The sequence below is a fragment of the Acinetobacter sp. TUM15064 genome, assembly GCF_008980265.1.
Taxonomy (GTDB): Bacteria; Pseudomonadota; Gammaproteobacteria; order Pseudomonadales; family Moraxellaceae; genus Acinetobacter.
Map to the genome: position 1 here is coordinate 57,672 of NZ_BKFU01000007.1, position 41,659 is coordinate 99,330.

General features: G+C 40.7%; 36 protein-coding genes and 1 riboswitch (1 of these 37 running past the window's edge). Of the genes, 17 read left to right on the forward strand and 19 right to left on the reverse strand.

Features of this window, described 5'->3' with window-relative positions:
- On the reverse strand, positions 1-65 hold the 5' portion of the coding sequence (locus GBI16_RS03850) for a TorF family putative porin (protein ID WP_151706538.1). Its footprint begins 706 nt before the window's first position; 65 of the gene's 771 nt are visible here — the first part of the coding sequence; the start codon lies at positions 63-65; the stop codon falls past the left edge of the window.
- Positions 66-521: 456 nt separating this feature from the next.
- On the opposite strand from GBI16_RS03850, the gene GBI16_RS03855 reads away from it, so the two are divergent.
- The gene (locus GBI16_RS03855; RefSeq protein WP_151706539.1) at positions 522-1,793 is read left to right on the forward strand and encodes an OprD family outer membrane porin; all 1,272 of its coding nucleotides are present in this window, start codon (positions 522-524) and stop codon (positions 1,791-1,793) included.
- A gap of 102 nt (positions 1,794-1,895) precedes the next feature.
- On the opposite strand, the gene ppa is transcribed toward GBI16_RS03855, so the two are convergent.
- Positions 1,896-2,420, reverse strand: a complete 525-nt coding sequence (ppa, locus tag GBI16_RS03860) for an inorganic diphosphatase (RefSeq protein WP_004692877.1) — start codon at positions 2,418-2,420, stop codon at positions 1,896-1,898.
- A gap of 117 nt (positions 2,421-2,537) precedes the next feature.
- Positions 2,538-2,942, reverse strand: coding sequence for an MAPEG family protein (locus tag GBI16_RS03865; RefSeq protein ID WP_086209791.1), 405 nt, complete (start codon positions 2,940-2,942; stop codon positions 2,538-2,540).
- A gap of 106 nt (positions 2,943-3,048) precedes the next feature.
- Between GBI16_RS03865 and GBI16_RS03870 the strand changes: the two genes are divergently transcribed.
- The gene (locus GBI16_RS03870; RefSeq protein WP_086209792.1) at positions 3,049-3,429 is read left to right on the forward strand and encodes a hypothetical protein; all 381 of its coding nucleotides are present in this window, start codon (positions 3,049-3,051) and stop codon (positions 3,427-3,429) included.
- Positions 3,430-3,480: 51 nt separating this feature from the next.
- Here GBI16_RS03870 and GBI16_RS03875 read toward each other — a convergent pair whose 3' ends face one another.
- The 6 genes from GBI16_RS03875 to GBI16_RS03900 all read right to left on the reverse strand — a co-directional run bounded on the left by GBI16_RS03875 (position 3,481) and on the right by GBI16_RS03900 (position 12,226).
- The gene (locus GBI16_RS03875) at positions 3,481-5,160 is read right to left on the reverse strand and encodes an AMP-binding protein (RefSeq protein ID WP_086209793.1); all 1,680 of its coding nucleotides are present in this window, start codon (positions 5,158-5,160) and stop codon (positions 3,481-3,483) included.
- A 149-nt stretch (positions 5,161-5,309) separates the two neighbouring features.
- A complete protein-coding gene (gene parC, locus GBI16_RS03880) occupies positions 5,310-7,529 on the reverse strand; it encodes a DNA topoisomerase IV subunit A (protein WP_086209794.1) in 2,220 nt (739 codons plus the stop codon).
- Positions 7,530-7,977: 448 nt separating this feature from the next.
- Positions 7,978-9,297: an MFS transporter gene (locus GBI16_RS03885; protein WP_151706540.1), complete on the reverse strand. Its 1,320-nt coding sequence runs from the start codon at positions 9,295-9,297 to the stop codon at positions 7,978-7,980.
- 104 nt (positions 9,298-9,401) lie between these two features.
- Positions 9,402-10,046 carry a trimeric intracellular cation channel family protein gene (locus GBI16_RS03890; RefSeq protein WP_086209796.1) on the reverse strand — a complete coding sequence of 215 codons (645 nt, stop codon included), beginning with the start codon at positions 10,044-10,046 and terminating at the stop codon, positions 9,402-9,404.
- A 59-nt stretch (positions 10,047-10,105) separates the two neighbouring features.
- Complete coding sequence (locus GBI16_RS03895) at positions 10,106-10,573, reverse strand: YchJ family protein (protein ID WP_151706541.1); 468 nt, start codon at positions 10,571-10,573, stop codon at positions 10,106-10,108.
- 72 nt (positions 10,574-10,645) lie between these two features.
- Entirely contained in the window at positions 10,646-12,226 is a 1,581-nt protein-coding gene (locus tag GBI16_RS03900; protein ID WP_151706542.1) for a TerC family protein, read from the reverse strand.
- Positions 12,227-12,555: 329 nt separating this feature from the next.
- Here GBI16_RS03900 and GBI16_RS03905 point away from each other — a divergent pair, with 329 nt between their 5' ends.
- Positions 12,556-13,176 carry a TIGR00730 family Rossman fold protein gene (locus GBI16_RS03905; RefSeq protein ID WP_086209799.1) on the forward strand — a complete coding sequence of 207 codons (621 nt, stop codon included), beginning with the start codon at positions 12,556-12,558 and terminating at the stop codon, positions 13,174-13,176.
- A 73-nt stretch (positions 13,177-13,249) separates the two neighbouring features.
- Here the strand turns inward: GBI16_RS03905 and GBI16_RS03910 are convergent, their stop codons facing one another.
- Both GBI16_RS03910 and GBI16_RS03915 read right to left on the reverse strand, forming a co-directional pair.
- Entirely contained in the window at positions 13,250-14,224 is a 975-nt protein-coding gene (locus GBI16_RS03910; protein ID WP_086209800.1) for a hypothetical protein, read from the reverse strand.
- 156 nt (positions 14,225-14,380) lie between these two features.
- Entirely contained in the window at positions 14,381-16,288 is a 1,908-nt protein-coding gene (locus GBI16_RS03915) for a choice-of-anchor I family protein (protein WP_151706543.1), read from the reverse strand.
- Between the two features lie 160 nt (positions 16,289-16,448).
- On the opposite strand from GBI16_RS03915, the gene mdtD reads away from it, so the two are divergent.
- The 4 genes from mdtD to GBI16_RS03935 all read left to right on the forward strand — a co-directional run bounded on the left by mdtD (position 16,449) and on the right by GBI16_RS03935 (position 20,799).
- The gene (gene mdtD, locus GBI16_RS03920; protein ID WP_151706544.1) at positions 16,449-17,840 is read left to right on the forward strand and encodes a multidrug transporter subunit MdtD; all 1,392 of its coding nucleotides are present in this window, start codon (positions 16,449-16,451) and stop codon (positions 17,838-17,840) included.
- 41 nt (positions 17,841-17,881) lie between these two features.
- Positions 17,882-18,727 (forward strand): GH25 family lysozyme, encoded by an 846-nt coding sequence (locus tag GBI16_RS03925; protein ID WP_404814570.1) that lies wholly within the window; start codon positions 17,882-17,884, stop codon positions 18,725-18,727.
- 131 nt (positions 18,728-18,858) lie between these two features.
- The gene (gene dinB / locus GBI16_RS03930) at positions 18,859-19,932 is read left to right on the forward strand and encodes a DNA polymerase IV (protein ID WP_086209803.1); all 1,074 of its coding nucleotides are present in this window, start codon (positions 18,859-18,861) and stop codon (positions 19,930-19,932) included.
- 510 nt (positions 19,933-20,442) lie between these two features.
- A complete protein-coding gene (locus GBI16_RS03935) occupies positions 20,443-20,799 on the forward strand; it encodes a RidA family protein (RefSeq protein ID WP_086209804.1) in 357 nt (118 codons plus the stop codon).
- Between the two features lie 62 nt (positions 20,800-20,861).
- Here the strand turns inward: GBI16_RS03935 and GBI16_RS03940 are convergent, their stop codons facing one another.
- Positions 20,862-21,404 (reverse strand): DUF2726 domain-containing protein, encoded by a 543-nt coding sequence (locus GBI16_RS03940; RefSeq protein WP_086209805.1) that lies wholly within the window; start codon positions 21,402-21,404, stop codon positions 20,862-20,864.
- A gap of 379 nt (positions 21,405-21,783) precedes the next feature.
- The gene (locus GBI16_RS03945; RefSeq protein ID WP_086209806.1) at positions 21,784-24,189 is read right to left on the reverse strand and encodes a YgiQ family radical SAM protein; all 2,406 of its coding nucleotides are present in this window, start codon (positions 24,187-24,189) and stop codon (positions 21,784-21,786) included.
- Between the two features lie 315 nt (positions 24,190-24,504).
- Between GBI16_RS03945 and GBI16_RS03950 the strand changes: the two genes are divergently transcribed.
- On the forward strand, positions 24,505-25,374 hold the full coding sequence (locus GBI16_RS03950; protein WP_151706556.1) for an IS982 family transposase: 870 nt from the start codon (positions 24,505-24,507) through the stop codon (positions 25,372-25,374).
- Positions 25,375-25,510: 136 nt separating this feature from the next.
- Here the strand turns inward: GBI16_RS03950 and GBI16_RS03955 are convergent, their stop codons facing one another.
- The 4 genes from GBI16_RS03955 to GBI16_RS03970 all read right to left on the reverse strand — a co-directional run bounded on the left by GBI16_RS03955 (position 25,511) and on the right by GBI16_RS03970 (position 30,082).
- Entirely contained in the window at positions 25,511-26,710 is a 1,200-nt protein-coding gene (locus GBI16_RS03955; RefSeq protein WP_086210651.1) for an acyl-CoA dehydrogenase family protein, read from the reverse strand.
- A gap of 17 nt (positions 26,711-26,727) precedes the next feature.
- Entirely contained in the window at positions 26,728-28,023 is a 1,296-nt protein-coding gene (locus GBI16_RS03960; protein WP_151706545.1) for an acyl-CoA dehydrogenase family protein, read from the reverse strand.
- 222 nt (positions 28,024-28,245) lie between these two features.
- On the reverse strand, positions 28,246-29,619 hold the full coding sequence (locus GBI16_RS03965) for an AarF/ABC1/UbiB kinase family protein (protein WP_151706546.1): 1,374 nt from the start codon (positions 29,617-29,619) through the stop codon (positions 28,246-28,248).
- Between the two features lie 157 nt (positions 29,620-29,776).
- Positions 29,777-30,082: a hypothetical protein gene (locus GBI16_RS03970; protein ID WP_086210648.1), complete on the reverse strand. Its 306-nt coding sequence runs from the start codon at positions 30,080-30,082 to the stop codon at positions 29,777-29,779.
- Between the two features lie 192 nt (positions 30,083-30,274).
- Between GBI16_RS03970 and GBI16_RS03975 the strand changes: the two genes are divergently transcribed.
- The 9 genes from GBI16_RS03975 (at position 30,275) to GBI16_RS04015 (ending at position 39,867) form a co-directional block, all read left to right on the forward strand.
- Entirely contained in the window at positions 30,275-30,697 is a 423-nt protein-coding gene (locus GBI16_RS03975; RefSeq protein WP_151706547.1) for a lysozyme inhibitor LprI family protein, read from the forward strand.
- 105 nt (positions 30,698-30,802) lie between these two features.
- A complete protein-coding gene (prmB, locus tag GBI16_RS03980; RefSeq protein WP_110975510.1) occupies positions 30,803-31,813 on the forward strand; it encodes a 50S ribosomal protein L3 N(5)-glutamine methyltransferase in 1,011 nt (336 codons plus the stop codon).
- A gap of 15 nt (positions 31,814-31,828) precedes the next feature.
- Positions 31,829-32,920 carry a chorismate synthase gene (gene aroC, locus GBI16_RS03985; RefSeq protein WP_151706548.1) on the forward strand — a complete coding sequence of 364 codons (1,092 nt, stop codon included), beginning with the start codon at positions 31,829-31,831 and terminating at the stop codon, positions 32,918-32,920.
- Positions 32,921-32,988: 68 nt separating this feature from the next.
- A complete protein-coding gene (locus GBI16_RS03990; protein WP_151706549.1) occupies positions 32,989-33,498 on the forward strand; it encodes a GNAT family N-acetyltransferase in 510 nt (169 codons plus the stop codon).
- 218 nt (positions 33,499-33,716) lie between these two features.
- On the forward strand, positions 33,717-34,517 hold the full coding sequence (locus GBI16_RS03995) for a hypothetical protein (protein ID WP_228267804.1): 801 nt from the start codon (positions 33,717-33,719) through the stop codon (positions 34,515-34,517).
- Positions 34,518-34,767: 250 nt separating this feature from the next.
- A riboswitch (glycine riboswitch) is annotated at positions 34,768-34,854 on the forward strand.
- 133 nt (positions 34,855-34,987) lie between these two features.
- Complete coding sequence (locus GBI16_RS04000; RefSeq protein ID WP_151706550.1) at positions 34,988-36,232, forward strand: D-amino acid dehydrogenase; 1,245 nt, start codon at positions 34,988-34,990, stop codon at positions 36,230-36,232.
- Positions 36,233-36,425: 193 nt separating this feature from the next.
- Positions 36,426-36,653, forward strand: a complete 228-nt coding sequence (locus GBI16_RS04005; protein ID WP_151706551.1) for a hypothetical protein — start codon at positions 36,426-36,428, stop codon at positions 36,651-36,653.
- A 240-nt stretch (positions 36,654-36,893) separates the two neighbouring features.
- The gene (locus tag GBI16_RS04010; protein ID WP_151706552.1) at positions 36,894-38,324 is read left to right on the forward strand and encodes a GGDEF domain-containing protein; all 1,431 of its coding nucleotides are present in this window, start codon (positions 36,894-36,896) and stop codon (positions 38,322-38,324) included.
- A gap of 52 nt (positions 38,325-38,376) precedes the next feature.
- Complete coding sequence (locus tag GBI16_RS04015; RefSeq protein ID WP_151706553.1) at positions 38,377-39,867, forward strand: amidase; 1,491 nt, start codon at positions 38,377-38,379, stop codon at positions 39,865-39,867.
- 53 nt (positions 39,868-39,920) lie between these two features.
- On the opposite strand, the gene GBI16_RS04020 is transcribed toward GBI16_RS04015, so the two are convergent.
- Both GBI16_RS04020 and GBI16_RS04025 read right to left on the reverse strand, forming a co-directional pair.
- Entirely contained in the window at positions 39,921-41,075 is a 1,155-nt protein-coding gene (locus tag GBI16_RS04020) for an MFS transporter (RefSeq protein WP_086210640.1), read from the reverse strand.
- 118 nt (positions 41,076-41,193) lie between these two features.
- The gene (locus GBI16_RS04025; protein ID WP_228267805.1) at positions 41,194-41,487 is read right to left on the reverse strand and encodes a hypothetical protein; all 294 of its coding nucleotides are present in this window, start codon (positions 41,485-41,487) and stop codon (positions 41,194-41,196) included.
- Between the last annotated feature and the right edge of the window lie 172 nt (positions 41,488-41,659).

Consider the following 41,659-nt stretch of genomic DNA (forward strand, 5'->3'; position numbering starts at 1 on the left):
ATTGTCACCGTACTGCTAAAGATCAAACCAAAAAACAGTGCAACTTTATGTGAATCTTTATGCATTTAAACTCTCAAATTTAACTTAAAAAAATCTTTCAAAGATTCGCTATGCATAAATTTTAAAACGGTTTTTTAATAATTGGTAAAATTTCTATGAAAAAGAACAACATAAATACTTACACATTCATTTTTATATTTTCTATCTTTGTAGTATTTGATTGGATGAAAATCAAACAAAGCCTTTGTTTAAAAGGCAAAGCGACTGGACGATCTATATATTATATTCTTCGATCTATATCAGAATATAGAATTAAGAAAAGAAAAATAATTAAATGTTTTATAAAGAGTTATTTTAAAAAACAGAGCATTTTAACTAAAAATAAAATATTTAGAACATATCACTTACAAAAAAGTGCATTACTTTAGTTGAATATATTAAAGAAAAATGACAATTTTTCTGCGATTACTTATACAATTATTGCTCTCTTTCCATCCAATTTGTATAAGGTTCGCTCCCCAATGCAAAACACAAAAAAATTAGCATTAGCAGTTTTAGTTCAAACTGCACTTATATCAACAGCTTTTGCAAGTGAGCAAAGCGAATCTAAAGGTTTCGTAGAAGACGCTGAAGGATCAGTTTTATTCCGTACAGGTTACTTAACCCGTGACAAGAAAAATGGTGCAGCTGATACAAGTTCAGCGGCTCAAACAGCGATGGTTAAAATTGAGTCTGGTTATACTCAAGGTATCGTTGGCTTTGGTGTTGGTGTCATCGGAGATGGTTCATTCAAGCTAGGTGAAAATAAAAACGCGGGCAACCAAATGATTCCTAAGCATGACGATGGTTCTGCTTACGATCACTGGGGTCGTGGTGGCGGTATTGTAAAAGCGCGTATCTCAAACACAGAAGTGCGTTACGGTACTCAAGTACTCGACCTACCTGTACTCGCAAGCAACACTGCTCGTTTAGTACCTGAATATTTTGAAGGGGTCTTAGCAACAAGCCGTGAAATCAATGGTCTTGAGTTGACTGCTGGTAAATTTACCAAAGATCAAATGTCTGAACAAATTAACAGTGATGGCAACCATTTAGACCGCGCTGTCGTTTGGGGCGCGAAATATAAATTTAATGATGACCTAAATGCATCTTACTTTGGCTTAGACAGCAAGAATGCTCTTGAACGCCATTATGTAAATGCCAACTATAAGCAAGCTTTGGCAAACAACAGCTCTTTAACCTATGACTTCAGTGGTTATCACACTGAGTGGGATAAGGGTGCTAACACAAGTTTATCTACTTTGCCTGTTACCTCATCTGAGCGTAGCAACAATATTTGGGCATTGTCTGGTACATATAACCAAGATGCGCACAATGTTATGCTTGCATACCAACAAAGTACAGGCAACACAAACTATGCATATGGTGAAAATGCTGACGGTTTCCAAAGTATTTATCTACCAAACTCATACCTTTCTGACTTTAACGGTCGTGGTGAAAAATCTGTTCAAGTTCAATATAGCCTAGACTTTGCAAATTACGGTGTGCCTGGTCTCAGCTGGACCACTGCGTATGTTTATGGTTGGGATATTGATACAGCAACTGATGACAATGCGAAAGAAAGCGAACTCTTTAACCAAGTGAAATATACAGTTCAATCTGGTTTTGCTAAAGATGCAAGCTTACGTTTACGTTATTCTCACTATCGTGCTGATGATGCTTATAATGCTGATTATATGCCAGACACCAACGAATGGCGTATTTGGTTAGACATTCCTGTGAAATTCTTCTAATTTCTACGGAAAAGCTAGTCTAATAAAAAACCTGCACATTGTGCAGGTTTTTTATTGAAGCCATCAATCAAACACGATTCAATTGAGGCTTCACAGACAGGATTATTTTGCTGCTTCGATTGCTTTAAGCACTTCTTGCTTAGCAACTTCAGAACCTTCCCAACCTGTTAATTTAACCCATTTCCCTGGCTCTAAGTCTTTATAGTGCGCAAAGAAGTGCTCAACTTGTTGAATCAGTAAAGGTGGAAGGTCTGTATATTCTTTCACATCTTTATAAATTGGTGTTAATTTGTCGTGTGGTACTGCAATCAATTTCGCATCAATACCACCATCATCTTCCATATTCAGTTTGCCTACTGGACGGCAACGAATTACAGAACCTGGCTCTACAGGATGAGGAGTCACAACAAGTACGTCTAATGGGTCACCATCTTCAGACAACGTGTTTGGTACATAACCATAGTTCGCAGGGTAGAACATTGCTGTACCCATGAAACGATCTACAAAAAGCGCATCCGAATCTTTATCAATTTCATATTTGATTGGTGCTGCATTTGCAGGAATTTCGATGATCACGTAGATATCGTTCGGTGCATCTTTACCCGCTGGGATATTGCTGTAGCTCATAACATCACTCTTTAACAAGTTAAATCTTTTAAAAACCACATTGATTATAACGGGTTTTCAGAAAAAATATTTCGGCGATTATACATTCACTAGGTGAAAATATGTATGTTTCATACGTTAACCCGTCGTCAACTTAATCACCAAAAGCAATAAACAAATCGGACAAAGCAATGATAATAACCAAATGATCGTACGTAGCGTTGCCCAATTGACCAAATAGCAAATGCCATACAACACACGCAGAACAAGATAAGCGATACCAAAAGTCATAGTGACCACTTGTGGAATTACCATGTATTCAGCCATTAAAATCGCAGCAATAAATAAAGGTAGACCTTCAAAGCTATTTTGCTGTACCGCATTGGCACGCGCGGCTAGACCTGTGGTTTTATCTAGAAATTCGCGAGGGTGTTGGTTATCTTTAGCACGAAATCCTGCCGACTTTTTAGCAATAACGGTAAATACATATGGCAGTAAACAAGCAACTAAAATGAGATAAATAATCCCGCTAATGCTTTGCATTGGTTTTTTCTCATCAAGATCATTTCGAAGGCTATCATAGCATGGCATTCCAAAGATAAATTTGGTTAAATTATAGTGTTTTTATAATTTCCCGATGAGACCCACTATGGCTAGCCCAGATCAAAAAGAAATGTTCGACGTACTCGACATTCAGCGTCAACATCAACGCCAAGTGGATCGTGTTTTAAAAATTGTTCTCCCCATCACAGCTTTTCTACTGACGGTTATTTGTGCCAATATGAATATCGGCTCAACAATCGGTACATTGATTATGCTGATTATCGCATTTTGGATGGTTGGGATTAGACGCCAAACACTTTGGTATTGGCTGATTGCTGTCACTATCTATTGCTTCATCGACAATGTACTTAGCTATGGCACATTTGCATTCCCAGCCTTTAGTCGCCAGTGTGGCACCATGTTGACCTTTATCGGTATTTTGGGTATTGGCCGTCCCTATATCGACCGTTGGCTAATGAAAAACTAAAAATAGAAATAGAAAAAAAAGCGCCATTCGGCGCTTTTTTTAGGACTCAACTTATGCTGTTTTACGCAAATCTTTACGTAAGATTTTACCTACGTTTGATTTTGGTAATTCATCCATAAATTCAACATAACGCGGGCGTTTGTACCCTGTTAAGTTTTCTTTAGCAAATGCCAGAACTTCTTCTGTGGTTAAAGACGGATCTTTTTTCACCACAAATAGTTTTGGCACTTCACCTGATTTTTCATCTGGCACACCAATTGCTGCAACTTCCAAGACTTTAGGATGTTTTGCAACCACTTCTTCAATTTCCGAAGGATAAACGTTGAAGCCTGATACCAAAATCATGTCTTTTTTACGGTCTACAATTTTTATGTAGCCACGAGGATCCATCACACCGATATCACCTGTACGGAAGAAACCATCTTCAGTCATCACTTTAGCGGTTTCATCTGGGCGGTTCCAGTAACCACGCATCACCTGCGGACCACGGATTGAAATTTCACCTTGTTCGCCCAGTACAACTTCGTTGCCATCATCATCCAAAATCGCAACTTCAGTTAATGGCAATGGAATACCAATTGTGCCACTGAATTCTTCAGATGCAGGTGGATTTGCCGTTGCAACAGGCGAAGTTTCAGATAGACCATAACCTTCGATAATGTTGGTTCCAGTAATTCGCTTCCATGCTTCAGCCGTAGAAGGAAGAACTGCCATACCACCGCCCATTGCCATTTTTAATTTGCTGTGGTCAAGTTGTTTAAACTCTTCGTTGTTCACCAAAGCATTGAATAAAGTATTCACTGCTGGGAAGAACGATGGTTGATACTTACGTAATTCTTTCATTACCCCAGGTAAATCACGTGGGTTTGGAATGAGAACATTGGCTTGACCTTTGTACATACCGTACATCGCACAAACCATGAACGCAAAAATGTGATAAAGCGGTAAGGCACAGAAAATACGGTCATCGGGCTGACCATCTTGTGCGCCAAATTTACTTTGGAAAATACCATCACATTGCAACATGTTCGCTACAAGGTTACGATGCGTCAGTTCTGCACCTTTAGACACCCCTGTAGTGCCGCCAGTATACTGAAGCACTGCGGTGTCACTTAACGTTAAGTTCGGACGCTTATAATTGCTTGCACTGACTTTAGACATAGCAGCATTAAAGCGAATATGACCTGGAATATTCCATGCAGGAATTTGCTTACGTACTGAACGTAATACAAAGTTCACCAGTGTGCCTTTTAATGCACCCAACATGTCACCTACAGAGGCAATCACGACATGTTTAACAGGCGTTTTACCATTAATTGTTTGGTAAACAGATGCGAAATTCTCAATAATAACAAGAACTTCTGAGCCTGAGTCATTTAACTGATGTTCAAGCTCACGTGCGGTATACAGTGGGTTGACGTTGACCAGTACTAAGCCAGCACGGAAGACACCCAAAGCAACGATAGGATACTGAAGAACGTTTGGCATCATCACAGCGACACGTGAACCTTTTGCAAGACCTAAACTTTGCAAATAGGTTGCAAATTTACGACTTGCCTCTTCTAACTCACTAAAAGTCAATACTTTATCCATAAAGATAAAGGCATCTCGTGAGCCAAATTTTTGGAAATTTCTTTCAAATACATCAACCAATGACGTATTTTCTGGTGGCAATTCTACAGTCTCTGGAATCCCCGTTTTTTGGTATTCTGCGAACCAAATCTTTTCCATATCGCCCGATTCTCCTATCAGTAATCCTTAAATTCTCAGCTGTTGTTCTCAATATTAAGCGCTCTTTATTTAACTTGTGTTGCTTAATATTGCATCCATTTCCCGCATACATACCATATATAACGTATTTTGATCAATGGATGCTAGTTTTATCTCTGAACTAACAGTTTATTTGCTTTTTGATAACCACGTGGTAATAACTGTCCTTTGGATGCCCGTTTACCCACATATTTTTCTAAATCATCGCCCTTCAATTTTAATTGCTGCTGTCCTGCAACGACTTGCAGTATTTCATCTAGCGTTAATCTTGTCATGAATACAATTTGATCTTTCTCTTCAAGTTGTATCAATTTATTACCTTTACCTTTATTTAAAATAGGCAACTCTGACAACTCTAAAATCAACAAACGACCCGTTGAAGTCAATAACGCCAAATGGGTGGCTTGATCAACACTAGTCAACGGCATGACTGTGGCTTTTTCAGGTAAAGTTAGGAAGGCTTTACCCGCTTTTGCATTGGTATCCAACTGTTTTGCCTGTGTTTTAAAACCATAGCCTTTACTGCTCAGAGCCACAACTTCAGCTTCATCTTCAGCAATAAAAATTTGCTTAAAACCTACACCACTGGCTGGCGATAATTTTGAACTCAACGGTTCTCCCAGACCCCGTGCGGACGGTAGGCTCGCTATGGCTAGGGCATAACTACGCCCTGACTCATCCAATACATACACGCGCTGATTAGATTTTCCTTGTGCATGACTGAGATATTGATCGCCAGCACGGAAATTTAAGTGCTCTGCGTCTACATCATGACCTTTGGCTGAACGAATCCATCCCGCTTCAGACAACACCACCGTCACAGGATCCGCAGGCATAAAGTCCTGCTCACTCATCGCTGTTGCTTCTGCACGATGTACGATTGGCGAACGACGGTCATCACCAAATTTTTTCGCATCATCTTTAAGTTCATTGATAATCAAAGCTTTCAAAGACTCAGGATTGGCCAATTGTTCACGAATCAATGCAGCTTTGGCTTCTAACTCTTCTTGCTCACGGCGCATTTCCATTTCTTCAAGTCGGGCCAAATGACGCAACTTGAGTTCTAAAATAGCTTCGGCCTGAATGTCATCAATATTAAAACGTGACATCAACTCTGCTTTGGGATGCTCTTCTTCACGAATAATACGAATCACTTCATCAATATTTAGATAGGCAATAATCAAACCACCCAAAATATGTAAGCGCTTTTCAATTTTATTCAGGTGATATTGCAAACGACGGGTAACGGTTTCCTTTCGAATTTCAATCCATTCCAGCAAAATACGACGAATTGATTTCACTTGCGGACGGCCATCCGCACCAATCATGTTCATATTGACACGATAGCTCGACTCTAAATCGGTTGTTGCAAAAAGGTGGCTCATCACCGCTTCAGCATCAATCCGATTTGAACGCAGTACAATCACCAAGCGGGTTGGGTTTTGATGGTCGGATTCATCACGTACATCACTCACCAAAGGCAGTTTTTTCGCCTGCATTTGATCTGCAATTTGCGAAATGACCTTCGAGCCTGAAACTTGATAAGGCAAGTCCGTGATCACAATTTCATTTTTTTCGATGCTATACACCGAACGCATACGGTAACTGCCCCGACCTGTGCTTTGTATTTTTAATAACTCTTCAGGTGGCGTAATAATTTCTGCTTTGGTCGGCAAATCTGGTGCAGGAATGTATTCTGCAACTTTGTCATCGCTTAAATTTGGATTACGAATTAAGGCAATGGTGCCTTTTACGACTTCACGCAGGTTGTGTGGAGGAATGTCCGTAGCCATGCCTACTGCAATACCTGTGGTACCGTTTAACAAAATATTCGGAATACGTGCAGGTAAAGTCACTGGCTCTTTCATCGAACCATCAAAGTTGTCCTGCCAGTCACAAGTCCCCTGTCCCAACTCAGACAACAGCACTTCACTATACTGAGATAATTTGGCTTCGGTATAACGCATCGCTGCGAACGATTTCGGGTCATCGGGCGACCCCCAGTTACCTTGACCTTCAATAAACGGATAACGATAACTAAAAGGCTGAGCCATCAGCACCATCGCTTCATAGCAGGCCGAATCACCATGCGGGTGATACTTACCGAGCACATCACCAACGGTACGCGCAGATTTTTTGGGTTTACCGCTATGTTTTAGCCCCAATTCACTCATGGCATACACAATACGGCGTTGTACAGGTTTTAAACCATCGCTGATATGCGGTAAGGCACGATCCATGATCACGTACATGGCGTAATTGAGATAGGCTTGTTCAGTAAATTCTGCTACGGAACGGTTTTCTGTCGCTTGATGCGCAAGGCTTGTCATAACAACCTGTCATCCTAATTAATCGTTTTTTGTTTAAGTTCTTATGCTATGTCGCAGGCTCAGCCTATACAAGTGAAAGCGTACACCACTACGACAAATTGCGTCTTTAGATGTTCCTAATGTCGTAAAATTATCCATTTTTTTTAAAATGAGCAACTAATTATTTCGAAGTTCCTATCTTGCTCTTATTTAGGATTGAAATAGAGTAACTACACACCCTCTACGCTTATGTCATGACATTGAATATGATGATCGAGCACATCGCCAATCACACACTTTCAACTAGATATGCGAGCTGTCTTTAACCGGAATTTGATACTCCGCGAGTCCCACATTTCAAAGATATTGTGTTAACAGAAAAGTTTCAATTCTGCTCGCGCACGCGGTTTGATTGTTCCTGAAGATCAAGGGATCTAAAACACAGCCCTCTATCTTCAGTCTGTACATTTTACAAACCAATCTCTTCCAATGTTTTACCTTTGGTTTCTTCACCCAAAATCAAAATCACCGCCGCCACTGCAAGCAGTACTGCGGTAAACATTATAAAGATTGCACTAAAACCATTGCTCATGACCATCATATGCGTCACCACCATCGGTGCGACAATGCCGCCCATACGACCAATGGCCGATGCCCAGCCCGAACCAAAAGCCCGGATATTGGTTGGATATTGCTCTGGAGTGTAGGTATACAAAACACCCCATGCGCCGAGATTAAAGAATGACATCAGACAGCCCCAGAACATGATCATGCTCACAGTGTCAGCTTGACCAAAGAAATAGGCCGAAACTGCACACATGCCAATAAAACCAGCTAAGGTTGCTTTACGTCCAAGTTTTTCGACCAGCCATGCTGCAGCCACATAGCCTGGAAGCTGTGCCAAAATCATCACCAGTACATATTCAAAAGACTGAACAATGCTATACCCCTGCTTCACCAGCAAACTTGGCAACCACGTAAAGATGCCATAATAAGAGTACACAATGCCAAACCAAATCAGCCATAACATCAAAGTTCTACGTGCAAATGCACCCGACCAAAGCTGAGTAAAAGACACATTCTTTTTTTCTGCCACAGGTTTGACAATGATATGTTCAACGACTTCAACGCCACATTGACGTTCAATCTGCTGCACCAAAGCGTGCGCTTCTACAATTCGACCACGATTGATAAGATAAGGAATCGACTCAGGCACTTTGAACCAAATGACAATGGCATACAATGCAGGAATCCCACCGATTAAGAAAGCCATATGCCAGCCAAACTTTGGAATCACAAAATACGCCACTAAGGCAGCACAGAGCCAACCTAAGCCCCAAAAACTCTCTAGTAGAACAATAAAACGCCCACGTACCTGTGCAGGAATATACTCACTGACCAAGGTCACTGCTACTGGCAACTGTCCACCTAAACCAAGACCCACAATAAAACGAAACAGCAATAGCCACGTTAAGTTGGGAGCAAAAGCACAGGCTGCCGTCGCCAAACTATAAATCACTAATGTTGCAGTAAAAACCGTTTTACGTCCGATGCGGTCGGCCAAGCCCCCTGAACACACCGCACCAATCGCCATTCCGACAAAGCCTATTGAGACGACCCAACCTTTCTCAGTTGGGCTCATGTGCCAGTCTTCAGCCATTTTTGCCAAAATAAAAGAAATCAGCCCCGTGTCCATGGCATCGAACATCCAGCCCAAGCCAATCACCCATAACAAGGTGTAGTGGAATTTACCGATCGGTAAGCGTTGTATACGGGAAACTAAATCCATAGCTCGACCTCTAAAGCGGAAAAAGGATAGCGGGCTGCTTTCTCAACAGGCTTTATCATTATGTGCTTTTTTTGGGGACAAGGGACAGTTTGATATCCCTTGTTTTAGCTGGCATCTTTGGAAGAAGCAGACTGTTCATCATCATCTTGATAAATGAATTTCGGCATTTCTAAACCAAAGTAAATTGCAATTAAACGTAAGCTAAAACCAAAGATCAAAGTCGAAATCACGGTCAGCTCAAGCGACAAACCGAGTTGAATGCAGCCCCAATAGAAAATCACTGCGACAAAAGAAATACTGGCATACAGTTCACGGCGGAACACCAAAGGCACGTCATTACACAAAATATCACGCAAGATACCGCCCGAGACCCCGGTAAGGACTCCAGCAACCGCAGACACCACAAAACCATGTCCCATTTCTAAGGCAATTTGACAGCCGATGATGGTAAAACCGATCAGGCCCAGAGCATCGAGCACCAAGAAAATATTGCGTAAATGACGCATCCACTTAGCAATCAAAATCGTCATAAAAGCGGCAAAACACGTCAGCATCAAATATTCAGGATGCTTGACCCAGGTCAGCGGATAATGTCCTAATAACACATCACGAACAGAACCACCGCCCAGTGCTGTGACACAGGCAATAATCACCACACCAAACCAATCCATACTACGCCGACCCGCTGACAGTGCACCAGTCATCGCCTCTGCCGTGATCGCTATAATATAAATAACAGTGAGTAACATCGCCTGGATTCCATATAGGCTAATTGATGCGCGCTATTCTAAGCCAAATTTTCTGAAAATTATAAAAATTGTGCACAACATTGTTTAAATTTTTTCCCTGAACCGCAAATGCACGCTTGTTTCATGGTGATTTGCATTTCAGTGGTCGGATCTAAAAAATACCATGCCTCAGCATGTTTCACAAAATGTGAAATTTCATGATGTATCTGTGCCGATTTTCCATCATGATAATGCGCTTTAAACTCGACCATGGCGTGGTTTTTATCGAGTTTCTCATTGGCGTTTATGACGTCTAACTTTAACCATTGGTTGCTTCGACTCCACTCCGCTATTGCTACAATATCGAGTGCTTGTTGCTGCCCCAACGCTGTGGTTTGCACAATGTAATCAATTTGCTGTTTGGCAAAAGCACTATAGCGTGAGCGCATCAATTGGACAGCTGTCTGCGCATGACTTTGTCCCAAATGCAAAGGCTGACAGCACTGTACATATTCTCCTTGCCCACACGGACACTCAATATGGCTCATGATTTTCCATAAAAAAAATAGCTCGACATTGCGAGCTATTTTAACCTGTTCACCCCAGTTTGAGGACGGGTTTTAAGATGATTCTTTGTGCAGATCTGACTGTGGAATTACATGCACTTTTTCAATTTTGTGCCCATCCATCGTCACCACTTCAAAAATGCAACCATCTGCTACAAGGCTAGAGCCATTTTCGGGTAAACGACCTAAATGAAAGAGGATATAGCCTGACAAGGTTGAGTACTGATCGGACTCATCGACCAAATCACGATCCAACAATAACGACACATGACGAATATCGGTTGAGCCATCGAGCATCAAGCTGCCATCTTCTAAACTTTCAGCCACATTGTCTTCAGCATCTTCATCAGGGAACTCCCCTGCAATCGCCTCTAATACGTCAATCGGGGTGGCAATCCCTTCAATCGAGCCGTATTCGTTCAAAACCAAAGCCATTTGTAGTGGGGCTTGACGCAATTGTTCCATCACCATCAGGACTTGCGCATTTTCATGCACAATCACAGGTTCACGTAAATGTTTATCAAAATCGAGGACACCCGTTTCGATATATTCGTTTAAAACTTTATGGGTCAATACCACACCTGCAATGTTGTCTAGCTCGCCCCGTGCTACGATTAAACGTGAGTGCGTAATACTGAGCAATTGTGATTTGATCGAGGCTTCATCATCCTCTAAATCAATCCATTCCAACTCTGGACGTGGTGTCATCACGGACTTCACAGGACGCTCAGACAAACCCAACACCCCTTGTACTAGAACACTGTGATAGACCCCATTTTCAGGATCAAATACTTCATCCGCATAAGCGCGAGTTGCCAACACATCTTCAGGCTCAGAAGCATGATCACTACTTTTACCGCCCAACATCCGCAGTACCGCAGACGCAGTTTTATAGCGAAGGTCTGTGGTGGTGACCATTTTTTCTTGATTACGGCGCATGGTCTGGTTGATAAATTCAACAATCACCGAGAAACCAATGGCTGCATAGAGGTAACCTTTTGGAATATGGAAACCAAAGCCCTCTACAATCAAAGAGAAACCGATCATCATCAGGAAACCAAGACACAAAATCACCACGGTCGGATGTTTGTTGACGAATTCCATCAAGGCCTTGGATGCCCACAGCATATTGCCCACGGCGATAATCACCGCAATCATCATTACAGACAGGTGCTTGACCATACCGACTGCAGTAATCACCGAGTCTAAAGAAAATACCGCATCCAAAACCACAATTTGGACAATCACCATCCAAAATACGGCGTTGGCAGGATTTTCTTCTTTTTGGATCACTTTGGCGTCGATGCGTTCATGTAACTCCATCGTCCCTTTAAACAGCAAGAACACCCCACCAAACAGCAAAATCAGATCACGCCCTGAGAATGGATGGTCGAAGATATGGAACAATGGTTCAGTCAGCGTCACCACCCAAGCGATAGACGCGAGTAAAACCAAGCGCATGAGCAGCGCTAACATCAGACCAACGATACGGGCTGTATTACGTTGTTCAGGAGGAAGTTTTTCTGCCAAAATCGCAATAAAAACGAGGTTATCAATCCCGAGCACAATTTCCAGCACCACCAAGGTGAGTAAGCCCACCCATGCAGAAGGATCAGACATCCATTCAAATATCATGTGATCTGCCCCCGTCGAAGGAATGTATAACGCGCATAATGATTAGGCGAATAAAAATGAAGATTCAGCACTGCTCGCTGTAAATTATTTTCGGAAAACTGAAGATGTCTTGAGTGACAACTACCACTACCCATGTTCGTTCTTGTGTTGTGAAACAAGAGCTCAGTATAGGCAAGATCTACATAAAATTCATCTTTTTTAAAAATGTCGTTTTTTTAGAGATTTAACAAATTATTACCTGATTGTTCGATTAGATACAGTGATTTGTCACATTTCTTGCTTAAACTAAGAGAGAAAAAGTAGATAAAGAAAAGGTAAAAACATACGCCATGAATAGTGAATTAAAAATATCATCTCTCAACACTGAATCAAACGTTCAAACCACTCAACCCTTGATCGCACTTTACTGTGGCTCTCGGTCAGGCAACAAACCGATTTATCAAGAAAAAGCAATTGCGCTAGCCCAAGGCTTAGCAAACCACGGTTTCGGACTGGTCTATGGAGGCGCGAGTATTGGTCTGATGGGACAAGTGGCAGATGCCATGATTGCTCATGGGGGGGAAGCTGTTGGCGTCATCCCTGAGTTTATGCTGGATTATGAAATTGCACACAACCAATTGACTGAATTACATATTGTACAAACCATGCATGAACGCAAAGCATTAATGGCTGAACGTGCAAGTGCTTTTGTCGCACTACCCGGTGGCTTAGGCACTTTTGAAGAAATTTTAGAAGTGGCAACATGGGGACAACTCAATCAACACCAAAAACCCATGATGCTCTATAACGTCAATGGTTTCTATAATGCACTGATTGCCCAACTTGATCATGCCGTTCAAGAAGGTTTTCTGCCTCCACAGCACCGTGCCAAACTCATTGTGTGTAACCATGCTGAACAGATTTATTCAGCAATTGCAAACTTGGGGAGCCCAAAGCGCTTTGTGGTTTAAAGTTGTTTAAACACCTCAAAACTCTCCATACACAAAGAAGCGAGCTCAAGGCTCGCTTTTTTAACAACTTCGTCTATTGACCATAATTCGTGACAAAGTTGTAGAACCACGGCAAAGTGGTCGCCAAAATCACCGACATGGCTAAACCAAACATCAACTTCATGGCATCTTTACTGACATTGCGCGAAGTACGGTGCTTATTCACCTCATCAAAAATCATCGACATAGCAAACTCACGACCTGCAAGTAAACCTAAGAATACCCATGTGGTACTCATTGGAATGTTGCTCCACTCCTTGAAGACCAACAAAATCAGGGCATACATAAAGTCAATAATCGTTGCAGCACGAATATCCGTTACACCTGTTTTAGTATCAACAATTTTTTGAATCGCCCCACCACGTTGGTACAAAATCAGCGCCAACAACACCACAAAGATGGTGATAGCAAACAGCAAAAATGCCAACGGAACTTGGCGTGGCACGTATACAAAAATATTGGCCAAATCTTGAATCAGCCATTGGCTCCACAAAAAAGCGGTCGATACCCACTGTAACCCAATCCAAATATGCGAAGGTTCTTCATGACGGGTTTTGGCAAAGTACTTTGCCACTTGTCGCATCACAAAACGATAGACAATAATCGCAACCACAAAAGCCACGGCATAGCCCATCATTGACTTCACCATCATCGACCCCAAACTTGCAGGCGAGAAAATGGTTAAAACCAAAAAAGTGGTACTCACAGGAATGCCGTATTTGGTCAAAAACAACAGTAAAATTGGCGGTACGATATACAGCCACGTAATCCCATTATCTGGAAATGGAATCGTCTCTAAGCGACCGTAAGAGGCATCTCCCACACCTGATGCATACCAACCATAGATCAGAACCACAACTAAAATGGTGCTGATAAAGAGCCAAAGCACCCACCATGGGCGGTGTGCATTCGATGAAATAAAGGTACCTAATGTCTGTGGCACATCATTTCCGACGATAGAATAAGCTGCTAAACAGAAGCCAATCACCATCAAGATTTCGATTGTCATAAAACAAACCTTTTGCAGAATCTTTCCAACAGCCTGCCATTGAAGCTTTGGCAGAGATTATGACGGTTTTATTTCATTTTCATGACATTATTGTCATATATTTTTTGTAGCGCCATAAAAAAGAGCACCACTGTGCTCTTTATTTAAACTAAGCTATTAATTTAGCTTTACTTCATAAACTGACGTCGTACCACTGACTTCATTCCCCACTACCAATAAAGGTCGAGCATTTGGTGAATTTTTCGCCGCGATAAAGATCAAACCTTCTGGGCCAAGGTCTCCTTGCTTCGTGACTTCTGTTTCGGTGGTGTTGCGATGGTTCAGGTACTGAACAAATTTAGCCTGATTCGGGTTGCTAATGTCATAGACCATGATGCCACTGGCACGCTCAAGTCCAATAAAGGCAAAGGTCTTTTCACCAATTTTACCCAGAGTCACTCCTTCAGGTTCAGGGCCTTTGTTGTCACTACGGTCATCAAATTTAAATGCTTCATGATTGCTATTAAATTGATTTGGAAACAACTCCGCAATTTTTCGCTCAAACTCACTGCCCGAGTCCCACACAATCTGCTTGGTTTCAGGGTCGACAATACTTACCGAACGACCACCATAAGCATATAATTTGTCATACGTCAGACGACCATTTTCATCCAACTTTGGCAGACCTGTCAGTGGATCTTTTTGATAGCCTTGAGTCCAACTAATGGTCAAACGTCCAATTTGTGCGTCTTTAATTAAATTGTCCGCACAGACTTCTGTTGCGTCAGCCGTTTGACAAGGTTTAAACACCTCTGGGTTTAATTTTGCCCCTTTCACACCTGGCGCAAGCTGACGTAAATGTGCTGCATAATCGCCTTTGGCATCAAAACCTGCTTTTTTAAACAAGTGTTTGATACGTATCTCTTCTGCATAACCAGCATTTAAGTCCGCGCCTTCAAAGTATTTGGCTTCATCCTTTAACCATTCACGGGCATCCCCTTCATTGGCCGTGACCAAATAGGTTTTACCCTTGGCTTGATATTGTGCAATGGCATCGGGCATATACATGCCATATAGTCCCGGCCAAGAGCGGATATTGATCATTCCTGCATCTTTTGCACATTCTGTAATACTACGCCCCAACGAGTCTTGACCAATAGCACAGTCACGGTCACTGCCATCTAAGGCATTTTCAGGCAAGCTATGGTCTTTGTAGCCCATCGGGAAAAGATCAACAAATTGATTTTTTTCTAAGTCTAAAACCCCAATCGCATTGTTTTCCTGCAAACTGACCCACGCCTTTTTGCCATCAGCACTGACTGCGATGTACTCAGGCTCCAAATCCTGTGCTACAGAGGTGGTTTGAATACCTACGGTCGCGACATTTGAGTATTGGCTGATGTCTGGACCAAAAATACGAATCCCTGCATCCAATAATTCTTGTTTACGGTCATTCCATGCTTGGAAGCCTGCTATGTTTGCTGTTGGTTTTTGAATGTCAGAAACATCAATAATACTAACCGAACCCTCAGGATCAATTTGATAACCCTCATTCGGTTCCGCCTCATTGGCAACCAACACCTTTCGACCATCAGGTGTGAAGGTTAGCATATCGGGTAAAGCACCGACCTTGACTTGGCTAATATAAGACAAATCTTGTGCTTTAAAGAAAGCCACGATACCAGTTTGGGTTTTATCCTCAGCCTGAACCGCAAGCGCAACGATACCATTATGCACCGCGACACTATTCACTTCGGAATTGGCTAAATAAGTTTTGGCATCCAAAGACTGAATATATGTCGGTTGCGCTGGTTTGGAGAAATCCAAAACATCGACCATGCCTTTTTGAGCATTTACCACGAATAGGCGCTGACTCTCGGCATCATAAGCGGGTATCTCCGCTGCACTCTGCCCAAATACCCCCGACGCATAACTTGCAAGCTTGACCAGTTCAATACCATTCGGCGTAACTTCCTCAACAACAGGTGGGGATGTAATGGTTTGTTCATCATCACTGCCATTACATCCCACTAAACCCAGTCCCATCCAAGCTAAAAATACGGCACTATATGTTTTATTCATCATGATCTAAATATCGGTTCAAATTTGACCAATGTATGACGCAAGCGTTGCAGTTCAATGTCGTATAGATGTCAATTTGATGGCAGGTGATAAATGCACTTTCACAACATCAGTTCTGTATAAATTGGGCTAAACTGTTTAAAAATTTCACTTTGTTGTATCTATGAATCAAACGCCAACCCATCAAGCGCTCGCTCCTGAGTACCGTCTTTTGGTACTTCTGGTTTCGATTGGCTTTTTTATGCAAGGCTTAGATACCACCATTGTGAATACCGCTCTACCTGCTATGGCCATCAGCCTAAATGAGGACCCGCTGCAAATGCATAGCGTGGTGGTGGCCTATGTGCTTGCCGTGGCTGCCTGTATTCCCTTGAGTGGTTGGCTTGCAGACCGTTTTGGGGTGCGCAATACCTATTTCAGTGCCATTATCATTTTTACTCTTGCTTCACTGGGCTGTGGTTTTTCTGAAAGCTTAAATGAATTATTGTTCTATCGCGTACTCCAAGGCGTAGGCGGTGCATTATTGCTCCCTGTTGGCCGTTTAGCCATGCTCAAGGTCATCCCGCGGACGCAGTTTTTATCCGCAATGAGCTTAATGAGCCTCGCGGGACTGATTGGCCCACTCATTGGCCCAACACTTGGTGGCTGGCTGGTCGAAGTCAGCACATGGCATTGGATTTTCCTGATTAACCTCCCCATGGGGCTGTTAGGGGTCCTGATTAGTTTTAAAGCCATGCCGAATGTCACCGAACAGAATGTGCCACGTTTTGACTTTTGGGGTTTTATCCTACTGGTCATTACCATGGCAGGACTCTCTTTAGGCATTGAAAATTTTGCTAGCCCACATCTAACTTTATGGTGGAGCCTCGGATTAGTTGGATTGAGTTTGGTCACTGCACTTTGGTATGCCTATCATGCGCATACGCATCAAAATGCCTTATTTCGTAGCAAGCTGTTTGGTAACCGCATCTATGCCGTGGGTATTTTAGGCAATTTCTTTGCTCGCCTCGGTGGCAATGCCATGCCCTTTCTCATGCCTTTGATGTTACAACTGGCCTTTGGCTTTGAACCCTTAATTACAGGGCTATTAATGATTCCCACAGTGCTAGGTTCATTGGCATCCAAACCCATCATTCGTCACTTGATTCAACGCTTTGGTTATCGCCACGTCCTTTTAGTAAATACCCTATTGGTTGGTGCATGTATTGCCAGCTTCGCACTCAACACCGCAGATACCCCGACATGGCTACGCGCGCTGCATTTCTTTGTTTTTGGCATGCTGAACTCACTGCAATTTGTGTCTATGAATACCCTCACGCTGAAAGATCTGCCACAACAAGATGCCAGCAGTGGTAACAGTTTCTTGTCGATGATCATGATGGTGTCGATGAGTATTGGTGTAGCCTTGGCGGGTACTTTGGTCAATGTCTTTACGGCGTATTTGGGCACAGAGCATATCGTCATGGCATTCCATAATACCTTGATTGTATTGGGCTGTATTAACCTGATTACTGCTGCTATTTTTTGGCATATCCCCAAAGACACCGCAGATTAACAACAGATACAAAGTACGGCCATTCACTGAGCATAATCATCATGGTCAGTTCAGTGAATTCAAGCTATGATGATGAGCTAAAAATCAACACCTGCAAAAGCATGCCTGTAAGAAAAAAAGCCACCGCTTCTCGAAAAACATCATTAGCCTATTACACAGCCGCCTGTGTAATAGTGCTCTGTATCGGTCTCGGAATCACCTATTTTTTCTTGCAGAACAATGTCGCATCTGCTCAAGAGTATCCCGTAAAAGGCTTTGATGTATCTCATCATCAGGGCGATATTCAATGGCAATCCATTTCTCCCAAAGAGTTTAAATTCGTCTATTTAAAAGCTACCGAAGGTGGCGATTTTAAAGATCGAAAGTTTCAGGACAACTGGCTTAAAGCACGTGAGCACGGCTTCTTAGTCGGAGCCTATCATTTTTATCGTTTATGTCGTGATGGGCAGATTCAAGCGCAAAACTTTATTGAAACCGTGCCAAAGAAAAAAGATAGCTTGCCACCTGTGATTGATTTGGAATATGACAGTAACTGTATTAATACCTACACCAAAGAACAGCTGCTCAAAGAAATTCAGGTCATGCATGATAAACTGCACGAACACTATGGTTTACAGCCGATCTTTTATACCTCTAAGGCATTTTATAATATTGTTTTAGTCGATAAGTTTAAGAATACACCGCTTTGGATTCGTGAATATCAAGGTCAACCTGAACTCAAGGGCAATCCAAAATGGACCTTTTGGCAACACACTAGCCAAGGACAAATTAAAGGTGTTCCTACCTTGGTTGATCTCAATGTATTTCATGGTTCAGAACAAGAGTGGATACACTTTTTAGAACGCCAAGGACTTTATCAACTACCACAAAATTTACCCATTAAATAAGTCACCCACCTTCATCTTTAACAAAAAATAAGAACATGAAGACAAACCATGTCGCGCATAGTGGATGAAAGGCTTCGCAATCGAGAGAGATAGTGCCATACTTTAGCTGAACCTCTACATCAAAACCGAGTATGCGAAAAATCATTCACATCGACATGGATGCCTTCTACGCATCTGTAGAGTTGCTTGAACGTCCAGATTTAAAGCACTTGCCTGTGGTCATTTCTTCGCACCATCCTCGTGCCGTTATTGCAGCCGCATCCTACCCTGCACGTCAATATGGTCTCCGTTCAGCGATGTCGATGACTCAAGCCAAAAAACGCTGCCCGCAAGTGGTCGTGATTGAACCCAACTTTTCTAAATATCGGGCAGTTTCAGAACAGATTCATACTATTTTCCAGCGTTATACGACCCTCATTGAACCCCTTTCTTTGGATGAAGCCTATTTAGATGTCACTGAAAATTTACAACAACTGGCCAGCGCCACAGAAGTGGCTGAGCGCATTCGCGCTGATATTTTTCAAAGCACAGGACTGACCGCCTCGGCGGGTGTTGCACCCAATAAATTTCTCGCCAAAGTTGCTTCGGACTGGAATAAACCCAATGGGATCTGTGTGATTAAACCCTCACACGTTCAGCAGTTTATTCAGCACTTAGCGCTTAAAAAAATCCCTGGTGTCGGTAAAGTCATGCAAGAAAAGTTAAAAAGCTTAAATCTTGAGACTTTAGGCGATCTACAAAAATTAGATGAAAATGTACTCATTCACCATTTTGGCAAATACGGCAAACAACTGTTTTTATATGCGCAAGGGATAGATGAACGTCCTGTACAAGCAGAACGTGAACGTCAGCAAATCTCAAAAGAAACGACCTTTGATGATGACTTAAGCATTGAACAATGCATGCCATTTTGGCCCCAGTTGATTGAACAAGTTTGGCGAAGTCTCGAGAAAAAACAACTGTATGCTCGTGGCGTCACCGTCAAACTTAAACTCAAGAATTTTCAGACTTTACAGCATAGCAAAAGCTTTAAAATACCTCTTAAACATCAGGCAGAACTACAACTCATCTTAGACAGCCTGCTCAAAGACATGCATATCAGGCCAGAGCAATGCTTTCGATTAGTGGGTGTTGGTGTTTATGCGCTTTCTCACAAAGAAGTACTTCCTCAACTCTCCTTATGGGAAGATGAAATACCCAAATGAGCTATTTTTTAACCAAAAGAACAAAAATAATGCAATTTAGCATTCACAATATCCTTTTTTAGAGTAATCTAATGGCGCGCTACATTTATCCATGTAAGCGCTGAGATGCTAAAACTCACCTTTACTTTTAGCATAACGTCCTGTGATTGGTGTGACGATCAAATCCAAAGATTACAGGGCATCTCTGATGCTCATCACGACATACTGCTTTTACATCGTGTAGCATTTTAGCCTTATCAAAATAACAATAACTATCTACAAGTAATTTTCATCCCTCATTCCAACTCAGACTAAGCACTTCTTTTTATTTTTACACCACACTTTTCAAATCATCACCATATACTCTCAAAGTCAGTACCACTCTCTTCTGAGTCATTTTAGAACCCCAAAAAACCTTAATACTGTAAATAACGGGATTGCGAGCGAGTGATCATCTGTCGCACTTGACTTTGTGATAGGCTATCGAGGTATATATCATGATCTTTAATTCTACACGCACAGGGCTCTCACATGGCTGTTCAACGTTTGCATGTCTCAAATCGCTTTTCTGAAGTGGCAATTGCTGGAAACCTCATTCATTTAGCAGGACAATTGGCTTCTGACTTTGATTTAGATATTAAAGGACAAACTCAACAGACTTTCGACATGATCGACCAATTTCTTGCAGATGCAGGCACAGACAAAAGCCATATTTTATCTGTGACAATTTATTTAAAAGATATTGAACAAGATTATGCTGCGTTTAATGAAGTATGGGATGCATGGGTTGCCGATATTGATGCATTACCTCGTACTTGTGTTGAAGCAAAACTCTATGATCCACGTGTCTTGGTCGAGTTAACAGTTGTTGCGGTTAAACCTGAATAAATAAATTATTCATCATAAAAGACATGGATCGCATGTTTTTTATGATGAACTTCAAAGCTCAACTAGCCAAGCACACGTAATTTTCGTGTTTGTGCATCATTATAATAGTCGTACTTTTTTGAGGTTTTCTTATCTTTGTTTAAACGTGTTGGGAGATAGACATCTCCATAAAAATCTTCACGTAACTGATGATATTCAGGTACTTCTTCATAACGGATGACTTTATAGCCCGCCATATCGAGTATCGCATCCTGAAATTGGGACTTTTGTGGGCGTTTCAAGGAAAGTGGGTCATCTAAAGCCACGACAGCAACCACTTGCTGCATCCCATCTACCACCACAAAATCGGCCACCAAGTTACGATATTTACTTCGTGTACGTGAAAATTTAGTTGTCAATAAAGCATCATAAGAAACATGTGCAAGTATCGTATGATGAGGTAAAATTTCTTTCAATCGTGTATAGGTTAATTGTTCATTTACATTGAAAATAGCGCGCTGCCTTAATGCACTATCCTGTTGTTTTGTTTTTGGAATTAAACCCTTACTCGCCAAAATCATGGACAGTAGTAGTATCACACTACCAATTACTATATAAATTGTCATATTCGTATCCTTCTCATATTTATTATAATTTCCGGTCTCACACCGATTTTTATGCGATCAGTATAGCGTGCTGATCATTTTCCCAAACCACGAAATAAAAAATTACAGCTAAATTTGACCAAATGGTTATAAAACTAAACAAATCTTTTCAATGTCATTTGATGTAACATTTATTGCAACTGCGCAAACAACGACATCATTTATTTAGCTAGTTCATACTGTAATAGACTCAATCCTTAGGGTGCAATACTATTTTAGTCTATGCCAAATTTTTCCCGACAAATGACAAAAATCCCTAGAGTAAAGTCTTTTAACTGCTTATAAAAATAATATCGCATAAAAAAGGATGCCAAGGCACCCTTCTTAGTTTCAGTTCCGATTAAGCACGCGACTTAGACTTCGGTTTTGATTTTGAATGTCCAAATGGCTTCTTGGCATCACCTGTTTCACGCGGTGGTAAACCTGTATGTTGCGTCAAAATCTGACCACGCTCAGGACGCTTCTTGGTATTTGACGGACGAGATTGATTTTTCGCTTGTTGGTTACGATTCTCACCATTACGCTTTTGCGAATCACCATCCACGGTTGAGTTCTTTTTACGCGCAGATTGATACTGCCCCTCTGTCCCTTGCGGTTGATAGGTTGGAATCAAATGCTGTTTCGAGTTACCAATCAAGTCTTGGCGGCCCATCTCTTTTAAAGCATCACGCAGCAAAGGCCAGTTGTTTGGATCATGATAACGCAAGAATGCTTTGTGCAAACGACGACGCTTCTCACCTTTCACAATATCCACATCTTCAGTATACCGCGCCACTTTAGCTAATGGGTTCTTACCCGTGTGATACATGGTGGTCGCTGTTGCCATTGGCGATGGATAGAAAGTCTGTACCTGATCGGCACGGAAACCATTTTTCTTCAGCCAAATCGCCAAATTCATCATGTCATATTCGGTCGTACCCGGATGCGCAGCAATAAAGTACGGAATGAGATACTGCTCTTTACCCGCTTCCTTACTGAATCGATCAAACATTTGTTTAAAACGATCATAGGTCCCGATGCCCGGTTTCATCATCTTCGACAATGGACCTTTTTCGGTATGTTCCGGGGCAATTTTTAAATAACCACCAACGTGATGTTGTACCAACTCTTTGACATATTCAGGGTTTAACACCGCCAAGTCATAACGCAGACCCGAACCAATCAGAATCTTTTTGATGCCTTTAATGGCGCGTGCTTTACGATATAGCTGCGTTAAAGGGGCATGATCGGTATGTAAGTTTTGACACACACCCGGATAAACACAGGATGGTTTACGACAATTCTTTTCAATCTCAGGGTCTTTACAGTGCAAACGATACATGTTTGCTGTAGGTCCACCCAAGTCAGAAATGATGCCGGTAAAGCCTGGTGCGGTATCACGAATCTTTTCAACTTCACGCAAAATTGATTCTTCTGAACGGTTTTGAATGATACGACCTTCATGTTCTGTAATCGAACAGAAGGTACACCCCCCGAAACAGCCACGCATGATGTTCACAGAGAACTTAATCATATCAAATGCAGGGAAACGCGCATCCCCATACACAGGATGGGGTAGACGTGCATAAGGTAAATCAAACACATAGTCCATTTCTTCCGTGGTTAGCGGAATCGGTGGCGCATTTAACCAAACATCACGCTCACCATGCTTTTGTACCAAAGCACGTGCATTTCCTGGATTGGTTTCAAGATGTAAAATACGGTTGGCATGTGCATATAAAACTGGATCATCTGCCACTGCTTCAAATGCAGGCAAACGAATCACAGCCAGTTCACGTGGCGGTAATTTATGTTTAATTGCCTTTGAAGACGGCTGTAATTGCACAATTTGTGTATCAGGATCAAGTTGATCCCCTTCACGAACAATTTGATTTGTCACAATTTCTTTTTGGAAATTTTGGTATTGGGTTAAAGAATTACCCTTATCTTTTTCAATTTCACAGCCATCTAAATCTTCAGTCATCACATAAGGATTGATAATCGGATCAACGCGACCAACGGTATCTACATCATTTGATGCAATTTCCACAAACTTGGCTTTAGATGGGCGGTTTAACTTATTCACAATAAATGCCGTGCCACGAACATCGGTAATTTCGTGAATTTTTTCGCCTTTGGCTAAACGATGCATCACCTCAGTAATCGAACGCTCGCCATTACCATACATCAAGAGATCGGCTTTTGAGTCCATCAACACTGAACGACGAACTTTATCTGACCAATAGTCATAATGTGCAATACGACGTAAAGACGCTTCAATTCCACCTAGCAATACAGGCACATCTGGAAATGCTTCACGCACACGCTGGCAATACACGGTTGCTGCACGGTCTGGACGTTTATTGGGTAAGTTATCTGGCGAATAGGCATCATCAGAACGAATTTTACGATCAGCCGTATAACGGTTGATCATCGAATCCATATTCCCAGCAGTCACCCCCCAAGCAATATTGGGCTTACCTAAAACACGAAAAGCTTCAACATTAGTCCAATCTGGTTGCGCAATAATGCCGACACGGAAACCTTGTGCTTCTAACGTACGACCAATAATGCCCGAACAAAATGATGGATGATCAATATAAGCATCACCGCAGACCAAAATAAAGTCGCAACTATCCCAACCGAGTTGATCCATTTCCTCGCGCGACATCGGCAAAAATGGCGCAGGTTCAAAGCATGACGCCCAATATTTGTCGTAATCAAACAACGCTGTAGGCGCGGTCTGCATAGTATAAGCAGTAGACATGGCTAGCAATTCTCGGCTGGCAGATGAAAGATCTCAAATAGAGATCAAAGATGAAAGCCGATCATTTTACCATGAATTATATTCACCTTGCTTGATTATAATTTATACAACCTAGCTTAATTGATAATCAACTTATTAGAAGAATTATTCCAAGCAAACCTATCTCTTTTATGAAAACCATAATAAAAAAGATAAAATGCTTAATAAATGAAATATATAGATTAACCCGAATCATGGATAAGAAATAGGCTTGAAAAAGAAGAGGACTAGAGCTATCAGTTGAGTTACCACACCAAACTCACAACTCTAGTCCTTATGTTCGATAGTACAGAATTATTTTGTGTAATTGATGATTTCTTCTTAAAATTTGAAGCGACTTACTGGAAATTTCTTAAAGAATGTCACCATTGCCTAAGAATTCGAACCGCTCAACTGAGTATTTCAGAAATCATCTTCATTGCGATTTGGTATAAATGTTCTCATTTTAATAACTTCAAAACATTCTTCTCATCGTTGAAACAAGACAAAAGCCATTTATTTAAAAGTTTACCCTGTTATCAGCGCATGATTCATTTAGTGAATACACATCAACTCGCTTTACATGCCTTGCATTTCGCTGTGATGAAAGATCATCAAAGTTCGTATTTATTGATTGATTCAACTACTTTGCCAGTCTGTAAAAATCAGCGTATTCAGCGACATAAATCCATATCATCAATTGCAACGCGTGGTAAAAGCTCAATGGGATGGTTCTTTGGTTGTAAGCTACATTTACTGATGAATCAATCAGGTGAGATTGCGAACTCAGTTTTATCTAATGGACATACAGCGGATATCAAAATGGTTAAACAGTTGGTAGAAGGATTAAAAGCAAAGCTTTATGCTGATCGTGGCTATATTAGTCATGAACTGAAAGCTAGGCTTAAAGAACAAGATATTGATTTAATTACATATCATCGTAAAAACATGCAGGCAGTTCAATTGTCAAAAGAAGATGAATATTATCTAAAGCAGCGCAACAAAATAGAAACGTTATTTAGTTTGCTCAAAGGGAAATATAATTTGGTAACAAGTAACGCGAGAAGTGTTGAAGGCTATTTAGCTGGTATTTATGCCTCTTTATGTGCTTACCAATTATGTCATCAAAACAAGCCAATCATTCGGGTTGTGGAATCATTGGCTTAAACAGGATTCGGGTTAAGTAATCATAATTTCAGTTCATTTGTGTCTATGGGGGGACAACTTTAGATGAGGTAATATTTTACCTAAACGCTTTTGGATGAAAGGCGATAGTTTTAAGTATCGCCTTATTAATATTGAATTATTTTAATTCACTGGATGACTTGCCTAGTTCACGGCGCGCGATAATGAGTTGCTGAATTTGCTGAGTCCCTTCAAAAATATCTAGAATTTTAGAATCTCTTGCCCATTTTTCTAAAAGCTCATCTTCGTTATAGCCGACTGTTGCTGCAAGTTCGACGCACTTGAGTGTAATTTCATTACAGATCCGGCCAGCTTTAGCTTTTGAGATAGAGGCTTCTTTTGAGTTAGGTTTTTTGTTATCTGCCATCCATGCGGCTTTTAAGGTCAGTAATCGTGCCGCTTCCCATTCGGCTTCCATACGATAAATTTGACTCTCAATATGAGTCGTCTGTAAGTATGGCGTTATGTATTGAGGATCAAAATAATCGCTAAAAATCTCTTTAATGCGTTCTAGTGAGGCCTTGGCACAGCCTATAGCCATTGCTGCAACGAGTGGACGGGTATTATCAAAAGTTTCCATCACACCAGCAAAGCCTTTAGTTGCATCTATTTCAGCATTGCCAAGTAAATTGCTTGCAGATACACGGCAGTCAATAAAACGAATAACTGCGGTGTCAGATGCTTTAATTCCTAGCTTATGCTCTAAGCGTTCTACCGTCATGCCAGCTGTTCCTTTAGGAATCACAAAAGATTTGATCGCTGAACGCCCTAACTTTTTATCCAGTGTTGCCCAAACAACGATGGCATCGGCACGATCACCAGAAGTCACGAAGATCTTTTCACCATTTAAGATGTAATCATCGCCATCTTGTGTTGCAGTGGTGCGAATAGCCGCTGAGTCCGAGCCACAGTTTGGTTCAGTGATTGCCATGGCCGCCCATGTGTTTTTGAAGCGCTCCAACTGCTCTTCATTGGCAACAGCGGCTATTGCTGAATTCCCCAGCCCTTGACGGGGCATTGATAGAAGTAAAGCGGTATCTCCATAGCACATTTCAATGACACTTAAAGCGGTAGAGAGATTCACTCCATTTTTATTGCCTTGTTCATTGGTACCCCGCTTACCAACAGCGGCCCCTGCGTTCATACCTTCACCACCTTCATTCATACCATCGACTAAGGATGCCAACATATCCAGTTCTTTAGGATAGCTATGTTCAGCTTTATCGTATTTTCGGGAGATAGGGCGAAGTACATTGATGGCCACTTGGTGGGCTTGATCAATCAGCAATTTAAATTTTTTAGGGTTTTGTAAATTCATGCCAGTTTTCCTTTTTATTATGCATGTAGACCAGAGTGAACAATTGCTGTTGCACGTAAATCACGATACCAACGTTCGACAGGGTGTTCTTTGGTGAATCCGTGCCCACCTAAAATCTGTACACCATCAGTGCCAATTTTCATGGCTTTTTCGGCGCAAAGTAAACGTGCTAAATAGGCTTCACGGTGAAATGTCTGCCCAGATTCAGCTAGACTTGCTGCATTTAGGATAAGCATACGCATGGCATCAATTTCGATGGCCATATCGGCAATCATAAAAGCAACACTTTGACGGTGAGAAATGGGTTCACCAAAGGCGGTGCGTTCATTGGCATATTCAATACAATATTTTTTGACTGCTTCACATGTGCCGACCGCCATTGCACACCACATTAAATTGCCGAGGTCTAAAAAAGCAGTGTAGTTGAAGTCTTCATCACCTAAGCGTAAAGCAGGGGTTTGATTAAAAATTAAAGTTGCTGTTTCTGTGCCTTTGAGCCCCATAGCGGGAGATTTTTTAAACTGAATACTTTCATCGCGTCTGAGAATAAAAACTTCAGCTTGACCATTAAGTTCGGCACTGACAAGGAAAATATCTGCACTTTCAGCCAATAGCACCAGTGTCTTTTCGCCTTGAATAAGATACTGGCCATCACGTGAAATGGCTTTGGTTTTTAACTGGTAAGGATTAAAAGCAGGCGTAGCTTCTTGAATTGCAAAGCTAGCGCGAATGCTACTGTCTTGCGCAAAACTGTTCAAATATAAAGCTTGTACTTGCTCAGAACCCCATTGTGTAATGGCATTAATCACACTAAAGGTAGAGAGCATACCCGCAGCTAAACTAAAATCACCTTTGGCCAAATGCTCCGCAATAAGTATATTACTCAGAATATTTTTTTCAGATGCAATACCGCCGAGTGCTTCAGGCAAAGCATAAAAGTTTAGACCTAGGTCTTCGATATATTGCCAAAGTTCTGTTGGAAAAGTTTCATTTTGATCGGCACTGGCGGCTAATGGGTAAAGTACATCTGCAGCGAATTGAGACATGGTGTCGATGGTCATTTGCTGATCTTCTGAATAGTTCAGATCAAACAATGATTTTTCTTGATTGTTGAGCCGCTGTTTATGCAGATCTGTATTGGCTTTAAAAGCTTTTTGTGTTTTTGATAGGGTTTTAAAGCTTGCTTTTGAGCCTTGATAAAGTGATTTTTCTACAAACTTTCTAAGTTTTAATTGGTCAAGTACGTCGCTACTTGCCATCTTTGTGATCAGTGATAAGCCAAATCCCTGCGCTTTATTTACCATATTTGTCATTATTTTCATCCAGCAGAATTATTCTGTATTTTTATGCTGACATAGCGGAACATGAATGACTATGTCATCGCTGACATGATGTATTGTCAAAGATAAACGGTAGGTGGTGTGTTTTAAATTCTTCTAATGATTTGTTTTTAAAGTTTTTTATTAAATCGTTGGAAATTAAATTTATTGACTAATTGACCAAAATGACATTGCGTCATTTTGGTCATGCAGCTTTTAGATGAACTTTTCAACCATTGCGCGGACATTGGTTTTCGCTTCAATCACGGTCATAAAGGTATAAGCACCGATGAATTTACGGCTGATAAACATAAATTCTTTGGGTGGAACACTGAAATAGCGAGACGCCATCGACTTAGACGCTTGTTGCATGACACGGCTATGAAGTTGGCTAGCTTTCCAGTCATAAGCAAAGTTTTGATCCATAACACCAGTAGGCAAGTCAGGATTGTTACTAGGACTGCTGAATGCTTCAGTTGCAAGTAAAAAGACTTTAGCCATATCCGGTTTAATGCTTTGAGGGATAGAGTCGAAAAATTCATAGCCTGTCATTGCTTGAACCATTTCTTCACTATTGTGGTTAAATCCAGCATGAATGAGCTTGCGTGCAACACCGAGTAAGTGTTCATCAAACTGTCGAATTGCACCAAAGTCAAGCAGAACGATTTTATCCAAGATATCATTGCCATTACCTAAGCGAACCAGATAGTTACCAAAGTTCGGATCGGTCTGCATTTCACCCCATTCAAAAATCTCGCGTACCGCAATTTCAAGTGATGCTTCACCAAGTTTGTTGCGACGTTCTTGCGGTAGAGACAGCATGACGGGGCTGTTAATCGGCACACCACGTTCAAAGGTCATGCATAACACTTGGTCTGTGCAATAGTCATCAATAATTTGTGGCACGATGTAGCGTGGGTCTTCTTTTAAGCGAGCAGCAAAGCGGCGTGTAGTTGCAGCCTCAATTTTATAATTCACTTCACGGTGCATCATTTCACGGACTTCGTCGAACCATTGATCGAACTCACGTGTTTGCGGCACCATGCGTGTCAGTTTAAGCATATTTTTGAATAGGCTCATGTCTGAGTCAATGGCTTCAGCAACGCCTGGGTATTGAATTTTTAATACCACCTCTAAACCATCAGACTTACGTGTTGCGCGGTGCACTTGTGCAAGTGATGCAGTGCCTAAAGGTTCGTGGTCGATGGTTAAATCATCCAGTTTGGAACCCAATTGGCTGTGTAATTGCTGTTTAATCGCAGGCCATGCTAAAGCGACTGTTTGATTGTTTAGAGTATTTAACGCTTGTGTGATTTCTTCTGGTAAAAAATGTTCACCATATAGTGCCATCATTTGGCCAATTTTGACGATGGAACCTTTAAGCTTGCCAATTTCAGATACCAAATAATCGGCTTGTTCTTTCATGGCTTTTTTGCGTTTTTTTTCTTTTTCTTCTTCACTAGAAAACATAGACGTTGCGCTAGAAGCTGCCCAACGTGTTCCAGCAAGCAACGAAGCTTTGGCAATCGATAAACGACGATCCATAGAGGAGGTTTTCAGTTGTTTAAGCTTATCGTTGTGATCTGACATAATTCAGTAAAATCCTTTCATCAGCAAGGGCAGCACTTAAGATTGTAACGGATAATATCGTGTATTCACGTATTAAAAAAGTTCAACTTGCTGAATAGCGAGTTAAAAAAGCTTAGAAGTGTCAGATAAGTACTTAAAAATAGCTCAACCTGAGGTTTTACATGCGAAATTGGATTTTAAGTTTGTTCTTCTGAATCAGTTCATTTTTATGCGTTTGAATGTGTTGTAGAATCATTTCTTGCACAGGTTGGTGCATAAAACCGTGTGCATAACCTTTAACAATAATGATGCTTGGTAGACTAAAAAAGAAATATTTTGCATCTTCAACGGTCGCGCAGTCAAAGATACCTTGTTGTTGTAGTAGGTTTTGAAAAAAAGCTTTTTCAATGTCGACGTGGTTATTTTCAGTGTCATTCCAATAACGCTCACGCATCGCCATTAGATTATTGTGTTTATAACTCATAGGTTGGGACGTAATCAGCAAAATAATTCATTTCATAATAAAGCCATTTGATCTGATTTCAATGTAAAGCCTGTGACTTCATGTAAAAGTAAGGATGTGGAAATTTTATAAGTGTTTAGTATGTTCATACAAAATAGGATGTTATATTAAAGCGCTGCAACGCGTAGATGTTGTGAATGATTAGATTAAAAAATGATTAAAGAACATTTGTTTTGGGGAATGGAATTGAAACAGATATTAGGTCTACTCCTTGTAATGGGATTGTGCGGTGGTTCAGCCTTTGCGATGGGTCCAAGTAAAGAATATGAAATATGTATGAAACAAACGGGTAATGTATGGAGTGAGATTGATACATGCATGAGTAAAGAATATAAAGTACAAAAAAAACGCTTAAAAAAAGTGTTCAAAATATATTTAGACAAAACCCCTACTAATGAGCAAGCTTTGGTTAAACAATCTCATCAGCAATGGCTTGAGCAGCGTGATCAAATTTGTAATAACAAACCCATTGTGAAAAATGAAAAGACTGAAGTTCAGCGGATTTCATGTCTGATGCAAATGACACAAACCCGTGCAGATATGTACGAAGCACGTACAGGCAGTATAAGCAAATAAGTGCAAAGCGTATGAAAATGTGTTTGCTGTGCATCAAAACATTATAAATCATAGAAAAACAGGGTATCATAAGGCGTTTTTACAATGACCTTGGAGACGCCTTTAGTGGATCGCCCGACTATTAGCCCTGAACATATACAGGAAGCCGCTGAAAACTTAAGTACAATTCGTGATTTTATCCGTTTTGGAGTGACAGCATTACGTCAATACGATGCACATTTAGGTCAAGGTACAGAAGACTATTTTGCTGAAAGCTCAGCGTTGGTGTTACAGACTTTATCTTTAGATTGGAATGCGGATGCTGAAATCTTAGATTCAAAGTTACTACCAAGTGAAAAAGCAGAAGTTTTAAGTTTATTAGAACGTCGAATTAATGAAAAAGTACCGACTTCGTATTTGCTTAATTTGGCATATTTTGATGGCAAACCATATTATGTCGATGAGCGTGTACTGATTCCGCGTTCACCGATTGCAGAATTGATTCAAAACCGTTTTGCACCTTATTGCTTAGGTGAAAATGGCCAAATGGGTGAGGCAGTCAATAACTTGCCAGAAAATCCAAATCCAAAAACACCACAACGTATTTTAGATATGTGTACGGGTTCAGGTTGTATCGCGATTGCTTTAGCTTATGCCTACCCAGATGCTGAAGTGGATGCAACTGATATTTCTAAAGAAGCTTTAGAAGTGGCTCAAATTAACTCAGAACACCACGACAAACAATATCAAGTGGCTTTACTTGAGTCTGACTTGTTTGCCAAAATTCCTGCTGAAAATCAATATGATCTCATCGTGTCTAATCCGCCTTATGTGGATGCTGAAGACATGGCAGACTTACCAGAAGAATTTCACCATGAACCAGAATTGGCACTGGCAGCGGGTCAAGATGGCTTGGATTTGGTTCGTAAAATGTTAGCTCAAGCACCAGATTACTTAACTGAAGATGGTCTCATCGTGATTGAAGTGGGTAATTCTGAATGGGCAATGCGCCAAAACTTTAATACCGTTGATTTTTACTGGTTACAGTTCCAAAAAGGCGGTACAGGAATCTTTGCATTGACTGCAGCTCAGTGCCGTCAATTCCGTGATTTATTCATTCAATCTGTTCAAGCATAAAAGGAGTCGTTGGACATGGCAGGTAATAGTATAGGGCAACTCTTCCGTGTAACGACTTGTGGTGAATCTCATGGTGTAGGCTTAATGGCGATTGTGGATGGTGTTCCACCGGGTCTTGAGCTTACAGCAGACGATTTGCAAAAAGATTTAGACCGTCGTAAGCCGGGCACCTCGAAATTTGCCACGCAGCGCAAAGAACCTGATGAAGTTGAAATTATTTCAGGTGTGTTTGAAGGTAAAACAACAGGTACACCAATTGGTTTATTGATCCGTAACACCGATCAAAAATCCAAAGATTACGGTAACATTGCACAAAGCTTCCGTCCGGGACATGCAGACTATACTTATACACAAAAGTACGGTTTCCGTGATTACCGTGGCGGTGGTCGTTCGAGTGCGCGTGAAACGGCTATGCGTGTGGCTGCGGGTGCGATTGCGAAAAAATATTTGGCCGAAAAGTTTGGTGTTTTAATTCGTGGTCATGTGACCCAAATTGGAACTGAAGTTGCTGAAAAATTGGATTGGAATGAAGTACCCAATAATCCTTTTTTCTGCGGTGATGTCGATGCCGTACCGCGTTTTGAAGCACTGGTGACTTCATTGCGTGAACAAGGTACCAGTTGTGGCGCAAAGCTTGAAATTTTGGCTGAAAAAGTACCTGTAGGTTGGGGTGAGCCTGTTTTTGACCGTCTAGATGCTGACATTGCCCATGCCATGATGTCCATTAATGCTGTCAAAGGGGTTGAGATTGGTGATGGTTTTGCCGTTGCTGGTCAGTTCGGACATGAGAGCCGAGATGAGTTAACCACAGATGGCTTCCTCGCGAACCATGCCGGTGGCATTTTGGGTGGTATTTCGAGTGGTCAAACCATTCGTGTTGCAATTGCGCTTAAACCAACAGCATCTATTACTACACCAGGTAAAACGATCAATATTAATCGTGAAGATACTGACGTATTAACCAAAGGTCGTCATGACCCTTGTGTGGGTGTACGTGCGGCTCCGATTGCAGAGGCAATGCTTGCGATTGTTTTAATGGATCACTTTATGCGCCATCGTGCTCAAAATGCAGATGTCGTTGCCCCATTTGCGCCGATTGAAGACTAGAGAATTTTCTTCCTATTTAAGAAAATACACATTAAAGTCAGACTTCGGTCTGACTTTTTTATTTGAATATGAAAGACAATATAATTCGCTTGGTAGAATTAAATGATATTGAAAACGTTGTAGATGTCATCAATATTGCCTATCGTACCAACCAAGGTTGGACACATGAATTTAATGTTGTTGCTGGAGATCGTATATCTTCAAAGCAGTTAAAAATCGAACTACAAAAAGAAAATTTTAAGCTCTTTGTTTTAGAAGCGGATGGTCAAATTTTGGGGTGCATTGGCCTAACCGAAGATGTTGACTCTATTGAAATTGGAAGTTTTGCAATTTTACCTATGCATCAAAATTCAGGTTATGGAAAGAAATTACTCAATTTTGCAGAAGTTTTTGCGAAACAAAAGCAACATATTGCTAGGTTAAACATGTTGGTCTTAAATGTAAGAAAAGAATTGTTAGCATATTATGCACGTCATGGTTATCACGATACTCATAAGACGGAATCTTACCCATTGGATGCCAATCTAGGACAACCTTTGATTAACCTTCATTTGGTCTTACTGAGTAAACAAATTTAATGTTTAGGTCTTTTAAATTTCTGAAAAAATCATCAATAACACAGAATAATTGGGTATGAGCCGTATGTGGCGCAAGGAGCATAAGAGCTAGAGTTGTAAGTTTAGTGTGTTAACCCAACAAATGGCTCTAGTCTTTCTCTTTTTTTAAGCCAATTTCTTATCTTTGATTCGAGTTAAGTCATTTAGATAGTTTATTTTTTTAATAAGAAGGAATGGGTATGAATGAAAAGCTAAGCAGCGTAAGACGAGGCACCATTTTATTTTTATCATTACTCACAGTTTTGGTTATTTCATTGTTGATATACGGCTATGACAGTATGCATGATCCTGAAAAAGTCAAAGCTCGATTATATGCTTGTGGAAAATTTGGTGATCGGCACATGCTCATTGATAAGCAGTATTTATATTATGGCAGAGTGAATTATCAAGGTGTGAATTATTGGGGGAAAAATATAAAAGAAGAACACGAGGCCAAAGGCTGTGATGATCAAATTCAAAGTATTGATTTGAAAGTGAAATGGCCTGAAATGAAAGCATCTAGAGAAGGCTTTAGACTAGATTCTGAAAATAAAGATGTGATCACAATAGCATTAAACCAACGTTCCGTTTGGAAAGAGGAGTGGGGAAGTAAAGACTTCTTTAATTTTTTTGGTCATTTAAAAAGAAAATTAAGAAAAGGAATGTTTTCTTCTAGTGGAGAAGAGGTGAGTGAAATATGGATAGATGAAACAAAAACATTTAACTCAGATTTGGGGCTCTATGAAATAGAGGTAAAAAGTGATGACGGTGTTGGAAAAAAGGTGTATTGGCAAGAGCGTAAAGGTAAAGGGGTAAGTCTCACTATTGTATGTCTTTATTTTAAGAGTGGTGAAACAAGTTGTGAGTTTATTACACATCAGCCCAATTATGGGTTTAATACGAGTTATATCACTATAAGCTTTCACAGTGAGTTATTACCTCATTGGCAAGAAATTTATCAAGATGCAGAACAACTCATTCATTCTTTTAATACTGAGTAAAGATAAAATGAAACATCCAAAGAGTATAGCCATAACCATGATCAAAGACTTTTAGATGACTTTGGGGTAGCTCTAATGTATGACTGGATGTGTGCTATTTTAAAGCATTAGCAGCGTTATTTTCATCAATATAGTGCAAAGCTTGCCCTAAGCCGAGGTTGTGCTCTATAACAATAAACAAAAGATAATACTTTAAGAGCAGTTTCCAATCGGATGATTACATGGTATATAAATTGCTCATAGAATAATAAGCATTATTGCAGGAGAGAAATGTTCTGCATTCGCCGAAGGAGCAACGACCCCGGAAACTCTCAGGCAAAAGGACTGTAATAATGAAAAAACTCTGGAGAGAAGTGTTCAATCACTCACCGAAGGGGATGGTTTAAAGCTTCATGGGAAGTTTTAGATCGAAGCTCTCAGGTACACATGACAGATGGGGTTTGACATCAAACAATAAAAAGGAGGTGTCTATGTGTCATGTCGTTGTCATTGGTGCTGGAATTACAGGCGTCACAACTGCGTATGAATTAAGTTTACTTGGCTATCAAGTGACCGTTGTTGACCGTCATCTATTTCCAGCCATGGAAACTTCTTTTGCAAATGGTGGACAACTGTCTGCATGCAATGCTGAAGTTTGGAACCAAAAATCGACAGTGCTGAAAGGCATGAAATGGATGTCTCAAAAATCTGCGCCGTTGTTGCTGAATCCATCTTTTAGTGTACATAAATATGCATGGTTGATGGAATTTCTAGGCAATATTAAACATTATGAGACCAATACCCACGAAACAGTCCGCTTAGCTCTATTGGCTCGTCAGCGCTTATTTGAAGTTGCTGAAAAAGAGTCGATTGACTTTAACTTAGAGAAGCGTGGAATTTTACATTTTTATCATAATAAACAAGACTATGACGTTGCTATTCGCGTCAATGATATGTTGAATGAAGGTGGACTTGAACGTTGCGGTGTAAGCAATGAAGAAATTAAGCAAATTGAGCCGACCCTGACTGGTGACTATTATGCAGGATTCTACTGTGAAGGTGATGCCACGGGTGATATTCATAAGTACACCACAGGTTTGGCAGAAGTCACCCAAAAATTAGGTGTAAAATACCGTTTTGGGATGGATGTAACGGATATTCAACATCTATCGACGGGTGTTGAGGTGAAATTACAACCGAGTTCTGAAAATGTAGAGTTGGCACCGAATGATGTTGAGATTTTGGCTGCCGATGCTGTTGTGGTTTGTGCTGGTGTAGGCAGTTACCAACTGGCAGAGTTAGTCCAAGAACGTGTCAATGTCTATCCAGTGAAGGGTTATTCGATTACCGTTATGTTGAATGACGAAGAGAGTCAGCAAAATGCACCATGGGTAAGCTTGCTGGATGAAAGTGCAAAAATCGTCACTTCACGTTTAGGTAAAGACAGATTCCGTGTAGCGGGAACAGCTGAGTTTAATGGCTATAACCGTGATATTCGTGCAGATCGGATTCAACCTCTTGTAGATTGGACCAATCGTAACTTTAAAGTCTCGACAGAGCATGCGGTACCTTGGGCGGGCCTTCGACCGATGATGCCTAATATGATGCCAGTGGTACGCCGTGGAAAATTAGAGCGTGTGTTCTTTAATACAGGACATGGGCATTTAGGGTGGACTTTATCTGCAGCGACAGCAGCCATGATTAGCCAAGAGGTTGCCACAGCTTATCCTGTTTAAGCCAAAGGTTGTATTGGGTTATATGAGAAATGATAAAAACAAACTCAAGTCGGGCTTGTTTTTATCATTTTGACTTAATGATGTTATAATTCTGCCTTAATTTCAAAAGATTGCTCACAAACTAATACTTTAAACTGCATCAAAAATACGTAGTATGGTTTCAGGTAATTGATGACTAATTCGAAGGTGAATAATGATTAACATGAAAATGGCTTTGGTGGTTTTAGCTTCTGCAACGATGCTGTCGCTTGCAGCATGTAGTGACAAGAAACAAGAGACTGAACAAACGCCAGTGGAAAGTTCAGCAACTGAAACACCAGTGACCAATATTGAGGTGAGCCCTGACATGATTGATGCTGCACCTTTAGAGTCTGAGGAGGCAGGTGCGTCAGTGCCAGTAGCTGCTTCTGAAGCAAAATAAGTTCACTATAGAAAAGCCTCCTGATTTGGAGGCTTTTTTAAATGGGCAACTTTTTTCTACAAATGATATAAATTTAGAGCATAAATAAAAAATAATATTGAAACGCCACCTAACAATCTATACAGTTTGTTTAGTAAATATTGTCAATGCAAAATGACTTCTATTCAATGAGTATTTGAAGTCTAAAGGGCAATAAAAAAACATGATGTTGCTAAACTCATGTAAACATGAGGGAATATTTTGTACGCAGGAAAGCTAGCAGAAGTACCATTTAACTTTAAACAACATGGCCGCGCATGTGCATTGATTGCTTTGGTCATTTTTGTCTGTTGTTTGCTTGGAATACTGACACGACCGATTGCATATTTTGCTTATTTTTGGCCCGCCAATGCTGTACTCATCGGCTTGTTTTTAAGATTTCCTCAGTTAAGAAATCTGGGGGGATGGATAGGCGCTTTTATTGGTTATATGTCTGCGGACTTGGTAACGGGAAACCATTTTGAACTAACTTTAGCATTAACTGTTGCCAATTTTATTACAGTCAGTGTCTCTCTGTTTTTTATTCAATATTTACAAATAGATTATCGTTCTGATAATAAAGGATTAAATTTTCTTTATTTATTTTTAGTCTGTATATTTATTGGCTGTTTCTTTAGTGCGATTTTTGCTGTGACCGTTGTTCCACATATGCCACATACATTTATGACGGCAGATGACTCTTGGTCTGAGTTTTATATTTGGTGGACGGGTGAAGTCTTAAATTGTATCTCTATTTTACCATTGATGCTTACGTTCCCGACTGGGAAAAAGTTCACCAATATTTGGAAAAATCGGAGGCAGTGTGAGACAAAGTTTATAGATTTATTACCACTATTTTCTGTTATTGTTTCTGTGGCTTGTACACATATTTTCTTTGGTCCAGGCGCTTTGCTTTTTCCTTTAGCAGGGTTGATTTGGGCGGCCTTGAGTTATAATTTATTTTACGTCAGTCTAATTAATAGTACCGTCTGCTTGGTGCTATATCATAGTTTAACAACCTATTATATTTCACGAACTGCAGATAATTTTTTGGCAACGTCAATGTCCGTAAGAATTGGTCTATGCATGCTGATGATTGCGCCTTTGCTATTATGTATCGTAAGCCGAAATCGGCATGCTTTATATAAGGAAGTCTTATATCTTGCCAATCATGATCCTTTAACTCATGTGGCTAATCGTCGTTTTTTCTTTACAGAAACTGAGAATCTACTAAAACAAAATCAATTCAAATCGCTTACGATTATTATGCTTGATATTGATCATTTTAAAAAAATGAATGATCAATATGGACATTATATAGGAGATGTTTTGCTACAAAGCTTTGCAGCCACGGTCAAAAGTAATTTGCGTGAACAAGATCTATTTGCACGTATGGGGGGAGAAGAGTTTGTTGTGGTGTTGAAGAATACGAACTTAGTTGAAGCAGAAATGATTGCAGAGCGTATTTGTCGTGCCGTAGCGTTGTCCAAGACTCAAGTGGCGCATGCAGTTTTAAATATGACCGTGAGCTTAGGCGTAGTACATCAGGTGCTACCAACGCAAAATAGTCTACAGAGTATTCTAAATCAGGCAGATCGGGCGCTTTACCAAGCGAAAACATTAGGGCGGAACCAAGTACGTATTGCCTCTTAATCTAAAAGCAGGTAAAACTAGATAACAATAAGAATTATATATTTGGATCACAATGATTTTTTCTGAATACCTACAATACGATGCTTTAGGATTGGCTGAGTTAGTTGCACAAAAACAAGTCCATCCTGCTGAATTATTACAACTTGCGATTGAGCGCAGTCAGCAAGTTAATCCAGCCTTAAATGCCATTATTATTCCCATGCATGATTATGCTAAAAAGCGCGCTCAGAATGTGTTGTCTGGGCCATTTGCTGGTGTACCATTTTTAGTTAAAGATTTATTTCAGGAATATGCGGGTTATCCCACCTCTTATGGGTGCCAAGCCTTTAAACGAACGGGGCATATTGCACAGCACAATGCAGAAATAGTGAACCGCTGGGAGAAAGCTGGGATCTTGACCTTTGGTCGTACCAATACGCCTGAATTTGGTATTAAAGGTATTACTGAACCTGATGCTTGGGGTAGTTGTTGTAATCCATGGAATTTAAAACATAATAGTGGTGGATCATCTGGTGGTTCTGCTTCGGCCGTTGCAGCAGGGATTGTACCGATTGCTGGTGCTGGTGATGGGGGAGGATCAATTCGGATCCCTGCATCATATTGTGGTTTATTCGGTCTTAAACCAAGTCGTGGACGTACGCCGTGGGGTCCTGATATGAGTGAAGCAATGCATGGTGCAGCCATACAGCATGTATTGGCGAAGACTGTGCGAGATAGTGCTGCAATGCTCGATGCAACGCACGGTGCGGAACATAGCTCATTGTTTAAAATTGAACAGCCCGGCCAAAGCTATTTGGCCTGTCTACAGCAGCCAGTAAAAAAACTTAAAATTGCATTTTGTACGCAGTCTCCTATTGGAACTACAGTATCTAAAGATGCTATTGCTGCTGTACAGCATACGGCACATTTGTTGGAGTCATTAGGGCATACAGTAGTTGAAGCACAACCTGAAATTGATGGTATGGCATTGGCCCGCGACTTTATCACGACATGGTTCAGTCAATTTTCGTATATGTTAGAGCAGATCAAACAACAAGTCCCAACAACAGCAGGCGATTTCGAGTTGGATTCTTTAACTCTGGCTGCCTTTGGTGCGAAAACAACAGCCTTAGAATATATTCATAACCTGAATCATTGGGGAATATATGTGACTCGTATGAACCAATTCTTTGACCATTATGATCTTTATTTAACTCCTGCAACTGCTTCAGTCGCGCCCAAAAATGGACAAGTTTCTACACCTTTATGGCAAAAGCCGATTCTAAAAAGCCTACTTAAAGTCGGTAAGGTGCATTTGCTCGCTCAAGGGAAGTTGGTAGATAAAATTGTAAAAGATAATCTGCTTTGGGTGCCTTTTACACAACTGGCAAATATTACAGGCTTACCCGCAATGTCTGTACCTTTGTATTGGAATGCTGATAACCTACCGCTTGGTTCGCAGTTTATTGCGCCTTTTGCCCGTGAAGACTTGCTACTACAATTGGCCAATCAACTTGAACAAACTCAACCATGGTTCCATAGATATCGAGAGATCCACGTATAGAAAGGCTATGTTAGTTTAACTACCCAAGCTATAAGTGTCGCTCAAAAAGTGGCTTAAGCTTGTACTTCTTTGGGCAGAAAGATTACCAAAGACAGCCCGAATAAGACGGCAATACCAGCCAAAATAAAAATATATTCGCCTGATAGAATGCTCCAATAATGTCCTGCAAGAATACTGCCTGATGCGACACCAAGGCCCCACATGGTGCTATAAAGTGCCTGTCCACGGCCTTGTTGGCCTAAACTAAAATTTTGGAAAATGATGCGCATAGCAATCAAATGGAATAAACCAAAACTAAAGGCATGAATGGTTTGTGCTAAAAATTGAATCGTGAAGATTTGTGGAAAAGAACCTATCAAAAACCAGCGTAGCGCCGTGAGAATGAGGCAAACAGAAACAAGGAGCCGCCATGAAAAACGTTTGAAAAACACCTGAGCAACGGCAAACATAATAATTTCAGCCATGACGCCCACTGACCATAAAAAACCAATTTCAGTGGTTGAATAGCCTGTTTGTTTTAAATAGTTGCTATAGAAACTATAAAATGGGGCATGTGAAAAAAGTAGAATAAATTCAATGCTAAAAAATGCGGCTACGACAGGCTTTTTTAAGATAGGTAAGAGTGGCTCAAGGTGCTTTTGAGAATTGGGAGCTGTGGTTGGCTCACGAATGCTAAACGACCAAAGAAAAGCCAAAAAAGAAATACATAGTAGTAGTATGGGCAGCATAGAAATTGGAATTATTTCTAATAATGCACCAATACCAAACACACCGACTATAAAACCAATAGAACCCCATTTCCGGACTTTTCCATATAATGCACTCCGTTGTTCTCCGAGCCAAAATAGGGTAACACCTTCAAATTGAGCTAAAATTGCATTTTGGAAAAAACTAAAAATTAGCATGAGCAGAGCAACGGCTTGAAAGGAGTTTGGAATGATAAAAATCATGAACCAAATACAAGCTTCCATCCATGTAGCAACTCGGACTAAGAGCATCCGTTTCCCTGATTTATCTGCAATCCAACCCCAAATAAACGGGGCAAAAAAACGGGTAATAATGGCAATGGATGAAAGAATACCGATTTCACTGTAGTTAAAGCCTTGATCTTCGAGATATAAACTCCAAAACGGCATGAATGTGCCTACAATGGAATAATAAAAGAAGTAAAAACCAGCCAGTCGGTGCTGAATGGGGAATGGAAGCATTGTGCTGTATTCCTTGCTAGAGCGAAAATATTCAAAAAAGTGTTAAAGCATTTACTTATTTAAGCTTGGCTATATTTTCTAAAATAAGATAATTATATCAAAAACTTAGCAGTATTGATTATCTGTTTGGGTTTTGTTCAAGGTGCAGTCTTAAAATACGACGTAACTCCAATAAGGTCTCTGCTTCTTCATGTACTGAATGCTTCGCTTTAATAATTTTTTCAGATACAGCATGGTCTAAATGTGAACTCGAATAGGGCACAATACCATCACTCATTTCACGTGTATCATTGGTCTGACGGTAGTTACCCATAATCGAATGATAGGGAATGGTGGAAACAGGCATGATGTTATGGGTCAACGTCATAAAACGGGACTTTGGACTTAAGTCATCTGGTCCTGATTGCACCATACCTTTAGTGCTAGAGCTGCCATTCAACTGCATATCAACTTGGTTCTTAGATTCTCAAATGAAGTGCAACAGAGATTAAATTATTGGAAAGAAGCAAGATGAGCTAGCATTTTGCTTCCGACCGACCAAAGTCAAAGTTGCATCATGAACTATACTCATCTTACCCAAGAAG

Coding starts and splice junctions, on each gene's coding strand:
- GBI16_RS03895 (WP_151706541.1), bottom strand. CDS start 10,573: ATGAGCCATATTGAGTGTCCGTGTGGGCAAGGAGAATATGTACAGTGC.
- GBI16_RS04000 (WP_151706550.1), top strand. CDS start 34,988: ATGTGTCATGTCGTTGTCATTGGTGCTGGAATTACAGGCGTCACAACT.
- GBI16_RS03890 (WP_086209796.1), bottom strand. CDS start 10,046: ATGTTACTCACTGTTATTTATATTATAGCGATCACGGCAGAGGCGATG.
- GBI16_RS03940 (WP_086209805.1), bottom strand. CDS start 21,404: ATGACAATTTATATAGTAATTGGTAGTGTGATACTACTACTGTCCATG.
- GBI16_RS03975 (WP_151706547.1), top strand. CDS start 30,275: ATGATTAAAGAACATTTGTTTTGGGGAATGGAATTGAAACAGATATTA.
- dinB (WP_086209803.1), top strand. CDS start 18,859: ATGCGAAAAATCATTCACATCGACATGGATGCCTTCTACGCATCTGTA.
- GBI16_RS03950 (WP_151706556.1), top strand. CDS start 24,505: ATGTTCGATAGTACAGAATTATTTTGTGTAATTGATGATTTCTTCTTA.
- GBI16_RS04015 (WP_151706553.1), top strand. CDS start 38,377: ATGATTTTTTCTGAATACCTACAATACGATGCTTTAGGATTGGCTGAG.
- GBI16_RS03995 (WP_228267804.1), top strand. CDS start 33,717: ATGAATGAAAAGCTAAGCAGCGTAAGACGAGGCACCATTTTATTTTTA.
- parC (WP_086209794.1), bottom strand. CDS start 7,529: ATGACAAGCCTTGCGCATCAAGCGACAGAAAACCGTTCCGTAGCAGAA.
- GBI16_RS04020 (WP_086210640.1), bottom strand. CDS start 41,075: ATGCTTCCATTCCCCATTCAGCACCGACTGGCTGGTTTTTACTTCTTT.
- GBI16_RS03855 (WP_151706539.1), top strand. CDS start 522: ATGCAAAACACAAAAAAATTAGCATTAGCAGTTTTAGTTCAAACTGCA.
- GBI16_RS03910 (WP_086209800.1), bottom strand. CDS start 14,224: ATGACAATCGAAATCTTGATGGTGATTGGCTTCTGTTTAGCAGCTTAT.
- aroC (WP_151706548.1), top strand. CDS start 31,829: ATGGCAGGTAATAGTATAGGGCAACTCTTCCGTGTAACGACTTGTGGT.
- GBI16_RS04025 (WP_228267805.1), bottom strand. CDS start 41,487: ATGGTGCAATCAGGACCAGATGACTTAAGTCCAAAGTCCCGTTTTATG.
- GBI16_RS03865 (WP_086209791.1), bottom strand. CDS start 2,942: ATGCAAAGCATTAGCGGGATTATTTATCTCATTTTAGTTGCTTGTTTA.
- GBI16_RS03925 (WP_404814570.1), top strand. CDS start 17,882: ATGGTCAGTTCAGTGAATTCAAGCTATGATGATGAGCTAAAAATCAAC.
- GBI16_RS03955 (WP_086210651.1), bottom strand. CDS start 26,710: ATGAATTTACAAAACCCTAAAAAATTTAAATTGCTGATTGATCAAGCC.
- GBI16_RS03885 (WP_151706540.1), bottom strand. CDS start 9,297: ATGGATTTAGTTTCCCGTATACAACGCTTACCGATCGGTAAATTCCAC.
- GBI16_RS03900 (WP_151706542.1), bottom strand. CDS start 12,226: ATGATATTTGAATGGATGTCTGATCCTTCTGCATGGGTGGGCTTACTC.
- GBI16_RS03935 (WP_086209804.1), top strand. CDS start 20,443: ATGGCTGTTCAACGTTTGCATGTCTCAAATCGCTTTTCTGAAGTGGCA.
- mdtD (WP_151706544.1), top strand. CDS start 16,449: ATGAATCAAACGCCAACCCATCAAGCGCTCGCTCCTGAGTACCGTCTT.
- GBI16_RS03945 (WP_086209806.1), bottom strand. CDS start 24,189: ATGTCTACTGCTTATACTATGCAGACCGCGCCTACAGCGTTGTTTGAT.
- GBI16_RS03960 (WP_151706545.1), bottom strand. CDS start 28,023: ATGACAAATATGGTAAATAAAGCGCAGGGATTTGGCTTATCACTGATC.
- GBI16_RS03875 (WP_086209793.1), bottom strand. CDS start 5,160: ATGGAAAAGATTTGGTTCGCAGAATACCAAAAAACGGGGATTCCAGAG.
- GBI16_RS04005 (WP_151706551.1), top strand. CDS start 36,426: ATGATTAACATGAAAATGGCTTTGGTGGTTTTAGCTTCTGCAACGATG.
- GBI16_RS03990 (WP_151706549.1), top strand. CDS start 32,989: ATGAAAGACAATATAATTCGCTTGGTAGAATTAAATGATATTGAAAAC.
- ppa (WP_004692877.1), bottom strand. CDS start 2,420: ATGAGCTACAGCAATATCCCAGCGGGTAAAGATGCACCGAACGATATC.
- GBI16_RS03870 (WP_086209792.1), top strand. CDS start 3,049: ATGGCTAGCCCAGATCAAAAAGAAATGTTCGACGTACTCGACATTCAG.
- GBI16_RS03915 (WP_151706543.1), bottom strand. CDS start 16,288: ATGATGAATAAAACATATAGTGCCGTATTTTTAGCTTGGATGGGACTG.
- GBI16_RS03970 (WP_086210648.1), bottom strand. CDS start 30,082: ATGAGTTATAAACACAATAATCTAATGGCGATGCGTGAGCGTTATTGG.
- GBI16_RS03905 (WP_086209799.1), top strand. CDS start 12,556: ATGAATAGTGAATTAAAAATATCATCTCTCAACACTGAATCAAACGTT.
- GBI16_RS03965 (WP_151706546.1), bottom strand. CDS start 29,619: ATGTCAGATCACAACGATAAGCTTAAACAACTGAAAACCTCCTCTATG.